This window comes from Pseudomonas sp. Irchel s3f7, assembly GCF_900187615.1.
GTDB lineage: Bacteria > Pseudomonadota > Gammaproteobacteria > Pseudomonadales > Pseudomonadaceae > Aquipseudomonas.
This window is the reverse complement of the sequence record NZ_FYDO01000002.1, coordinates 57,672-114,521: the sequence shown is the minus strand read 5'-3', so window position 1 is coordinate 114,521 and position 56,850 is coordinate 57,672. Positions and strand designations below refer to the sequence as shown.

At 59.3% G+C, this 56,850-nt stretch carries 52 protein-coding genes and 1 pseudogene (2 of these 53 running past the window's edge); 26 read left to right on the top strand and 27 right to left on the bottom strand.

Annotated elements, in window-relative coordinates:
* The 4 genes from CKW19_RS02080 to CKW19_RS02065 form a co-directional block, all read left to right on the top strand.
* Positions 1-851 carry the 3' portion of a YgiQ family radical SAM protein gene (locus tag CKW19_RS02080; protein WP_095056357.1) on the top strand. 1,453 nt of this gene lie to the left of the window's left edge, so the window shows 851 of its 2,304 coding nt (coding positions 1,454-2,304); its start codon lies beyond the left edge, outside the window; it ends in the stop codon at positions 849-851.
* Positions 852-1,212: 361 nt separating this feature from the next.
* Complete coding sequence (locus CKW19_RS02075) at positions 1,213-4,488, top strand: DUF2126 domain-containing protein (RefSeq protein WP_095056356.1); 3,276 nt, start codon at positions 1,213-1,215, stop codon at positions 4,486-4,488.
* An 88-nt stretch (positions 4,489-4,576) separates the two neighbouring features.
* Positions 4,577-7,063, top strand: coding sequence for a circularly permuted type 2 ATP-grasp protein (locus tag CKW19_RS02070; RefSeq protein ID WP_095056355.1), 2,487 nt, complete (start codon positions 4,577-4,579; stop codon positions 7,061-7,063).
* A complete protein-coding gene (locus CKW19_RS02065; RefSeq protein ID WP_095056354.1) occupies positions 7,063-7,953 on the top strand; it encodes a transglutaminase family protein in 891 nt (296 codons plus the stop codon). The genes CKW19_RS02070 and CKW19_RS02065 overlap by 1 nt, the downstream gene beginning before the upstream one ends.
* A gap of 112 nt (positions 7,954-8,065) precedes the next feature.
* Here CKW19_RS02065 and CKW19_RS02060 read toward each other — a convergent pair whose 3' ends face one another.
* On the bottom strand, positions 8,066-8,245 hold the full coding sequence (locus CKW19_RS02060) for a hypothetical protein (RefSeq protein WP_095056353.1): 180 nt from the start codon (positions 8,243-8,245) through the stop codon (positions 8,066-8,068).
* A gap of 68 nt (positions 8,246-8,313) precedes the next feature.
* Positions 8,314-8,901 carry a TIGR00730 family Rossman fold protein gene (locus CKW19_RS02055; RefSeq protein WP_095056352.1) on the bottom strand — a complete coding sequence of 196 codons (588 nt, stop codon included), beginning with the start codon at positions 8,899-8,901 and terminating at the stop codon, positions 8,314-8,316.
* A gap of 343 nt (positions 8,902-9,244) precedes the next feature.
* Here CKW19_RS02055 and azu point away from each other — a divergent pair, with 343 nt between their 5' ends.
* Positions 9,245-9,691, top strand: coding sequence for an azurin (azu, locus tag CKW19_RS02050; protein WP_095056351.1), 447 nt, complete (start codon positions 9,245-9,247; stop codon positions 9,689-9,691).
* A gap of 172 nt (positions 9,692-9,863) precedes the next feature.
* Here the strand turns inward: azu and nadE are convergent, their stop codons facing one another.
* The 3 genes from nadE to CKW19_RS02035 all read right to left on the bottom strand — a co-directional run bounded on the left by nadE (position 9,864) and on the right by CKW19_RS02035 (position 13,032).
* Entirely contained in the window at positions 9,864-10,691 is an 828-nt protein-coding gene (gene nadE, locus CKW19_RS02045; RefSeq protein WP_095056350.1) for an ammonia-dependent NAD(+) synthetase, read from the bottom strand.
* Between the two features lie 4 nt (positions 10,692-10,695).
* Positions 10,696-11,922 carry a nicotinate phosphoribosyltransferase gene (gene pncB / locus CKW19_RS02040; protein ID WP_095056349.1) on the bottom strand — a complete coding sequence of 409 codons (1,227 nt, stop codon included), beginning with the start codon at positions 11,920-11,922 and terminating at the stop codon, positions 10,696-10,698.
* Positions 11,923-12,126: 204 nt separating this feature from the next.
* Complete coding sequence (locus tag CKW19_RS02035; RefSeq protein WP_095056348.1) at positions 12,127-13,032, bottom strand: LysR family transcriptional regulator; 906 nt, start codon at positions 13,030-13,032, stop codon at positions 12,127-12,129.
* Positions 13,033-13,207: 175 nt separating this feature from the next.
* Here CKW19_RS02035 and CKW19_RS02030 point away from each other — a divergent pair, with 175 nt between their 5' ends.
* The 10 genes from CKW19_RS02030 (at position 13,208) to CKW19_RS01985 (ending at position 24,347) form a co-directional block, all read left to right on the top strand.
* Positions 13,208-14,698 (top strand): aldehyde dehydrogenase family protein, encoded by a 1,491-nt coding sequence (locus CKW19_RS02030; RefSeq protein ID WP_095056347.1) that lies wholly within the window; start codon positions 13,208-13,210, stop codon positions 14,696-14,698.
* 141 nt (positions 14,699-14,839) lie between these two features.
* Positions 14,840-16,123 (top strand): FAD-binding oxidoreductase, encoded by a 1,284-nt coding sequence (locus CKW19_RS02025; protein ID WP_095056346.1) that lies wholly within the window; start codon positions 14,840-14,842, stop codon positions 16,121-16,123.
* Positions 16,124-16,486: 363 nt separating this feature from the next.
* The gene (locus CKW19_RS02020; protein ID WP_095056345.1) at positions 16,487-17,620 is read left to right on the top strand and encodes a branched-chain amino acid ABC transporter substrate-binding protein; all 1,134 of its coding nucleotides are present in this window, start codon (positions 16,487-16,489) and stop codon (positions 17,618-17,620) included.
* Positions 17,621-17,861: 241 nt separating this feature from the next.
* The gene (locus CKW19_RS02015; RefSeq protein WP_095056344.1) at positions 17,862-18,776 is read left to right on the top strand and encodes a branched-chain amino acid ABC transporter permease LivH; all 915 of its coding nucleotides are present in this window, start codon (positions 17,862-17,864) and stop codon (positions 18,774-18,776) included.
* 3 nt (positions 18,777-18,779) lie between these two features.
* Positions 18,780-20,063 (top strand): high-affinity branched-chain amino acid ABC transporter permease LivM, encoded by a 1,284-nt coding sequence (livM, locus tag CKW19_RS02010; protein WP_095056343.1) that lies wholly within the window; start codon positions 18,780-18,782, stop codon positions 20,061-20,063.
* A complete protein-coding gene (locus CKW19_RS02005; protein WP_095056342.1) occupies positions 20,060-20,935 on the top strand; it encodes an ABC transporter ATP-binding protein in 876 nt (291 codons plus the stop codon). The genes livM and CKW19_RS02005 overlap by 4 nt, the downstream gene beginning before the upstream one ends.
* A complete protein-coding gene (locus tag CKW19_RS02000) occupies positions 20,932-21,648 on the top strand; it encodes an ABC transporter ATP-binding protein (RefSeq protein WP_095056341.1) in 717 nt (238 codons plus the stop codon). Before CKW19_RS02005 ends, CKW19_RS02000 begins: the two co-directional genes overlap by 4 nt.
* Before the next feature lie 305 nt (positions 21,649-21,953).
* Positions 21,954-22,202 (top strand): hypothetical protein, encoded by a 249-nt coding sequence (locus tag CKW19_RS01995; protein WP_095056340.1) that lies wholly within the window; start codon positions 21,954-21,956, stop codon positions 22,200-22,202.
* Between the two features lie 297 nt (positions 22,203-22,499).
* Positions 22,500-23,261 carry an SDR family oxidoreductase gene (locus CKW19_RS01990; RefSeq protein WP_095056339.1) on the top strand — a complete coding sequence of 254 codons (762 nt, stop codon included), beginning with the start codon at positions 22,500-22,502 and terminating at the stop codon, positions 23,259-23,261.
* Between the two features lie 180 nt (positions 23,262-23,441).
* Entirely contained in the window at positions 23,442-24,347 is a 906-nt protein-coding gene (locus CKW19_RS01985) for a cation diffusion facilitator family transporter (RefSeq protein WP_095056338.1), read from the top strand.
* Positions 24,348-24,350: 3 nt separating this feature from the next.
* Here CKW19_RS01985 and CKW19_RS01980 read toward each other — a convergent pair whose 3' ends face one another.
* From CKW19_RS01980 to CKW19_RS01950, 7 genes are all read right to left on the bottom strand, one after another.
* Positions 24,351-25,484 carry an AGE family epimerase/isomerase gene (locus CKW19_RS01980; RefSeq protein WP_095056337.1) on the bottom strand — a complete coding sequence of 378 codons (1,134 nt, stop codon included), beginning with the start codon at positions 25,482-25,484 and terminating at the stop codon, positions 24,351-24,353.
* Positions 25,485-25,646: 162 nt separating this feature from the next.
* Positions 25,647-26,219 carry a HupE/UreJ family protein gene (locus CKW19_RS01975; protein ID WP_095056336.1) on the bottom strand — a complete coding sequence of 191 codons (573 nt, stop codon included), beginning with the start codon at positions 26,217-26,219 and terminating at the stop codon, positions 25,647-25,649.
* A 29-nt stretch (positions 26,220-26,248) separates the two neighbouring features.
* Positions 26,249-26,863 carry an urease accessory protein UreG gene (gene ureG, locus CKW19_RS01970; protein ID WP_095056335.1) on the bottom strand — a complete coding sequence of 205 codons (615 nt, stop codon included), beginning with the start codon at positions 26,861-26,863 and terminating at the stop codon, positions 26,249-26,251.
* Positions 26,864-26,886: 23 nt separating this feature from the next.
* Complete coding sequence (locus CKW19_RS01965; protein ID WP_095056334.1) at positions 26,887-27,561, bottom strand: urease accessory protein UreF; 675 nt, start codon at positions 27,559-27,561, stop codon at positions 26,887-26,889.
* Positions 27,558-28,058 (bottom strand): urease accessory protein UreE, encoded by a 501-nt coding sequence (gene ureE / locus CKW19_RS01960; protein WP_095056333.1) that lies wholly within the window; start codon positions 28,056-28,058, stop codon positions 27,558-27,560. Before ureE ends, CKW19_RS01965 begins: the two co-directional genes overlap by 4 nt.
* A 283-nt stretch (positions 28,059-28,341) precedes the next feature.
* The gene (locus tag CKW19_RS01955; protein ID WP_095056332.1) at positions 28,342-28,974 is read right to left on the bottom strand and encodes a TetR family transcriptional regulator; all 633 of its coding nucleotides are present in this window, start codon (positions 28,972-28,974) and stop codon (positions 28,342-28,344) included.
* 173 nt (positions 28,975-29,147) lie between these two features.
* Entirely contained in the window at positions 29,148-29,492 is a 345-nt protein-coding gene (locus CKW19_RS01950) for a hypothetical protein (protein WP_095056331.1), read from the bottom strand.
* A gap of 386 nt (positions 29,493-29,878) precedes the next feature.
* Between CKW19_RS01950 and CKW19_RS01945 the strand changes: the two genes are divergently transcribed.
* Positions 29,879-31,948, top strand: a complete 2,070-nt coding sequence (locus CKW19_RS01945; protein ID WP_095056330.1) for an AsmA family protein — start codon at positions 29,879-29,881, stop codon at positions 31,946-31,948.
* A gap of 81 nt (positions 31,949-32,029) precedes the next feature.
* On the opposite strand, the gene CKW19_RS01940 is transcribed toward CKW19_RS01945, so the two are convergent.
* The 3 genes from CKW19_RS01940 to CKW19_RS01930 all read right to left on the bottom strand — a co-directional run bounded on the left by CKW19_RS01940 (position 32,030) and on the right by CKW19_RS01930 (position 34,612).
* A complete protein-coding gene (locus tag CKW19_RS01940; RefSeq protein ID WP_095056329.1) occupies positions 32,030-32,695 on the bottom strand; it encodes a hypothetical protein in 666 nt (221 codons plus the stop codon).
* A gap of 62 nt (positions 32,696-32,757) precedes the next feature.
* The gene (locus CKW19_RS01935; RefSeq protein ID WP_095056328.1) at positions 32,758-33,537 is read right to left on the bottom strand and encodes a hypothetical protein; all 780 of its coding nucleotides are present in this window, start codon (positions 33,535-33,537) and stop codon (positions 32,758-32,760) included.
* 160 nt (positions 33,538-33,697) lie between these two features.
* Entirely contained in the window at positions 33,698-34,612 is a 915-nt protein-coding gene (locus CKW19_RS01930; RefSeq protein ID WP_177408764.1) for a LysR substrate-binding domain-containing protein, read from the bottom strand.
* Positions 34,613-34,721: 109 nt separating this feature from the next.
* Here CKW19_RS01930 and CKW19_RS01925 point away from each other — a divergent pair, with 109 nt between their 5' ends.
* From CKW19_RS01925 to CKW19_RS01915, 3 genes are all read left to right on the top strand, one after another.
* Positions 34,722-35,360 carry an FMN-dependent NADH-azoreductase gene (locus CKW19_RS01925; protein ID WP_095056326.1) on the top strand — a complete coding sequence of 213 codons (639 nt, stop codon included), beginning with the start codon at positions 34,722-34,724 and terminating at the stop codon, positions 35,358-35,360.
* Complete coding sequence (locus CKW19_RS01920) at positions 35,361-35,666, top strand: multidrug efflux SMR transporter (protein ID WP_095056325.1); 306 nt, start codon at positions 35,361-35,363, stop codon at positions 35,664-35,666.
* Positions 35,667-35,774: 108 nt separating this feature from the next.
* Positions 35,775-36,665, top strand: a complete 891-nt coding sequence (locus CKW19_RS01915; protein ID WP_095056324.1) for a triacylglycerol lipase — start codon at positions 35,775-35,777, stop codon at positions 36,663-36,665.
* A gap of 42 nt (positions 36,666-36,707) precedes the next feature.
* Here CKW19_RS01915 and CKW19_RS01910 read toward each other — a convergent pair whose 3' ends face one another.
* On the bottom strand, positions 36,708-37,583 hold the full coding sequence (locus tag CKW19_RS01910) for a DMT family transporter (RefSeq protein WP_095056323.1): 876 nt from the start codon (positions 37,581-37,583) through the stop codon (positions 36,708-36,710).
* A gap of 96 nt (positions 37,584-37,679) precedes the next feature.
* Between CKW19_RS01910 and CKW19_RS01905 the strand changes: the two genes are divergently transcribed.
* The 3 genes from CKW19_RS01905 (at position 37,680) to CKW19_RS01895 (ending at position 40,044) form a co-directional block, all read left to right on the top strand.
* Positions 37,680-38,474, top strand: a complete 795-nt coding sequence (locus CKW19_RS01905) for a helix-turn-helix transcriptional regulator (RefSeq protein ID WP_095056322.1) — start codon at positions 37,680-37,682, stop codon at positions 38,472-38,474.
* Between the two features lie 64 nt (positions 38,475-38,538).
* Positions 38,539-38,847: a PsiF family protein gene (locus tag CKW19_RS01900; protein WP_095056321.1), complete on the top strand. Its 309-nt coding sequence runs from the start codon at positions 38,539-38,541 to the stop codon at positions 38,845-38,847.
* 183 nt (positions 38,848-39,030) lie between these two features.
* Positions 39,031-40,044, top strand: coding sequence for an AI-2E family transporter (locus CKW19_RS01895; RefSeq protein WP_095056320.1), 1,014 nt, complete (start codon positions 39,031-39,033; stop codon positions 40,042-40,044).
* 102 nt (positions 40,045-40,146) lie between these two features.
* On the opposite strand, the gene CKW19_RS01890 is transcribed toward CKW19_RS01895, so the two are convergent.
* The gene (locus tag CKW19_RS01890) at positions 40,147-41,412 is read right to left on the bottom strand and encodes an Hsp70 family protein (RefSeq protein WP_095056319.1); all 1,266 of its coding nucleotides are present in this window, start codon (positions 41,410-41,412) and stop codon (positions 40,147-40,149) included.
* Between the two features lie 295 nt (positions 41,413-41,707).
* Here CKW19_RS01890 and CKW19_RS01885 point away from each other — a divergent pair, with 295 nt between their 5' ends.
* Positions 41,708-42,652, top strand: coding sequence for a DnaJ C-terminal domain-containing protein (locus CKW19_RS01885; protein ID WP_095056318.1), 945 nt, complete (start codon positions 41,708-41,710; stop codon positions 42,650-42,652).
* Positions 42,653-42,679: 27 nt separating this feature from the next.
* A complete protein-coding gene (locus CKW19_RS01880; RefSeq protein WP_095056317.1) occupies positions 42,680-42,985 on the top strand; it encodes a chaperone modulator CbpM in 306 nt (101 codons plus the stop codon).
* 18 nt (positions 42,986-43,003) lie between these two features.
* Here CKW19_RS01880 and CKW19_RS01875 read toward each other — a convergent pair whose 3' ends face one another.
* Positions 43,004-43,894, bottom strand: coding sequence for an RHS repeat-associated core domain-containing protein (locus CKW19_RS01875; RefSeq protein ID WP_095056316.1), 891 nt, complete (start codon positions 43,892-43,894; stop codon positions 43,004-43,006).
* A 96-nt stretch (positions 43,895-43,990) separates the two neighbouring features.
* Between CKW19_RS01875 and CKW19_RS01870 the strand changes: the two are divergent.
* Positions 43,991-44,086, top strand: a pseudogene (locus tag CKW19_RS01870) (chaperone modulatory protein CbpM); the annotation flags it as partial.
* A gap of 19 nt (positions 44,087-44,105) precedes the next feature.
* Here CKW19_RS01870 and CKW19_RS01865 read toward each other — a convergent pair.
* Positions 44,106-45,251 carry a sensor histidine kinase KdpD gene (locus CKW19_RS01865; RefSeq protein WP_095056315.1) on the bottom strand — a complete coding sequence of 382 codons (1,146 nt, stop codon included), beginning with the start codon at positions 45,249-45,251 and terminating at the stop codon, positions 44,106-44,108.
* Between the two features lie 248 nt (positions 45,252-45,499).
* On the opposite strand from CKW19_RS01865, the gene CKW19_RS01860 reads away from it, so the two are divergent.
* On the top strand, positions 45,500-50,779 hold the full coding sequence (locus CKW19_RS01860; protein WP_095056314.1) for an NEL-type E3 ubiquitin ligase domain-containing protein: 5,280 nt from the start codon (positions 45,500-45,502) through the stop codon (positions 50,777-50,779).
* 64 nt (positions 50,780-50,843) lie between these two features.
* Here CKW19_RS01860 and ureC read toward each other — a convergent pair whose 3' ends face one another.
* The 8 genes from ureC to urtD all read right to left on the bottom strand — a co-directional run.
* Entirely contained in the window at positions 50,844-52,544 is a 1,701-nt protein-coding gene (gene ureC / locus CKW19_RS01855) for an urease subunit alpha (protein ID WP_095056313.1), read from the bottom strand.
* A 67-nt stretch (positions 52,545-52,611) separates the two neighbouring features.
* Positions 52,612-52,917, bottom strand: coding sequence for an urease subunit beta (locus tag CKW19_RS01850; RefSeq protein WP_095056312.1), 306 nt, complete (start codon positions 52,915-52,917; stop codon positions 52,612-52,614).
* Positions 52,917-53,450, bottom strand: a complete 534-nt coding sequence (locus CKW19_RS01845; RefSeq protein WP_095056311.1) for a GNAT family N-acetyltransferase — start codon at positions 53,448-53,450, stop codon at positions 52,917-52,919. Before CKW19_RS01845 ends, CKW19_RS01850 begins: the two co-directional genes overlap by 1 nt.
* Positions 53,451-53,456: 6 nt before the next feature.
* Positions 53,457-53,990, bottom strand: coding sequence for a GNAT family N-acetyltransferase (locus tag CKW19_RS01840; protein WP_095056310.1), 534 nt, complete (start codon positions 53,988-53,990; stop codon positions 53,457-53,459).
* Between the two features lie 9 nt (positions 53,991-53,999).
* Positions 54,000-54,302: an urease subunit gamma gene (gene ureA, locus CKW19_RS01835; protein ID WP_095056309.1), complete on the bottom strand. Its 303-nt coding sequence runs from the start codon at positions 54,300-54,302 to the stop codon at positions 54,000-54,002.
* Positions 54,303-54,346: 44 nt separating this feature from the next.
* Positions 54,347-55,186 carry an urease accessory protein UreD gene (locus CKW19_RS01830; RefSeq protein WP_095056308.1) on the bottom strand — a complete coding sequence of 280 codons (840 nt, stop codon included), beginning with the start codon at positions 55,184-55,186 and terminating at the stop codon, positions 54,347-54,349.
* 161 nt (positions 55,187-55,347) lie between these two features.
* On the bottom strand, positions 55,348-56,046 hold the full coding sequence (urtE, locus tag CKW19_RS01825) for an urea ABC transporter ATP-binding subunit UrtE (RefSeq protein ID WP_095056307.1): 699 nt from the start codon (positions 56,044-56,046) through the stop codon (positions 55,348-55,350).
* 132 nt (positions 56,047-56,178) lie between these two features.
* Positions 56,179-56,850: the 3' portion of an urea ABC transporter ATP-binding protein UrtD gene (gene urtD / locus CKW19_RS01820; protein WP_095056306.1), read on the bottom strand. Its footprint extends 201 nt past the window's final position; the window shows 672 of its 873 coding nt (coding positions 202-873); its start codon lies off the right edge, out of view; it ends in the stop codon at positions 56,179-56,181.

Here is a 56,850-nt window from a genome sequence, read left to right as displayed (position 1 = left end):
GTGTGAAGAAGATCCTGATCGCTTCCGGCCTGCGTTACGACCTCGCGGTCGAGTCGCCGGAGTACGTTAAAGAGCTGGTGACCCACCACGTCGGTGGTTACCTGAAGATCGCCCCGGAACACACCGAGGAAGGTCCGCTCAATCAGATGATGAAACCGGGCATCGGCAGCTATGACAAGTTCAAGCGCATGTTCGAGAAGTACTCCAAGGAAGCGGGCAAGGAGCAGTACCTGATTCCTTACTTCATCGCCGCCCACCCGGGCACCACCGATGAAGACATGATGAACCTGGCGCTGTGGCTCAAGGGCAACGGTTTCCGTGCCGACCAGGTGCAGGCGTTCTACCCGTCGCCGATGGCCACCGCCACCGCGATGTATCACTCGGGCAAGAACCCGCTGCGCAAGGTCACCTACAAGAGTGATTCGGTAACTATCGTCAAGAGCGAAGAGCAGCGTCGTCTGCACAAGGCGTTCTTGCGTTATCACGACCCGAAAGGCTGGCCGATGCTGCGTGAAGCGTTGACCCGCATGGGCCGTGCCGACCTGATCGGGCCGGGCAAGAACCAGTTGATCCCGCTGCATCAGCCGTCCACCGACAGCTACCAGAGCGCTCGTCGCAAGAACTCGACGCCGGCCGGCAGCCACAAGGTTGCAGGGGAAAAGACCACCAAGATCCTGACCCAGCATACCGGCCTGCCACCACGTGCCAGCGATGGCGGCAATCCGTGGGACAAGCGCGAACAGGCCAAGGCGGCGGCGTTTGCCCGCAACCAGCAGGCCGCCAAGGATCGCAAGGACGCCGCCAAGGGCAAAGGCCCCAAGCCGACCCGCAAGCCGGTCGTGCCGCGCTAAACCGCGCTTGAGCTGAACAGAACGCCAACCTTCGGGTTGGCGTTTTGCATTTTCAGGCATAGGAAATGTGTTGAAGCCATAGGCCTCATCGCTGGCAAGCCCCCACAAGGATCTTCCATGGCCATAGTTTTGTGAATGGCAGATAAACCTGTGGGAGCTGGCTTGCCAGCGATGAGGCCGGCTCATTCAACCTTTCAGCAACTGCTCGCCACATTAAGGCGCAACTACCTCAATCCATTTCCTCGCATCGCCCGATTTTGGTGCTGTACTGCCTCCAGTAACCGGAGAAAGCGCCAGCACTGCTGGGTGGCATAAGTTTTGCGCGCTTTCGAATACGCTTAGGGCTCGCAGGAGGCACGCCGTGTCGATTCATGTCGCATTGCACCACGTCACGCATTACCGCTATGACCGCGCTGTCGAGCTCGGCCCGCAGATCGTTCGACTGCGTCCCGCCGCCCACAGCCGCACGCGGATTCTGTCCTACGCGCTGAAGGTCTCGCCCGAGCAGCACTTCATCAACTGGCAGCAAGACCCGCAGGGTAATTACCTGGCGCGGCTGGTGTTCCCGGAGAAAACCGAGGAACTGCGCATCGAGGTCGATCTGCTGGCAGAAATGGCGATCTTCAATCCGTTCGATTTTTTCCTTGAGCCCTACGCAGAAAAAATCCCCTTCGCGTATGCCGCCGATGAGCGCAAGGAATTGGCTCCGTATCTGGAAACCTTGCCGCTGACGCCGGCGTTCAAGGCCTATCTGGACGGAATCGACCGTACCCCTTTGCCAGCCGTGGATTTCCTCGTCGCGCTCAATCAGCGCCTGAGCGATGACATTGATTACCTGATTCGCATGGAACCGGGCGTGCAAACGCCCGAGCACACCCTCGCGCAGGCGTCCGGTTCCTGCCGCGATTCCGCGTGGCTGTTGGTTCAGTTGCTGCGCAATCTGGGATTGGCGGCGCGTTTCGTCTCCGGTTACCTGATCCAGTTGACCGCCGACGTCAAAAGCCTCGACGGTCCATCGGGTACCGACGTCGATTTCACCGACCTGCATGCCTGGTGCGAAGTCTATTTGCCCGGCGCTGGCTGGATCGGCCTGGATGCGACCTCCGGGTTGTTCGCCGGTGAAGGACATATTCCGTTGGCCTGTAGTCCCGATCCGTCATCGGCGGCACCGATCAGTGGCCTGGTGGAACCTTGCGAGTGCGAATTCAGCCACGAAATGTCCGTAGAGCGGATTTGGGAAGCGCCGCGGGTTACCAAGCCCTACACCGACGAACAATGGCTGGCGATCCAGGCCCTGGGTCGGCAGATCGATGCCGACCTGCTGGAAGGCGATGTGCGCCTGACCATGGGCGGCGAACCGACGTTCGTGTCCATCGATGACCCGGATGGTGCCGAATGGAATACAGCGGCACTGGGGCCGAACAAGCGGCAGCTGTCCGCCGAACTGTTCCAGCGCATGCGTAAGCGTTATGCACCGCAAGGCCTGGTGCATTTCGGTCAGGGCAAATGGTATCCGGGCGAGCAACTGCCGCGCTGGTCGCTCAATTGCTATTGGCGCCGTGATGGCGTGCCGATCTGGCAAAACAATGCGTTGGTCGCCGATGAGCAAGAAGATTACGGCGCCGATGGGGTGCTGGCCGGGCGTTTTCTGGCGAGCGTTGCCGAACGCCTGAAAATTCCGACACGCTTTGTATTCCCGGCCTACGAAGACAATTTCTATTACCTCTGGCGCGAAGGGACGTTGCCGCAGAACGTCAGCGCCGAAGACTCACGCCTGGAAGAACCGCTGGAACGTGCGCGTCTGCGCAAAGTCTTCAGCCAGGGCCTGGACAAGGTCATCGGTCAGGTCTTGCCGCTGGCTCGCACGGCCAAGGGCGATCAATGGCAGAGCGGTCGCTGGTACCTGCGGGACGAGCATTGCCGATTGGTGCCTGGGGATTCTGCGCTGGGCTATCGCTTGCCGTTGGGTTCGCAGCCCTGGGTGAAAGCGGCGGAGTATCCGTTCATTCATCCGCAGGATCCGAATCAGGCATTCCCGCCGCTGCCGGATACGGCGCAACTTCAAAACCAGGGCGCAGCTGCCGAAACTGAAGATCGAGCGCCAAAGATCGATGAGTCGGCAGACTGGCTGACCCGCACCGCGCTGTGTGCCGAAGCCCGGGAAGGGCGGTTGTACTTGTTCATGCCGCCGCTGGAACGGGCCGAGGACTATCTCGAACTCGTCACCGCCATCGAAGCCACCGCCGAAGAACTGCGTTGCCCGGTGTTGCTGGAAGGTTACGAGCCGCCGAGCGATCCAAGATTGGGTAACTTCCGTATCACGCCGGACCCCGGTGTGATCGAGGTCAACGTGCAGCCATCCTCGTCGTGGGATGAATTGGTGGAGCGCACCGAATTTCTCTACGAAGAAGCACGCCAGACCCGCCTGACCACCGAGAAATTCATGATCGACGGCCGGCACACCGGAACCGGTGGCGGTAACCATTTCGTACTGGGTGGCGCGACACCGGCTGACTCTCCGTTTCTGCGTCGTCCGGATTTGCTGCGCAGCCTGATCAGCTACTGGCATAACCATCCGTCCCTTTCCTACCTGTTTTCCGGATTGTTCATCGGCCCGACGTCCCAGGCGCCGCGTGTCGATGAAGCGCGCAACGATGCCTTGTATGAACTGGAAATCGCGTTTGCGCAGATGCCCGAACCGGGCGAGGAGTGTCCGCCATGGTTGGTGGATCGACTGCTGCGCAACCTGCTGATCGATGTCACCGGCAATACTCATCGGGCCGAATTCTGCATCGACAAACTCTACTCGCCGGACGGCGCCACCGGCCGACTCGGGCTGCTGGAGTTGCGCGCTTTTGAAATGCCACCCCATGCGCGCATGAGTCTGGCCCAGCAATTGTTGCTGCGAGCGCTGGTTGCACGATTCTGGCGTGAACCCTACGCGCCGCCGACACTGGCGCGCTGGGGCACGGAGCTGCACGATCGTTTCCTGTTGCCGCACTTTATCGAACAGGATTTCGCCGACGTCATCGTCGAGCTCAACACAGCGGGTTATCCGCTGCGGGCCGAGTGGTTCGCGGCGCACCTTGAGTTCCGCTTTCCCAAGGTCGGCGATTACGCCGTCAGTGGCATCGCGCTGGAGCTGCGTCAGGCGCTTGAACCGTGGCATGTGCTGGGCGAAGAGGGCGCGGTCGGTGGCACGGTGCGTTATGTGGATTCCTCGCTTGAACGTTTGCAGATCAAACTCAGCGGTCTGCCGCCCCAGCGTTATCTGCTGACCTGCAACGGCATTCCCGTGCCCTTGCAACCCACCGGGCGTGTAGGCGAATTCGTAGCTGGAGTGAGATTTCGCGCCTGGCAACCGGCGAACTGTCTGCAACCGACTATTCCGGTGCATGCGCCGTTGGTATTCGACTTGCTCGACACCTGGATGCAGCGTTCGCTGGGTGGTTGCCAGTACCACGTTGCCCATCCGGGGGGACGCAATTACGACAGCCTGCCGGTCAATGCCAACGAGGCCGAGAGCCGCCGTATGGCGCGTTTCTTCCGTATCGGACACACGCCTGGGAAACTTCCTATACCGAATCTGGAAATAAACGACGAGCTACCGATGACTCTCGATTTACGACGTTTCTAAACCGTACGCGACGCTCGGATTTTTCGTCTATCCGGGCGTCATAAGCCTGCGTTAGTCTGACCGTTCATTGCTGTCTGCCGAGCTTTCCATGCCTGACCTGCTAGACCGCTACCCGCTGACGGCGGGCACCTATCACGAACTGCTCGACGACAGCGGCGCTGTGCGCCCGCACTGGCGCCGGCTGTTCGACCAATTGCAGCGCAGCACACCGGCGCAACTGGTGCAGCGTCAGGCATTGTTGACCCGGCAGATTCAGGAAAACGGTGTCACTTACAACGTCTATGCCGATCCCAAGGGCGCAGACCGGTCGTGGGAACTGGATCTGCTGCCCCATGTGATTGCGGCTGATGAGTGGCAGCAATTGTCTGCGGGCATTGCTCAGCGAGGGCGATTGCTCAATGCGGTTCTGGCAGATCTGTATGGCCCGCAACGGCTGATCGCCGAAGGGCTGTTACCGGCCGAACTGGTGTTCGGGCACAACAACTTCCTCTGGCCCTGTCAGGGTGTAAAACCGCCTGACGGGGCCTTTCTGCATCTGTATGCCGTGGATCTGGCGCGCACACCTGATGGACGTTGGTGGGTGACCGCGGACCGCACGCAAGCGCCGTCCGGTGCGGGGTATGCGCTGGAAAACCGCACCATCGTGTCCCGGGCGTTTCCCGAGTTGTACCGTGATTTGAAGGTGCAGCATCTCGCTGGATTTTTCCGCACGCTCCAGGAAACCCTGGCCCGGCAGGCGCCGTGTGGCGATGAGGCACCCTTGGTGGTGTTGCTGACGCCGGGGCGCTTCAATGAAAGCTATTTTGAACATTTGTACCTGGCTCGCCAGCTCGGCTATCCGCTGGTGGAAGGTGGTGACCTGACGGTTCGCGATGCCACGGTCTACCTGAAAACGTTGAGTGGCCTGCGCCGGGTGCACGCCGTCATGCGTCGGCTGGATGACGATTTCTGCGACCCGCTGGAGCTGCGTACCGACTCGGCCCTCGGCGTGCCGGGCCTGCTTGAAGCCGTGCGGCAGGGGCGGGTGCTGGTGGCCAATGCCCTCGGTAGCGGCGTGCTGGAGTCGCCGGGGTTGTTGGGTTTTTTGCCGAGGATCAATCAATTCCTGTTCGGCGAAGACCTGATTCTGCCGTCCATCGCGACCTGGTGGTGCGGCGAAGCGCCGGTGCTGGCCGAGGCGTTGGAAAAACTCCCCGAATTGTTGATCAAACCGGCGTTTCCCTCCCAGAGCTTCGCTCCGGTGTTCGGCCGTGATTTGAGTGAAAAGCAGCGCCAGGAGCTCGCCGAGCGCATGCAGGCACGACCTTATGCCTATGTTGCGCAAGAACTCGCGCAATTGTCGCAAGCGCCGATCTGGCAGGCTGACGACGGTCAGCTGCAACCCCGGGCGATCGGCATGCGCGTGTATGCGGTGGCGAGTCGCGAGGGCTATCGGGTTCTACCGGGCGGTTTGACCCGGGTGGCCGCCGAAGCGGATGCCGAAGTGGTGTCCATGCAGCGCGGTGGTGCGAGCAAAGACACTTGGGTGCTGGGTGATCGCCCACCCAGCGGTGAGCAATGGAAGGCGCAACGCAACATCGGCGTGCACGACCTGGTGCGACGGGATCCGTATCTGCCCTCTCGGGTGGTGGAAAACCTGTTCTGGTTCGGACGTTATTGTGAGCGTTGCGACGACAGCGCCCGATTGCTGCGCATCATGCTCGCCCGTTATGTCGATGGTGATGACCCGCAGGCCTTGCAGGCAGCGGTCGATCTGGGCGAACGCCTGATGTTGTTGCCGGATGAAGGCGAACTTCCGGAGCGACTGCTGGCCGCACTGCTGGGCGATGACTGGCCGTTCAGCCTGCGTTCCAACCTGCAGCGCTTGCAATGGGCGGCTTCGCAGGTGCGCGGCAAGCTTTCCCGGGAAAACTGGCAGGCACTGGTGGAGTTACAGCGCGAGGCCATGGAACTGGAAACTGAAGAGCCTGACTTCGGCGAGCTGTTGGACTTTCTCAACCGCTTGGTGATGTCCCTCGCGGCGCTGTCCGGTTTTGCCCTGGATGACATGACTCGCGACGAAGGCTGGCGATTCCTGATAATTGGCCGGCGAATAGAACGCCTGCAATTTCTCAGCGGCAGTCTGGCGGCGTTCCTGCGGGGAACCGAGACGTTTGATCAAGTCGGGCTGGAATGGCTGCTGGAACTGGGGAACAGCAGCATCACCTACCGTTCACGGTATCTGGCGGTGGCGCAATTGATCCCGGTGCTCGACCTGTTGCTGCTCGACGAACAGAACCCCCACGCCGTGTTGTTTCAGTTGAAACTGGTGACCCGGACCGTCAAGCGCCTGAACGACGACTTTGGCGCCCCGCGTGAAACGGGGCTGCGGCAACTGGTGGAGCGTCTGGCGCGGTTCGACCTGAGTTGTCTGGAGCATTCGCTGTTCGGTGACGCCAGCGTTCGCGCCGCCATCGAGGGGCTGGCCGGGCTGCTGCAGGAAATCGCCGACGCCAGCAGCCAGGTCTCGGATCGCCTCGCGCTGCGGCATTTTGCCCACGTCGATGATGTCAGCCAGCGCACGGTGTCCGTCTGATGAGTGCCCGCTACCAGATTTTCCACGACACCCACTATCACTACGACAGTCCGGTGTCCCTTGCCCAGCAACTGGCCCATCTGTGGCCACGTGATTGTGCGTGGCAGCGCTGCACCGACCGGCAATTGCAGATCAGCCCCGAGCCGACGTCGCGTCGCGATGAGCTGGATGTCTTCGGTAACCCGCTGACACGGCTGGCATTCGAGCGGCCTCATGATGAATTGCTGGTCAATGCGAGCCTCACGATCGAAGTGCTTCCCCGGCCGGTGCTGGATTTCAACCGGTCTGCGGCATGGGAAGACACCCGCAGCGCATTGACCTACAACAGCCAGCCTTTGTCGCCCGAACGGCTCGAAGCGTGCCGTTATCGGTTCGAATCACCGTATGTGCATTTGAAGCGCAACTTCGTCGAGTTTTCCGAGAGCTGTTTCCCGGCGGGGCGGCCGCTGCTGCTGGGCGTTCAGGCCTTGATGGAGAAAATCTTCAGCGAATTCACCTTCGATGCCGAAGCGACTCAGGTGGCGACGCCGCTGGTTGAAGTGCTGGAGCGTCGGCGCGGGGTCTGTCAGGACTTTGCTCACCTGATGCTCGCCTGCGTGCGTTCTCGTGGTTTGGCGGCGCGGTACATCAGCGGTTACTTGCTGACTCAGCCACCGCCGGGGCAACCACGCTTGATTGGCGCTGATGCGTCCCATGCCTGGGTGTCGGTGTTTTGCCCGGAGTTGGGCTGGGTGGACTTCGATCCGACCAACAACGTGCAGCCAGCGCTGGAGCACATCACTTTGGCGTGGGGGCGGGATTTTTCCGATGTGTCGCCGTTGCGGGGGGTGATACTGGGCGGGGGCAACCATGACCCGGAAGTACGCGTCACCGTGATGCCTGTTGAATAAGCACGCCCCTCGTAGGAGCAGCCTTCGGCAGCTCCTACAAGGTCGGCAGCAAAACCGCCGACCCTGGACACAGATCCGGTGGGCCTGATCAGGTTATCGGGCCCGGAGGGTCTCAGGCGTCGGGCGCCTGATCTTTCGGTGCATCAACATCATCTTCTGCGGCTACTTCACCCTCAGGGTTCAGTTCCGTCTCTTCAGCTGTAGCTTTCTTGCGCTGAAGCTTTTCCTCTTTCTTCTGCTCCTTGGCCAAGTCTCTCTGACGTTTGGCGAAGGAATAATTAGGTTTAGCCATGGGCGATCCTCTGGGGTCGAAGGTGAGGTTGAGCGGCGCATATTCTGCCCTGTATCGGGGCCGAGCCGTTAGCTGGGTTTTTGCTCGGCCCATTTAGGCGCTACGCAAGGTTGCCAGGCATCCAGTGCGTCGAGCAGGGTTTGCGGCGATTCGCTCATTTGCAGCATGTCACGGTGCTGCCCGCGAACGAAGCCTTCGCCGACGATATGATCGAGAAAAGACGTCAACTTGTCGTAGAAACCGTTCACCTCGAGCAAACCCAGCGGTTTACCGTGGTAGCCGAGTTGGCCCCAGGTCCAGACTTCGAACAATTCTTCCAGCGTTCCCAGGCCACCGGGCAGGGCGATGAAGGCGTCGCTGAGTTCAGCCATCCGCGCTTTGCGTGCGTGCATGCCATCGACCACTTCCAGGCGAGTCAGGCCGCTGTGGCCGATTTCCTTGTCCTTGAGGCTTTGCGGGATGATGCCGATCACTTCACCACCGGCCGCCAGGGCCGCATCGGCGACGATGCCCATCAGCCCCACGGCGCCGCCGCCATACACCAGGGTCAGCTTGCGTTCGGCCAAGGCCTGGCCCAGGGCAATGGCGGCTTCACGATAAGCCGGGTTGGTGCCGGTACTGGCACCGCAAAATACACAAACGGACGCTAAAGACATGCCTTACTCCATGCTCGATCAGGGCCACAGAGTAAAGGCAGGCGCGCGACGCTCCAAGGGCTAAACTTCGAAATCGGGCGTTTCGTACGAACCGCTGGCGCCACAGGCATAGGCGGCCAGCAAACTGCACAACAGGCTATTGATGGACATGACAGACGCTCCGCTAAGTGATGACGGTCTGATCATAGGGCCGGGCTAGACGCTTGGCTGGTAGATTGTTTCGATGGGCGCCATAGCCCGAAAGTTGTATACAATTTTTGATTCAAGTCATATGAACTTGCGAGCTTTTCAGGCAGTCTTCTGTTCATTCGCGTTTTCGTTAACCCTGCCTTGGAGATTCACCATGTTTGCCAAACTTGTTGCGGTATCCCTGTTGACACTGGCCAGCAGCCAACTGATGGCTGCCGAGTGCAAGACCACCGTTGACTCCACCGATCAAATGTCCTTCAACACCAAGGCCATTGAAATCGACAAGAGCTGCAAGACGTTCACCGTCGAACTGACCCACTCCGGCAGCCTGCCGAAAAACGTCATGGGTCATAACTGGGTACTGAGCAAAGAAGCCGACATGCAGCCGATCGCTACTGACGGCCTGAGCGCCGGCATCGACAAGAACTACCTGAAAGAAGGCGACACCCGCGTGATCGCCCACACCAAGGTCATCGGCGCCAAGGAAACCGATTCGGTGACCTTCGACGTGTCGAAGCTCGCGGCCGGTGAAAAGTACGGGTTCTTCTGCTCGTTCCCGGGCCACATCTCGATGATGAAAGGCACGGTTACCCTGAAGTAATCAGGCACACCGCGTCACCGTTCATCGCTGGCAAGCCAGCTTGTGAACGACACAAATCACTGTAGGAGCTGGCTTGCCAGCGAATGGGCCAAAAGCATCAACGCATGTTTTGGCCAAAGAAAAAGCCCGCTGAAGCTCAACACTTCAGCGGGCTTTTTCATTCATTCACGCCTCAAGGCGCAAAGGGCATCACACGTTTGTGGCGCGTCTTGTTGAACGTGTCGACGATGATCTTGAACGCTTCCTCGCGCACCGGTTCGCCGTGCAGGAAGGCATCGATCTCGGCGTAGGTCACGCCATGGGATGCTTCGTCCGGTTTGCCGGGGGACAGGTCTTCAAGGTCGGCGGTCGGGATTTTTTCCACCAGCGATTCTGGCGCACCGAAACTGCGGGCAATCGCGCGGACCTGGTTTTTCACCAGGCCACTCAGTGGTGCCAGGTCGCAGGCGCCATCACCGAACTTGGTGAAGAATCCCATCACCGCTTCCGCCGCATGATCGGTGCCGATCACCAGACCGTGGGCCGCGCCGGCGATGGTGTACTGGGCGACCATGCGCATCCGCGCCTTGGTGTTGCCAAGTACGAAATCCACCGAGACCGCATGCTTGCCTTCAAACGCGGCCACTTCATTGGCCAGGGATTTGACGGCCGGGCCGATGTTCACCGTGTGGCGCTCGTCCGGTTTGATGAAATCCACCGATGCCTGGGCGTCGTGTTCATCGAACTGGGTTTCGTAGGGCAGGCGCACGGCAATGAACTTGTAGCTGTCTTCGCCCGTGCGTTGGCGCAATTCACGCATGGCACGTTGGGCCAGCAGGCCGGCGGTCAGGGAGTCGACGCCGCCACTGATGCCCAGCACCAGGGTTTTCAGCCCGGAATTGACCAGGCAATCCTGGATGAAAGTCACTCGCCGGGCGACTTCGGCCTCAAGGGCGGCCTCATTGGCGAACGGCGGTTGGACCTTGAGCTGCTCAGCAATCTCACGCTGTACGGCTTGCATGAATTCACTCCTTGCTTGATGGACTGGAAAGGGCGGCAGGAACCTGGAAAACGTGTCGCAAGTAAGCGACGAAATTCGGGTCTTTGCAGTGAGTCTTGCCGGGCTCGTCGGAGATCTTCGCCACCGGTTGGCCGTTGCAGGCGGTCATTTTAAGCACGATGCTCATCGGTTCGACACCCGGAATGTCACACGTCAGGTTGGTGCCGATGCCGAAGCTGACATTGATCCGACCGCGCAGCGCCCGGAAGATCTCCAAAGCCCTGGGCAGCGTCAGGCTGTCGGAGAAGGTCAGCGTCTTGCTCATCGGATCAATACCGAGCCGGTGATAGTGAGCGATGGCTTTTTCCGCCCAAATCACCGGATCACCGGAGTCGTGGCGCAAGCCGTCGAATAGCTTGGCAAAAAACAGATCGAAATCGCCGAGGAAAGCATCGCTGGTGATGCAGTCGGTCAGGGCAATCCCCAGCAGACCCCGGTACTCACGGACCCAGCAATCGAGGGCGGCAATCTGGCTGTCGATCAGCCGTGGGCCGAGTTGCTGGTGGGCCATGATCCACTCATGGGCCATGGTGCCCAGCGGTTTCATGTCCAGTTCCCGCGACAGATGCACATTGCTGGTGCCGACGAAACGGCCGGGGAAGTCGTGCTTGAGCACGTTCACCACTTCTTCCTGCACCCGGTACGAAAAGCGACGGCGCGTGCCGAAATCGGCTACCTGCAATTCCGCCAATTCGTCAGCGCTGGCGTTGGCGCTCAGCCAGTCGAACTTGCGATAGAGCTGTTCGCGGGCCTGTTCCAGGACGATTTCACGGTAGCGATAGCGGTTGCGCACCTCGCTGACCATTGCCAGCAGCGGTACTTCGAACAGGATCACGTGTAACCACGGGCCCCGCAGGCGGATAAACAACTCGCCGTTCTCGATGCCGGTGTGGATATAGCGCAGGTTGAAGCGAAACAGTCCGAGAAAGCGCAGGAAGTCCGGTTTGAGGAAGCTGATGCGCTCCAGAAAACTCAACTGGTCGGCGCTCAGGCTCAGCTCGGCGAGACGTTCGATCTGAAAACGGATCTCCGCCAGGTACGGGCGCAGATCCTCACTGTTACGGCAACGAAACTCCCATTCGACTTCCACGTTCGGGTAGTTGTGCAGCACCGCCTGCATCATCGTCAGTTTGTAGAAGTCGGTGTCGAGCAGGTTCTGCACGATGCGATCGGCAAACACACTCTCGCTCATAACGGGAATCTCCAGCGTTGCAGCGGTATTGATCAGTGGCGCTAGTGGCGCATATCCCAGACAGGGATTACCAGCATTTTTTCGACAAGCGCAGACCCTTGTAGGAGCTGGCTTGCCAGCGAAGAGGCCGGCACATCCAATATGAATGTCGATTGAAAGACCGCCTTCGCTTGCAAGCCAGCTCCTACAAGGCGATGGCGCCCATCAGGTTGCTTCCGGGCTATCGATCTGCTCCAACATCCACTTCACAAAATCCCGCACCTTGGGCACTTCCGCCGAGTGCTCCGGGTAGGCCAGGTAATACGCATCGCTGCTGGACATTGCATGCTGCCAGGGAATGACCAGTTTGCCGTCGGCCAGTTCCTCTTCCACCAGAAACCGCGGCAGCAACGCCACGCCGCAGCCGACCTGAGCGGCACGGATGCACATATAAAAGGTTTCAAACCGTGGGCCGTGATAGCTGTGTTCGGTGTGGTAACCCTGATGCTCGAACCAGTCGTGCCAGGCCTGGGGGCGGGAGGCGTTTTGCAGCAGTACCAGGTCGGCCAGTTGCGTCGGATCGGTGAATGGCGTGTCCGGCAAACTGCCCGGGGCGCACACCGGCACCAGTTCTTCGCCGAACAGTTTCAGGCATTCGGTGCCCGGTCGTGAGCCCTGGCCGAAGTAGAACGCCAGATCGCTGCGCCCTTGCAGCAGATCATCGGCCTCCTGCTCGCTGCACAGGTCCAGGTGAATCGACGGATGACGCAGGCGCCAGCCTTTCAAGCGAGGCACCAGCCAGCGTGCGCCGAAGGTCGGTGGCGTCGAGACGCGCAGGACTTCCGTCTCGCCGCCGTAGGAACGCAGGTAATGGGTCGACATCTCGACTTGTGTGAGGATTTTTCGTACTTCCACCAGATACAAATCCCCGGCCGGGGTCATTTGCAGGCGACGGCGTACCCGGCGAAACAGCAGGTGTTGTAGCAGCTCTTCGAGTTGCGCGACCTGTTTGCTGACCGCGCTCTGCGTCAGGTTCAGTTCTTCAGCGGCCCGGGTGAAACTCAAATGCCGGGTCACGGCTTCGAAGCACTGCAACGCAGCAATCGATGGCAAGTAGCGTTTATTGAGCATGGGCGGTCCTTTGTTCTTGTCTCTTTATTGCCAGCAATGCACAGCATGAATAAACGGAATGATATCTCTCTTAAAGGTCGTTTGTTGAGTAACCTCCGGGAGGCTAAAACTACAGGTCTGATCAGCCGTGATTTTCCGGCTGCACCTGTTCCGTTTTTTGCTTGAGGAGTGACCCATGGTTGCCGCATTGCTTGATCGTCTTGGTGTGAACCCTGCCCTGTACCAGAACGGCAAAGTGCCGGTGCATTCGCCGATCGATGGCAGCAGGATCGCCGCCGTGAACTGGGAAGGCGCCGCTGAAGTCGAGCAGCACATCAGTCGCGCAGATCATGCGTTCGAACTGTGGCGCAAGGTTCCGGCACCGCGCCGTGGTGAACTGGTGCGGCAACTGGGTGACATCCTGCGCGAATACAAGGCCGACCTCGGCGAACTGGTGTCCTGGGAAGCTGGCAAGATCACCCAGGAAGGTCTGGGCGAAGTTCAGGAAATGATCGACATCTGTGACTTCGCCGTCGGCCTGTCCCGCCAGTTGTACGGTTTGACGATTGCTTCCGAGCGTCCTGGCCACCATATGCGTGAAACCTGGCATCCGCTGGGTGTCGTCGGCGTGATCAGCGCGTTCAACTTCCCGGTCGCGGTCTGGGCGTGGAACGCCACGCTGGCGCTGGTCTGCGGCAACCCGGTGATCTGGAAACCGTCGGAAAAGACCCCGCTGACCGCGCTGGCTTGCCAGGCATTGTTCGACCGTGTTCTGAAGAATTTCAGCGACGCACCGCCTCACCTGAGCCAGGTGATCATCGGTGGTCGCGACGCCGGTGAAGCGTTGGTCGATGACCCGCGTGTCGCGCTGGTCAGCGCCACCGGCAGTACCCGCATGGGCCGTGAAGTGGCGCCGAAAATCGCCGCGCGTTTCGCCCGCAGCATCCTCGAACTGGGCGGCAACAACGCGATGATCCTCGGCCCAAGCGCCGATCTGGACATGGCCGTTCGCGCCATTCTGTTCAGCGCCGTCGGCACCGCCGGCCAGCGTTGCACCACCCTGCGCCGCTTGATTGCCCATGAGTCGGTGAAGGAAGAAATCGTCACCCGCCTCAAAGCCGCTTACTCCAAAGTGCGCATCGGTCATCCGCTGGAGGGCAACCTGATCGGCCCGCTGATCGACAAACAAAGCTTCGACAACATGCAGGACGCACTCGAGCAGGCACTGAGCGAAGGCGGCCGGGTGTTCGGCGGCAAGCGTCAGATGGAAGACAAGTTCCCGAACGCCTATTACGTATCGCCAGCCATCGTCGAAATGCCGGAGCAGAGCGAAGTGGTCTGCCACGAAACCTTCGCACCGATTTTGTACGTGGTCGGTTACAGCGATTTCCAGGAAGCCCTGCGCCTGAACAACGCCGTGCCACAAGGCCTGTCGTCGTGCATCTTCACCACCGACGTGCGTGAAGCCGAGCAGTTCATGTCGGCCGTGGGCAGCGATTGCGGCATCGCCAACGTCAACATCGGCCCGAGCGGTGCGGAAATCGGTGGTGCGTTCGGCGGTGAAAAAGAAACCGGTGGCGGCCGTGAATCGGGCTCCGACGCATGGCGCGGCTACATGCGTCGCCAGACCAACACCGTGAACTACTCGCTGGAGTTGCCGTTGGCGCAGGGCATTACGTTCGATTGATGTGAAATCCCTGTAGGAGCGAGCCTGCTCGCGATAGCGGTTTTTCACTCACATTGATGCTGGATGTGCTGACGCTATCGCGAGCAGGCTCGCTCCCACATTAAATGAATGTGTTTGTTAGGTTTCTGTTGGAGTCTGGCAATGCCGTTACGCGAAGAGTGTCTGTGGGAAAAACTGACGCCGCAAAGGCCTGACAATGCGGCGCTCAAGGGTGAAGTGACAGTGGATGTCTGCGTCATCGGTGCCGGTTTCACCGGGCTGTCGGCGGCGGTGCATTTGCTGGAACAGGGCAAGACAGTGTGTGTGCTGGAGGCCCATCGCGCCGGCCATGGCGGATCGGGACGCAATGTCGGGCTGGTCAACGCCGGGATGTGGATTCCCCCGGACGACATCGAGGCCGGATTCGGTGAGGCGGTGGGCAGTCAGCTCAACCGCATGCTGGGCGCGGCACCCTCCCTGGTGTTCAGCCTTGTGGATAAGTACAGCATCGACTGCCAGTTGCGTCGCGAAGGCACGCTGCACATGGCGCATAACGCCCGCGGCGAAGCCGACTTGCGCAGTCGTGAAGAACAATGGAAACGTCGCGGCGCGCCGGTGGAGCTACTGACCGGCCAGGCGTGCGAGCAAGCGACGGGCACCAAAAAGATCGCCGCAGCATTGCTGGATCGCCGTGCCGGTACGCTCAATCCGATGGCCTACACCACGGGGCTGGCCAACGCGGCCATCGGCCTCGGCGGTCAATTGTTCGATCATTCCCCTGTCACCCGACTCGAACGCCAGGGCCAGCGCTGGTCGGTGCAGACCGCCCAGGGTTCGGTCATGGCCGAGAAAGTGGTCATTGCGTCCAACGCCTACACCGAAGGCGACTGGACGGAACTGCGCCGCAATTTCTTCCCGGGTTATTACTATCAGGTCGCTTCGGTGCCGCTGACCGAAGACGCAGCTCAGCAAATTCTCCCCGGGGGCCAAGGCTCGTGGGACACCCGGCAGGTCCTGAGCAGTATTCGTCGAGACAGGGACGGTCGTCTGCTGCTTGGCAGTCTCGGTAATGGCAATCAGAAACCGGCATGGTTTCTCAAAGCCTGGGCCGATCGGGTTCAGCAACACTATTTCCCGTACCTCAAACCGGTTGAATGGGAATGCACCTGGACCGGTTGCATCGCATTCACGCCCGATCATTTGATGCGCCTGTTCGAGCCGGCGCCCGGTTTAGTGGCAGTCACCGGTTACAACGGCCGGGGCGTGACCACGGGGACAGTGGTCGGCAAAGCCTTTGCCGATTATTTGTGTAATGGAAATCCTCAGGCGCTCCCCATTCCCTTTGCCCCCATGCAGCCATTGGCCGGCGTGGGGTTGCGCAGCTGTCTGTACGAGGCGGGATTTTCGCTGTATCACGCGGGCCAGTGCTTGCGGATCGTCATTTGAATGTTGAAATTTGTTGCTGAAAGCGGCGCTTTTTCGTTCAACAGCTAGCCTGTAGTGGTGCGGGTTGTAGCAGTCCCGCACCAGCAGTGTGCACTTCGGTGACGAACGGTGTTACAGGCTGGTTGCACGATGTTTGGTGCCGCGGTTGCAATGATGGCGCATGAGGGTTGCGCCTAAAAAAATATCAGGTTTTACCTTCCGCGGTTTAGACGGTTGCACACCCAATGAAAATGGGACCGAAACAGTCGAAAAAACAATAAGGCAGCGACTTTTTTCAGAATAAAAAACCGATGGCACGGCCCTTGCTCTGAGCATTCAGTGAAGTCGCAGTGCCAATTAAAAAAAACCATGGAGCACCACCTCATGTCCCAGACGTTTTACAAGAAAGGTTTTCTGGCCCTCGCAGTGGCAACTGCGCTGGGTGTTTCTGCGTTTGCTCAGGCTGACATCAAGATCGGCGTAGCGGGACCAATGACTGGCGCCAACGCGGCATTTGGTGAACAGTACATGAAGGGTGCACAAGCGGCGGCCGATGCGGTCAACGCAGCGGGCGGCGTCAACGGGGAAAAAATCGTCCTGGTCAAGGGCGATGACGCCTGCGAACCGAAACAGGCTGTGACGGTTGCCAAAGACCTGACCAACCAGAAAGTCGCCGGCGTGGTCGGTCACTTCTGCTCCTCGTCGACCATCCCGGCCTCCGAGATCTATGACGAAGCGGGCATCATCGCGATCACTCCAGGTTCCACCAACCCACAGGTTACCGAGCGCGGCCTGAGTGCCATGTTCCGCATGTGCGGTCGTGACGACCAGCAAGGCATCGTGGCCGGTGACTACATCGTCGACATGCTCAAGGGCAAAAAGGTTGTCGTGCTGCACGACAAAGACACCTACGGCCAAGGCCTGGCGGATGCCACCAAGGCTCAACTGGTCAAGCGCGGCGTGACGCCGGTGCTGTATGAAGGCCTGACCCGCGGCGAGAAAGACTTCAGTGCCGTCGTGACCAAGATCCGTGCGGCCGGTGCCGATGTCGTCTACTTCGGCGGCCTGCACCCAGAGGCGGGTCCACTGGTTAAACAACTGCGTACCGAAGGCCTGAAAGACGTGAAATTCATGTCCGACGACGGCATCGTGACCGACGAACTGGTGACCACCGCTGGCGGCCCGCAATACGTTGACGGCGTGCTGATGACCTTCGGCGCCGACCCACGCATGCTGCCAGACAGCAAGACTGTCGTAGACGCATTCCGCAAGGCCGGCACCGAGCCTGAAGGCTACACCCTGTATGCCTACGCTTCGGTCCAGACCCTGGCCGCTGCCTTCAATGGCGCCAAGTCCAACAAGGGCGAAGACGCAGCTGCCTGGCTGAAGAAAAACCCGGTCAAGACCGTTATGGGCGAGAAGACCTGGGACAGCAAGGGCGACCTGAAAGTGTCCGACTACGTGGTTTACCAGTGGGACGCAACCGGCAAATACCACCAGCTGGAAAAACAGAAGTAAGGGCTGACCCGATCAGGGCTCCCCGATGAACCTTTTGTCGGAGCCGGCTTGCTGGCGAAGGCGGACTTGCAGGCGACATGTTTGTCGACTGTTCAATCGCTATCGCTGGCAAGCCAGCTCCTACAGGGGCCGGTGAGCGCTGCCTGTTCGTGTCTGACATTGCTCCGACGTATATCTGTATTTTCCTTAGAAGAACCGCACCCCCACAGGAGTGCAGGTTCTCATTGCGTGAGATTGCGTTATGGATGGTATTTTCCTGCAGCAACTGGTCAACGGCCTGACCCTCGGGTCGGTCTATGGCCTGATCGCCATCGGCTACACAATGGTCTATGGCATCATCGGCATGATCAACTTCGCCCACGGCGAGGTTTACATGATTTCCGCTTACCTCGCGGCGATCAGTCTGGCTCTGCTGGCATACTTCGGTATTGAATCCTTCCCTCTGCTGATGCTTGGCACACTGATCTTCACCATCGTCGTCACGGCGGTGTATGGCTGGGTCATCGAACGTGTCGCCTACAAACCCCTGCGTAACTCCACCCGACTGGCACCCTTGATCAGCGCCATCGGTATTTCGCTGATCCTGCAAAACTATGCGCAGATCGCTCAGGGCGCCCGCCAACAAGGCGTACCGACCCTGCTGACCGGTGCATGGCGCGTCGATGTCGGAAGCGGCTTCGTCCAGCTCACCTACACCAAAATCTTCATCCTGGTCGCCGCATTTGCCGGGATGGCCCTGCTGACCTACGTCATCAAGTACACCAAGCTCGGCCGTATGTGCCGCGCGACCCAACAAGACCGCAAGATGGCTTCGATCCTCGGGATCAACACCGACCGGGTGATTTCCTATGTGTTCATCATCGGTGCAGCGATGGCGGCCCTGGCCGGCGTACTGATCACCATGAACTACGGCACTTTCGACTTCTACGCGGGCTTCGTCATCGGCATCAAGGCCTTCACCGCGGCGGTACTCGGCGGGATCGGCTCGCTGCCTGGTGCCATGCTCGGCGGGATCATCCTCGGGATTTCCGAGTCACTGTTCTCCGGTCTGGTCAACTCGGACTACAAAGACGTCTTCAGCTTCTCGCTGCTGGTTCTCGTTCTGGTCTTTCGGCCCCAAGGCCTGCTCGGCCGTCCTCTTGTGTCGAAGGTGTAAGCGATGTCTTCAACCACTAAAAAAACCATTGATGTCAAAAAAAGCCTGGTTGACGCGATTCTTGCCGGTCTCATTGCCCTGATCGTGTTCGGGCCGATTGTCGGCGTCGTGCTCGATGGCTACGGCTTCAACCTGGAAACTTCGCGGGTGGCATGGATCATTGCCATCGTCATGGCCGGGCGTTTTGCCTTGAGCCTGTTTCTGCAAACCCCCAAAGGCCTGAGAATCCTCGAGGGTTTTGAAACCACTGGTTCCGGCGTTCATGTGCTGCCGCCCGACTACAAAACCCGACTGCGCTGGATCATCCCGCTGATCATTGTGATTGCCGTGGTGTTTCCGTTTTTCTCCAACTCCTATCTGTTGGGCGTGGTCATCCTCGGTTTGATCTACGTGCTGCTGGGCCTGGGACTGAACATTGTGGTCGGGCTGGCCGGCCTGCTTGACCTGGGTTATGTGGCGTTCTACGCCATTGGTGCCTACGGCCTGGCGCTCGGTTACCAGTACCTGGGGCTGGGCTTCTGGACGGTGCTGCCATTGGCGGCGATCACCGCTGGCCTCGCCGGGTGCATCCTCGGTTTTCCGGTGCTGCGTCTGCACGGCGACTATCTGGCGATTGTGACCCTGGGCTTCGGTGAAATCATCCGCTTGATCCTCAACAACTGGCTGTCGCTGACCGGTGGTCCGAACGGCATGCCGGCGCCACTGCCAACGTTCTTCGGCCTGGAGTTCGGCAAGCGGGCGAAGGATGGCGGGGTACCGTTTCACGAGTTCTTTGGCATCGCCTACAACCCGGACGTGAAGTACTACTTCATCTACGCGGTGTTGTTCCTGGTGGTATTGGCCGTGCTGTACATCAAGCATCGTCTGGTCAAGATGCCAGTCGGTCGCGCCTGGGAAGCCCTGCGTGAAGACGAAATCGCCTGCCGCTCCATGGGCCTGAACCACGTGCTGGTCAAGCTCTCGGCATTCACCATCGGTGCATCGACTGCAGGCCTTGCCGGCGTGTTCTTTGCGACCTACCAGGGTTTCGTCAACCCGACCTCGTTTACCTTCTTCGAATCGGCCCTGATCCTCGCCATTGTGGTGCTGGGCGGTATGGGTTCGACCATCGGCGTGGTGATCGCAGCGTTCGTGCTGACCGTCGCCCCTGAACTGCTGCGCGGCTTCGCCGAATATCGCGTGCTGCTGTTCGGCATCCTGATGGTGTTGATGATGATCTGGCGACCGCGCGGCCTGATTCGGATCAGCCGTACCGGTGTGACACCGCGTAAAGGAGTAGCGCCATGAGCGAAGTCGTACTCTCGGTAGAGAAGCTGATGATGCACTTCGGCGGCATCAAGGCGTTGAACGATGTCAGCCTGAAAGTAGAGCGCAACTCGATCTTCGCCCTGATCGGTCCCAACGGTGCCGGCAAAACCACGGTGTTCAACTGCCTGACCGGGTTCTACAAGGCCTCGGGCGGCAAGATTGAACTCAACGTGCGGGGCGAGCAGACCAACGTCATCCAACTGCTGGGCGAGTCGTTCAAACCGACCGACTTCGTCTCGCCGAAATCCTTTGCCAGTCGCCTGTACTACAAAATGTTCGGCGGCACCCACCTGGTCAACCGCGCAGGCCTGGCACGTACCTTCCAGAACATTCGCCTGTTCAAGGAAATGTCGGTGCTGGAAAACCTGCTGGTGGCGCAGCACATGTGGGTCAACCGCAGCATGCTCGCCGGCATCCTCAACACCAAGGGCTATCGCAAGGCTGAAAGCGATGCACTGGACCACGCGTTCTACTGGCTGGAAGTGGTGGACCTGGTGGACTGCGCCAACCGTCTGGCGGGTGAATTGTCCTACGGCCAGCAACGTCGTCTGGAAATCGCCCGGGCCATGTGCACCCGTCCGCAGATCATCTGCCTCGACGAGCCGGCTGCCGGCCTCAACCCTCAGGAAACCGAAGCGCTGAGCGCGATGATCCGGCTGCTGCGCGACGAGCACGATCTGACCGTGGTGCTGATCGAACACGACATGGGCATGGTAATGAGCATTTCCGACCACATCGTGGTGCTGGACCACGGCATCGTCATCGCCGAGGGTGGGCCCGATGCGATTCGTAACGATCCGAAAGTGATTGCGGCCTACCTGGGCGCCGATGAAGAGGAAGTGGTGCTATGAGCCAACCCATCCTCGAACTCAAGGAACTGGATGTGTTCTACGGGCCGATCCAGGCCCTGAAAGGTGTCTCGCTGCACATCAACGAAGGGGAAACCGTCAGCCTGATCGGCTCCAACGGTGCCGGCAAGTCGACCCTGCTGATGTCGATCTTCGGCCAGCCAAGGGCAGCGGACGGGCAGATCCTCTATCAGGGTGTGGACATCACTCACAAGTCGTCGCACTACATTGCTTCCAACGGCATCGCGCAATCGCCGGAAGGGCGGCGGGTGTTCCCCGACATGACCGTCGAGGAAAACCTGCTGATGGGTACCATCCCTATCGGCGACAAGTACGCCAAGGAAGACATGCAGCGCATGTTCGAGCTGTTCCCGCGGCTCGAAGAACGGCGTACCCAGCGTGCGATGACCATGTCCGGCGGCGAGCAGCAAATGCTCGCCATCGCCCGTGCCCTGATGAGCCGACCCAAGTTGCTGCTGCTTGACGAACCCAGCCTGGGCCTGGCGCCGATCGTGGTGAAGCAGATCTTCGCGACCCTGCGGGAACTGGCCAAGACCGGCATGACCATCTTCCTGGTGGAGCAGAACGCCAACCATGCCCTGCGGCTGTCTGACCGGGCGTATGTGATGGTTAACGGCGAAATCCGCATGACGGGCACTGGCAAGGAACTGTTGGTCAACGAGGATGTGCGTAGCGCTTATCTCGGCGGGCATTGAGTTTTTGTTGTTATGCACAAGCCCCGGCACGCAATTGCCGGGGCTTTTTTACATCTCCCAAACACCGCAATCCCCTGTAGGAGCGAGCCTGCTCGCGAAGATCCCCAGGACAACGCGTTTATCCAGAGTGCTCGCGTTTTCGTTGACGCCCATCGCGAGCAGGCTCGCTCCTACAGGGGTTGTGGTATGCCCGATGGAAATTGTGGAAAACATTATTCCAAAGCTCCCAAAGCGCGACATAAAGCCGCTGCAAATACCTGTTTTGTCACGGTTTTGACTTGTCCCCGTTTGCTGTGGAACCGGCTGTGAATAACGTGGGAGTAGCTGGCTGGAGGCCTTTTAAACCGCGGCTTGCAGAGGTGTGGTTGTTTTTTGATCAGCTGTTTTTGCTCAGCTTTCAAGTCGCTTTGTCAACCTTTTTGTTCGGGGTGAAAATGCATGGAATTGACGTGTGCAAGCCTGTGGATAAGTCTGTGATTAAACTCTGGAAAGAGTCGGCTGAAGGCCGTGGTTACTGGCTTGGCGCCATCGCCGGTTTGACCCGTCAGTCATGAAAATGGCCAAGGGCTGCACGGCAGGTGGTTGAGGGTCAAGCAAAAAAGTTTCAAAACTTCGCGCAAAGCCTTGTGGATAGCGGCTTGCAGCTTTTCCACTTGCCCCCAAAGACTGTGGACCGGCCTGTGGATAACGTGCGCGCACATGGCTGTAGGCCAAGCGGGTCAAGGGCTTGCCGGGATTGAGCGTTTTTTGAACAGTTTGAGCGGTGGTTGCCGCTGTGAACAAGGCCGGGCATGCTGCCTGCTGAATTTCTATTTCAATGGCTGGCGATCAGCCGATGCAAGGAGAACACGATGTCCGACACCCTGTTTATTACCGGCGCGACGTCCGGTTTTGGTGAAGCCTGTGCCCGTCGTTTTGCCGAGGCCGGCTGGAAACTGGTGCTGACTGGCCGTCGTGAAGAGCGCCTCAATGCACTGTGCGCCGAGTTGTCGAAGCAGACTGAGGTCCATGGCCTGGTGCTCGATGTGCGTGATCGCAAAGCCATGGAGGAAGCGATCGGCAATCTGCCGCCGTCCTTTGCCAAGCTACGCGGACTTATCAACAACGCCGGCCTGGCGTTGGGTGCCGACCCGGCACCGAAATGTGATCTGGACGATTGGGACACCATGGTCGATACCAACGTCAAAGGCCTGATGTACAGCACCCGCCTGCTGTTGCCACGCCTGATCGCCCACGGTCGTGGCGCCGGTATCGTCAACCTGGGCTCCATTGCCGGCAATTATCCCTACCCGGGCAGCCACGTGTATGGCGCGACCAAGGCGTTCGTCAAACAGTTCTCCCTGAGCCTGCGCTGCGACCTGCAAGGCACGGGCGTACGGGTCAGCAACATCGAGCCGGGCCTGTGCGAAAGCGAGTTCTCGCTGGTGCGCTTTGCCGGTGACCAGGAGCGCTACAACGCGACCTACGCCGGTGCCGAGCCGATTCAGCCGCAGGACATCGCTGACACTATCTTCTGGGTGCTCAACGCTCCGGCGCACATCAACATCAACAGCCTGGAACTGATGCCGGTCAGCCAGACCTGGGCCGGGTTTGCCATCGATCGAAAGTCTTAAGACCCAGTGATGGCTATCGCGAGCAAGCTCGCTCCCACAAAGGATCTGCGAACACCGAGAACCGATGTGGAAGCGAGCCTGCTCGCGAAGGGGACGGACCAGACACGCTGGACTTCAGCTAGACTCCTCTTCCAATAATCTCGCCGCATCGTGCGGTCTAGAGGTGTTCGAGGAGAACAAGTGCGCAATCGAGAAGAGCAGCTACTGCTCAAACAATCGACGTTCCTGATGCTCCTGGTGACATTCGCCGGAATCATTACCGGTTTTGTTTCAGGTTCCCAATCGATCCTGTTCGATGGTTTCTTTTCGTTGATCGCCGCCTTCATCAAGGTGTTGATGCTGCTCACCGCCCGGCTGATCGCCAAGGAAAGCAATCAGCGCTTTCAGTTCGGCTCCTGGCACCTGGAACCCATGGTGCTGGTGATCGAAGGCTGTTTCATCTTCCTGGTGGCCGTTTACGCGTTTCTCAACGGTGTGTTCGGCATCATCAATGGAGGCCGCGAGGTCGAGCTCGGTCTGGTGATCCTCTACGCGGCGGTGTTCACCGTTGTTGAGCTGATTTACTTCTTCTACGTCCGCCATCGCAATCGCACGCTCAACTCATCGCTGATCCAGTTCGACAACATCAGTTGGCTGGTGGACGCGATGCTGTCGGCGGGACTGTTGGTGAGTTTCCTTATCGCACTGCTGCTCAAGACGCAGGGTTTCGACAAGTGGGCGGTGTATGTCGACCCGATGATCCTGATTCTGCTGGCCTTGGGCATGCTTCCCCCAGCCTTCAAAATCCTCGCTCCGGCCTTACGCGATGTGCTGGGGATCGTCCCGGATCAACTGGACGACAAGGTGCGTCAGGTGATGGAGGTGGCCAAGGTCGAGCATGGTTTCGACGACTACATTTCCTACGTGCAGAAACACGGGCGGGCCTGTTTTATCGAGATTCACATCGTGTTGCCGAAGGATTACTGGCTGGACGGTGTGGGACAACTGGACAGTTTGCGCGAGGAAATATCCACAAACCTCGGTGAGCCGGACGCCGCACGCTGGCTGACGATCAGTTTTACCGGGGATCGCAAGTGGATTGAGTGAAGGTCAGGCGAGGTATTCGGCCAATCCGCGATAACACGTCGCCAGGTGATACGGCGTGGTGGACGGCATGTCGCGTCGGCTGACTTCACCGCGCTCATCACGACATTCATACCAGCCACCGGCATGCAGGCAGCGCTGCTGCAACGCCTGCAATTGATGCAGCACCGCCGCGTCGCTGTTCGGGCGCAGCGTTAGTGCGCGCAGGTACTCGGCCTGAGCCCAGATGCGCTGCGTCGCGTCCCGAGTGCCGCCGTCCGGCCCTAGGTCGAGCATGGCTCGCACGGCACCGGTCTGCTGATCGACACCCAGTTGCTCGGTAAATGCGAAAGCGAGCTCCAGAGCGTCATGCAGTTTCGAGCTGCGCAACAGGTCGGACGATGCCAGCAAGAAGTACCACTCGAACTGGTGGCCTGGCTCGAACCAGTTATCCACAGACCCCAGCGGTTTCTCCATCAACACGCTATGTTGCGTATCGACGAAGCGTGCCTGCATGGCTGTGCATAACTCGACGAGCGCCAGTTGCACGGCAAGGTCTTCACGTACTGACAGGGTCGCGAGAAAGGCTTCGGCCAAGTGCATCAACGGGTTCTGCAGGGGGCCGCTGTCGAGCGATGACCAGTCACGGTCTAGCGTGGCTTCGTACAGGCCGTCGCCTGTGGCAAAGCGTTGCGCGATCACTTCCAGTGAAGCGTTGAGTACCGATTCCACCAGCGGCTCACGGACCTTGGCCCAGTAATGGGCGCAGGCGAACAGGATGAACGCGTGGGTGTAGAGGTCTTTACGCTGATCCAGCGGCGCACCCTGCGGATCGATGCTGTAGAACCAGCCACCGTGCTCGGCGTCGTGGAAGTGCCGCTGCAAGGAACGGAACAACGCGGCGGCACGTTCTTCGGCGCCAGGCACCTGGCCGATCAAGCTGGCAAACAGATACAGCTGCCGCGCACAGGCCATGGCCCGGTAGCGCTGGGCAGGCAACGGTTGATGCCCGGCGTCGAGCGCCTCATAGGGCAACGCCAGGTCGGCATTCCAGCCCGGGCCTTGCCAAAGCGGCACGATGACGTCCAGAAAGTGCTGTTGCACCGAGGCGAACAGGGCGGTCAATTCAGGCTGGGAGGCGGTGCGGGAAACAGGCGGCATGGGCTGGCGTCGTCACGGCAGGGTTGATTGCGCGACATGTTAGCAGAGAGGCCGGCCCGACGGATCCTCGTAGGAGATGCTGCAGGCTGCGATCTTTTGATGTTGATTTTGAATGCAAGATCAATAGATCGCAGCCTGCGGCAGCTCCTAGAGGGAGGGGGGTTAGCCCGCCAGCAACCACGCGCCGGTCGCCGCCGAAGCCCCGCCGGCCAGTCGGATCAGTGGCGCAGCTGCTTGCGGCAACACCCGCACCACGGCATAACCCGCCGCGTGCAACGCTGCTGTGGCCGCGACAAAACCAGCGGCATAAGCCCAGGGGCTCGACATGTCCGGCAGTTCCAGCCCATGAGCTACACCGTGGAACAGCGCAAACAACGCTGTCGCCATAACCGCCATCACCAATGGCGGCCGCACCGCCAGCGCAACCGCCAGACCGAGCGCCAACACCGACGCCGCAATCCCGCTTTCCAGCGCCGGCAGGTTCAATCCTTCAAACCCGAGCATTCCTCCCAGCAACATCGTACCGACGAAGGTGCACGGCAGCGCCCAGCGTGCAGCGCCTTGTTGCTGCGCCGCCCACAGGCCGACTGCGAGCATCGCCAGCAAGTGATCAAGCCCGCCAATCGGATGGCCGATGCCGGCGATCAAACCGTTATCGCCATGCCCCGGGTGGGCGAAGGCAATGGCCGAGGTCAGCAAAAGCGTCAGAGCGCCGAGCATGCGTTTGAGTGTCATGGATAAGCTTCCTTGTTGATAAGTCGTCATCAGGCTGCGGTCAGCAAACCCTGGCGTTCGATGAAGGCGATGATTTCTTCAAGACCCTGGCCGGTTTTCTGATTGCTGAACACAAACGGTTTGCCGTTGCGCATGCGTTTCGTGTCGCTGTCCATCATCGTCAGCGAAGCGCCCACCAGCGGTGCGAGGTCGATCTTGTTGATCACCAGCAGGTCGGATTTGCAGATGCCAGGGCCGCCCTTGCGCGGCAGCTTGTCGCCGGCCGAGACGTCAATCACGTAGATAGTCAGGTCGGACAGTTCGGGGCTGAAGGTCGCCGACAGGTTGTCGCCACCGGACTCCACCAGAATCAGGTCCAGGCCCGGAAAGCGGCGGTTCAGTTGATCCACGGCTTCGAGGTTGATCGAGGCGTCTTCGCGGATCGCCGTGTGCGGACAGCCACCGGTTTCCACGCCGATGATGCGTTCCGGCGCGAGGGCTTCGTTGCGCACCAGAAAGTCGGCGTCTTCGCGGGTGTAGATGTCGTTGGTCACGACGGCCAGGTTGTAACGCTCGCGCAGGGCCAGGCACAGGGCCAGGGTCAGGGCGGTTTTACCGGAGCCGACCGGGCCGCCAATGCCGACGCGCAGAGGTTGTGCGTTCATGTGATTCTCCAAGATAAAAGGCCCTAGGAACGGAACAGACGGCTGTACTGGCGCTCGTGGGCCATACACGCCAGGGACAGGCCGAACGCGGCGCTGCCGTAATGATCAGGATCGATTTGAGTCGCGTTCTGTTGCGCTTGTTGAAGCAACGGCAACAGCTCGCTGGTCAGGCGTTGGGCAGCTTGCTGACCCAGCGGCAGGGTTTTCATCAGCACCGCCAATTGGTTTTCCAGCCAGCTCCAGAGCCACGCAGCCAAGGCGTCTTGCGGGCTGATCTGCCAGGCGCGGGCGGCCAACGCCCAGCCCAGTGCCAGATGCGGCTCGGGACGTTGATCGAGAAAGGCGCGGGCGGGAGCGTCCAGTTCCGGTAAACCGTTGAGCAGTTGCTGCAACGAGTAGCCCATCTGCCGGCTCTCTTGGTGCAGCTCGCGGGTTTCACGGCTGGCGCGGTGTTGCTCGCAGCGTTGCAGCAACTCGTCCCAGTTTTCCTCATGCGCCGCAACGCAATGGGCAAGCAACAAGGGCGCCTCGAAGCGCGCCAGGTTCAGTAACAACTGATCGCTGATCCAGCGCCTGGCACTGTCGGGATCGTGCACACGGCCGTTATCGACCGCCATTTCCAGGCCTTGGGAATAGCTGTAGCCGCCAATCGGCAATTGCGGACTGGCCAGGCGCAGCAGGGCCCAGGCCGGATTCATGTGCGCACGCCGAACTGGTGCAGTTTCGGCGCGTAGTTGAAATCTTCATCGCCATGACGCGAATGGTGATGGCCGCCGCCGTAGGCACCGTGCTCCGGCTGGAACGGTGCTTCCATGTTCTCGGCGCGGGCGCCCAGTTGTTCGAGCATGGCCTTGAGCACGTAGTCGTCGAGCAGACGCAACCAGCCATCGCCGACTTGCAGGGCGACATGGCGGTTGCCCAGGTGATAGGCGGCGCGGGTCAGTTCGAACGCGTTGGCGCAGGTGACGTGCAGCAATTGTTCGGGACGGGCGCAAACGCGGACGATACGCCCGTCTTCGGCTTGCAGGCATTCGCCGTCATACAGCGGCGGCTGACCGCGCTCCAGAAACAACCCGACGTCTTCGCCCTCGGCACTGAAACAGCGCAAACGGCTTTTGCTGCGGGCTTCGAACGTGAGGTGCAGTTCGGCGGCCCAGACGGGTTGAGGGTTGATTCTGCGGTGAATCACCAGCATCGGAAGGCTTCCAGCAATGGACAATGCTGAGGCTAGAGCAAGGGGCTTGCCAATCGGGGTGATGTGTAGGAAATGCCTGTCGGAGGTGTAGGGCGAGAGGCGGTGCGACGAAATCGTGGCAGAAGTTGGTGCGTCATTTCTGGTTTGCGCACCAAGTTGAAGCGACACGGTTAATTGTAGGAGCGAGCTTGCTCGCGATAGCAGTGTAACGGTCACATCGAGGGTGAATTGCATGCCCTCATCGCGAGCAAGCTTGCTCCTACAAGGATTTCATCCACAGAAACTACTCAGTGCTGCCGAGCCCTTGCCAGTGCTTCAGGCCGATAAAGATGAAGCGCAGTTGCTGGGTGATTTTCGCCTGGGGCGTCAGATGCTCCGGCAGCGCTTCGGCCGGTGGATCAATGATGTCCGGCAGGGTGGCGAACACACTCTTGACAATCAGGTCGGCCATGACGTTCAGGCCGGCGATGTCCAGGTGTTGCAGTTTCGGCATCAGCGACAAATCGGCGGCGAGGTCCGAGCTGATGTCTTCGCGCAAACGGCCAATCGCCTTGCGCACCGGCAACGAGCCGCCGTACTGCTCACGGGCGAGAAACAGGAACTGCGAACGGTTGGCGCTGACCACGTCGAGGAAGATCCGCACCGAAGCGTCGATGATGCCGCCCATCACGAACTCGTTGTGACGCACCAGGCGAATGGTTTCGCGAAAGGTCTGGCCGACTTCGCTGACCAATACCAGGCCCAGCTCATCCATGTCGGCGAAATGCCGGTAGAAACCGGTGGGCACGATGCCGGCGGTTTTCGCCACTTCGCGCAGGCTCAGGCTGCCGAATCCTCGGCCGCCGTCCATCAAGCGCCGGGCAGCGTCCATCAGGGCGTTACGGGTCTGTTGTTTCTGTTCGGCGCGGGGCAGCATCGCAAGGTGTTTTCTGGACAGGGACAGCGGCGCACTCTAGCAAATCGGCTTTGTCGGCGTCGAACGACTATCGAGGGGATCAAGCGGGGAAGTGCTGCGTCTGTTATCTGGATCGCTATAAAGTCAAAAGCCCAATCCGTTGATTGGGCTTTTTTTCTGAGCGGCCATGGGGCTTAGCTCAGAGCGCTGTTACGTTCGATCACACGATCACCACCGCCTTCAGCGAGTGTTTGACCTTGTGGGGTGCGGTCCGAGCCATCAGCTGCAAGGGTCTGGCCTTGTGGGGTGCGATCCGAGCCGTCCTGAGTGATCAGGCCTTTTTCTTTCAGGCGATCGTTACCGCCTTCTGCCAGGGTCTGGCCTTGTGGGGTACGGTCCGAACCATCAGCGGCAACGGTTTGGCTGAATACCGAGTGGCTGGCTTTCACTTGTGGGGTCGCCTGGTCAGCGGCTGGAAGAGCGAAAGCGGTGGTGGCCAGCATCGAGAGGGTAAGGCTCAACAGTAATTGGCGTTTCATGATTGTTTTGCTCCAGGGGAGTGCGAGAAAGTGGGTACGAGGGCAATGCTACTCTCGATAAATCGATATAAAAGTTCATAAACGCAATGGTAATAATCAACGGAATTGATTGTTCGCTGGAGGGGCTCTAGACCGGGCGTTTCCGGGGAGCGCTTTTGCACCGGCTTGGGTATTTTCATCCCGCGCTCGCGGTACAAAGGGGGCAGGGTCGATAACGCGAATTGACTGATGGGTCATGACTTGACTGGCGGATTTCGGCAAAATCGGTCTTTCGACTAAACCTGCCGGTTTTTTTTCAGTCGTAGATTCCATGGGGGCCGCTTACGGCTCACCGTTTCACCAGGCGTCGCGGTCCGGGCGCTCGGTCGTATCAGGAGCTCTGTGCAATGACGCGCACTCGTAAAATTCTCGCCTGGACCTTCGCCAGCTTCGTTGTCTTGCTGGCGGTGTTGGTGCTGGTCATCGTGTTTTTTGACTGGAACCGGATCAAACCGCCCCTCAATGCCAAAGTCTCGGAAGAGCTGCACCGGGCGTTTGCCATCAACGGCAATCTGTCGGTGGTCTGGCAGCGTGAGCCCGATGAAGGGGGCTGGCGTGCGTGGGTGCCGTGGCCGCATGTGGTGGCGGAGGACTTGAGCCTGGGCAACTCGGACTGGTCCAAGGCGCCGCAGATGGTCACCCTCAAGCGCGTCGAATTGCGAATTTCGCCGTTGGCGCTGTTGGCGCAGCGAGTGGTGATTCCGCGCATCGACCTCACCGAACCGAACGCCAGCCTGCAACGCCTGGCTGACGGGCGCGCCAACTGGACCTTCAAGTTCGATCCCAAGGACCCGAGCGCCGAACCGTCGAATTGGGTGGTCGACATCGGCGCGATCGGTTTCGACAAGGGCCATGTCACCCTCGACGATCAAAACCTCAAGACCCGGCTCGATGTGCTTATCGATCCGCTGGGTAAACCGATTCCCTTCAGCGACATCGTCGGTGTCAAAGCGACGAAGACCGCGCAGGCGCAAGGCGCGGTCCCGCAGGACTATGCGTTCGCCCTCAAGGTCAACGGCCAGTATCACGGCGAGAAACTCGCGGGGCAGGGCAAGATCGGCGGATTGTTGGCCTTGCAGGATTCCACCCGACCGTTTCCGCTTCAGGCGCAGGTGAAGGTGGCGGACTCGAGCATTGAGTTGGCCGGCACCCTGACCGATCCGATGAACCTTGGCGCCCTGGATCTGCGCTTGAAACTCGCCGGTACCAGCCTGGGCAATCTCTATCCGTTGACCGGCATCACCCTGCCGGACACGCCGCCCTACGCCACCGACGGTCACCTGATTGGCAAGCTGCATGAACCCGGCGGCGCGGTGTATCGCTATGAAGACTTCAACGGCAAGATCGGCGACAGCGATATTCACGGCAATCTGACCTACGTTGCCAGCAAGCCGCGGCCGAAGCTCAGCGGCGCGCTGCTGTCCAATCAAGTGTTGTTTACCGACCTCGCTCCGCTGATCGGTGCCGACTCCAATGCCGAGCAAAAGGCCCGAGGCGGCGACAGCAAGCAACCGACCGATAAAGTGCTGCCGGTCGAAGAATTCAAAACCGATCGCTGGCGCGACATGGACGCCGATGTGGAGTTCACCGGCAAGCGCATCGTCCACAGCGAAAAACTGCCGTTCAACGATCTCTACACACACCTGGTACTGACCGACGGCGTGCTCAGCCTCGAGCCGCTGCGCTTTGGTGTCGCTGGCGGGAATCTCGATGCGCAGATTCGCCTGAACGGTCGTACCGACCCGCTGGAAGGCCGGGCAAAACTCACCGCGCGCGGGTTCAAGCTCAAGCAACTGTTCCCGACCTTTGAACCGATGAAAACCAGCTTCGGCGAGCTCAATGGCGATGCCGATATCACCGGGCGTGGCAACTCGGTGGCCAAACTGCTGGGCAGCGCCAATGGCAACCTGAAGATGCTGATCAACGATGGCGCCATCAGTCGCGAACTGATGGAGCTGGCGGGTCTGAACGTCGGCAATTACGTGGTCGGCAAGATCTTTGGTGACAAGGAAGTGAAGATCAACTGCGCGGCGGCCGATTTCGGCATCGAGTCCGGCTTGGCGACTGTCCGTCTGTTCGTCTTCGATACCGAGAACGCCATTGTCTACATCGATGGCACGGCGAACATGGCAACCGAGCAACTGGACCTGACCGTCACCCCGGAATCCAAGGGTTGGCGTTTGATTTCCTTGCGCTCGCCGCTGTATGTGCGAGGCAAGTTCATCAAGCCCGATGCCGGGGTCAAAGCCGTGCCGTTGATGCTGCGCGGCGCGGGGATGGTTGCGCTGGGCGTGATCGCCGCACCGGCGGCGGGTTTGCTCGCACTGGTGGCACCGAGCGGCGGGGAGCCGAGTCAGTGCGCACCGTTGCTGGAGCAGATGAAGGCGGGCAATGTGCCGAAGACGGTTAAACACTGATCCTCGTCCGTTAGCAGTGTTCAAGCGCCGCCGGTTTAAAATCAGGGGCGCTTGAACGGCTTGTGAAGCGGGGTCTTGAAGTCACTGCTGGGGGTTTTGGATGTGCAGTATTTCAGTTTCGATTTTGCGACCCAGTTTCTTCAGGACTTCACTTCGGACATCGTTGTAATGACGAGCATCCAGTGCGCTGCATACCATCCAGACATTGGTCTTGCGGTCGGTGATGGCATTCAGAACAGGCAGGTTGAGGATGTTCGTTGCAAGCGCCTCGGCCGTTTCGAATGTCACTTGTAGGGTAACCACGGTTTTATCGTTGCGAACAATCGTCAGCAGTGCCGCGCTTGAAGCCGTGTTTGCTTTTGCGTTTTTCTGAAGTTTTTCAACGATTTCCTTGTACGCTGGGGAGTCATTGGATAGCGCCGCAATTTGAGAGAAAGCGTTGGCGAGTTCTTTTCGATTATCTTGTGACAAAGCACTCCCGACGCTTTCATCTATCACATCAAAAAGGCTGCTATTGATAAATTCAATACGCTGCGAGGAACGGCTGTTGAGTATCCAGCCAACTTTTTTAAGTGTGTCTGTGTAAGTTGGCCAGGAAGCGATGCGATCATTGCTCTGTTGTCCGGCTACCAATTCAGCGAGTAGGCTGGACGCTAAAATATCTTTTTTATAATTGTCGGTATGTGATCCGACAAAAATCGTTATGTTGCCGCTAACAAGATAGCTGTCAAATGCGCTAGTTTCCATGATGTGTACTGTGTGAGGTTGAGTGAGTTGTTTTTAATCGACAATTTTATTTCCGATTAAAATTAGAAGTCGCCAAAGTCGGGAAGTTCTTCAATGAATTTTTTTCCCGCCTCACTGTACTTGCTGTACAAATTATCCCGCAGACCGGAAAAGACTTTGCTGTCCAGGTAAGTACGCACGGCGCCGGTTTTTATAGTGGTGGACTGACGGGTGGATTTCCAGAACAGGATGCCGCGAGTGCTCTCCCTTGCATCCAGCGAAATACAGTTAAGGATCATGTTCGGATTTCCGCTGTTATCGAGCCAGACCGGGGCGATATCGAATTTTGCCTGAGCACCCAGCTTTGTATTGCGGTCGAAGATTGTAATGGCGCGAGGATTGTTCTGTACCGCATCCACGGCTATTTTCGCGACATTGGCGAGCACCGCGGCAGCGTTAGGGCCAATTAGCCCAGCCGCCACTTCCAGTGCAACCTGATCCATTGTCAGTCCCACCCTTCTGATGGTGACTTCTTGGATGTCTTTACTTTGAATGACCCAGCCCAGTTTGCTCAGACCATTGACGTAATACTTGTACCATTCGAAAAGCTGCGCATCTTCGGGGAATTTTAGGGTGGCCGCGTTTTGCATGATTAATTTGCTGAGATTTACGTCATCGATCATCTGTTGCGGGACGCCGGGCATGAAAGCGTCAATTGTGTCAGGCATGACACTGGCGGTCGGCTTGTTGATGTCGTGTTCGGAGTCGGCCGCGAATGCCCGAATTGTAGGTGTCGGGCTCTGCGTCAAGATAGGCAGCGATGGTAGGGAGTCAAGAAATTCAAGTCGTTGTTCGAGTAGCATATAAGTAATCCTTTACTTGTTTATTGAATCGGCCGGTTGGCCGTGTTGATAGATTAAGTTTATTTAATTTAAAGTCTAGTTTGAGTTTGTAACTGTTGATTTTGTTTTATGTTTGATCTGCGGTTTTTAATGTAAGTAGTTCGATAATGTATAATCCCCGTCAACGCAACTCATGCCCTGACATCAACGCCTCCTCACGCAGCCACGCAAAAAACGCCCGAACCGGCGGATGCCGTTCGCGCCCCGGCACACACAGGGCGCTGTATCCCGCGCCGTCGACCTGCACCTCTCCCCGATAAGCCACCAGCAACCCGCTGGCCACACTTTCCGAAACAAGAATATTGCTCGCCAGCACCAGACCTTGCCCTGCAATCGCTGCTTGCAGGGCGTAATGCTCTTCATCGTATTCGCGCACGGCGGGCTGGCCCGTCAGCCAGGTTTCGCCGGAGCGCGCGCACCAGGCCTCCCAGCCGTGGGCATAGAGTTTCGAATTTTGCCAACGCACGCTGATCAACGTCGGTGTGCGATGGCTCGCCAGGTCGACTTGCTCCGGTGAGCCATAAACCCCGAAGGACTCATCGAACAGGCACAAGCCATACAGGTTCGGATAATCGTCGAGGCTGTAGCGCACAACCAGATCGACGCTGGCGTCCTGATGCAGATCGATGACTTCGCAGTGGGTGTCCAGGCGGATATTGATCGTCGGATGCTGCGCATAAAAGCGGCCCAGCCGTGGCACCAGCCAAAGCGCGGCGAAGGCGGCGGTGGTGGAGATCGTCAGGTTCGCGCCATTGCGCTGCGGGCGCAGGGTGTCGATGCTTTGCGCCACGTCGAGAAATGCACCGTGCAGGCTGTGGAAAAGTCGCTCGCCGCACTCGGTCAGGCGTACCTGGCGGGGCAAACGTTCGAACAGCGGCACGCCGAGCCAGGTCTCCAGTGAGCGAATCTGGTGGGACACCGCTGTCGGTGTCACTGACAGTTCTTCGGCGGCGGCCTTGAAACTCAGCAGGCGTGAGGCGGACTCGAAGGCGCGCAGGGCCGTCAACGGCAGCGAGGCAAACATTTGAAGCTCCATGGGTGAAATGAATTCACCCTGACTGATTTTTGCTCATTTGAAGTGGGGCAGCCGCGAGCTTCAAGCTGCAAACCATAAACCGTTCGAGTTTAGACCTGAGGAGATTCAGATGAGTAGAATTCTTGCTGTTCATGCCAGTCCACGAGGTGAACGGTCGCATTCGCGGCGTTTGGCGGAAGTGTTTTTGTCCGCGTGGCACGCTCGGTACCCCGAGTCGAAACTGACCCGCCGCGAAGTCGGTCGGGTGTTGATACCACCGGTCAATGAAGCGTTTGTGGCCGCCGCGTTCTACCCCGAACCCGAGGCACGACCGTTGACGATGCAGGCGGATCTGGCGCTCAGCGACCAACTCGTCGACGAATTGCTCGGCCACGATCTGCTGGTGATTTCCACGCCGATGCACAACTTCAGCGTGCCCAGTGGCCTCAAGGCCTGGATCGATCAGATCGTACGGGTCGGACTGACGTTCAATCACACGCTGGACAATGGCGTGGCGCAGTACGAACCGCTGGTGCAAGGCAAAAAAGCGCTGATCATCACCAGTCGCGGCGGTTTCGGGTTTGGCCCGGGTGGTGAGCTGGAAGCCTTGAATCATGCTGATACGTTGTTGCGCACGGTGCTCGGGTTCATCGGCATCACCGATGTCACCGTGGTGGCTGCCGAGGGCGAGGAGTCCGCCGAGCGCACCTTCGCAATCTCGGCGGCCGAGGCCGAACAGCGCCTGCTGGCGTTGGTCAGGGAGCTCTAGATGGCCTGGCTGTTTTTGCTGGTCGCCGCCGGGTTCGAAGTGACTTTCGCCATGGGCATGAAGTACGCCGAAGGCTTCACCCGGCTCTGGCCGTCGCTGATCACTGTGGCGGCCGCCGTGGGCGGGATTTACTTCCTGACCCTGGCCATGCGCGAGTTACCGGTGAGTATCGCGTACCCGATCTGGACCGCCATCGGTTCGCTGGGCACGGTGTTTCTCGGTTTCGCGCTGCTGGGCGAGAGCTTGACCGCGGTCAAACTGGTGTCGGTCGGGCTGATCGTGGCAGGCGTGGTGGGGCTGAAGTAAGGCGGATGTCATAGACTGGTCGTCGAGTTGTCATCTTCGCTGGTGATGCTTGGCGGATGTCTTGCATCCTGCCTTGCGTCATCTCACCGATCACAAGGACGTCCGCCCATGTCGCAAGGTTCTGCCCCGCGCTATCCGTTGGTGCTGGTCCCGGGAATGCTCGGGTTTATTCGTCTGGTGTTGTATCCGTACTGGTACGGGATCGTCGAGGCGTTGCGCCGTGGCGGTGCGGTGGTGTTCGCGGTGCAGGTTTCGCCGCTCAATTCCAGTGAAGTACGTGGCGAGCAATTGCTGGCGCGAATCGAAGAGATTCTGCGGGAAACCGGCGCCGCCAAGGTCAACCTGATCGGCCACAGCCAAGGCTCACTGACCGCTCGCTATGCGGCGGCCAAGCGCCCGGACCTGGTCGCCTCGGTCACTTCGGTGGCGGGGCCGAATCACGGTTCGGAACTCGCCGATTATCTGCACCGACACTATCCCCATGACAGCGTCTGCGGCCGGCTGCTGACCTTTCTATTGCACGTGGTCAACGCGTTGATGTGCCTGCTGGAAACCGGCTATCGCGGGCCGAAGCTGCCGGTGGATATCCATGCCTCCCATCATTCCCTCACCACCGAAGGTGTGGCGCTGTTCAATCAACGATATCCACAGGGCCTGCCCGAAACCTGGGGCGGGCACGGGCCGGAGGAGGTGAACGGCGTGCGTTATTACTCCTGGTCCGGCACGTTGCAACCGGGCATTACCGACCGTGGACGCAATCTGCTGGACGGCACCAATCGCAGTTGCCGGTTGTTCGCCAAAACCTTCGTGCGCGAAGCCGGGCATTGCGACGGTATGGTCGGACGCTACAGCTCGCACCTCGGCACGGTGATTGGCGATGAGTATCCGCTGGATCACTTCGACATCGTCAATCAGTCGTTGGGGTTGGTGGGGAAGGGGGCTGAGCCGATTCGGTTGTTTGTCGAGCATGCGGCGCGGCTGAATGCGGCGGGTCTTTAGACCGCCCTGTGGCGAGGGAGCAAGCTCCCTCGCCACAATTAATCAGCGGCGGCTCAACACCGTCGTCCAACGCTCGGAAAGAATCACCCCGCCCAACGTCAGCATCCCGCCCACCAAGTGATACATCGCCAACTGCTCATGCAGCACCACCGCCGCAATCAGCGCGGTGATCAACGGCAGCAGATTGAAAAACAGCGTGGTCCGGCTCGGTCCCAAACGCACCACGGCCTGCATCCACGCCCATGGCGCGACCATCGAAGCCAACAGGCAGGCGTAAAGCACCAGTGGAATGTTATGCAGCGTCGGGCCGACTTTTTCCGAGGCGAGGAACAGCGGGAACAGCACCACTACGGCCACCAGTATCTGCAAGTACAGCAACACCAGCGGCGGCAGTTTCAGCTGCCATTTTTTCAGCAAGGTGCTGTAGATCGCATAAGCGAGTGTGGCAATCAGCATCATTGCGTCGCCGAGGTTCACGCCGTGTTCCAGCAGTGTTCCGAGGCTGCCGGACGACACCACCACCAGTACACCGGCGAACGACAGTACCGCACCGGCCAAGGCGCCGAGGGTCAGGCGTTGACCGAGGCTGATGATCGCCATGGCCAACGACATCAGCGGCATCAGCGACAGGATGATGCCCATGTTGGTGGCCGAGGTCAGGGCGGCGGCGAAGTACGCCAGGCTTTGGTAGACGGCCATGCCGAGCACACCGAGGACAAAGATCTTGCCCAGGTTCGCGCGGATCTTCGGCCAATGGCTGAGCACTGGTTTAAGCATGAAAGGCGTGAACAGCAACCCGGCCAGCAGCCAGCGGTAGAAACCGATTTCGGCGGGGAAAATCGCCCCGGCCGACATTTTGGTGATCACGGTGTTGCCGGCCCAGATAAAAATGGCCAGCAGGGGATAAGCGTATTGCATCGGGGAAAACCAGAACGTTAATGAGGGGCAATTATCCCTTGTCTGGATACAAGCCTATACTTCAATCCAGACAACCCATCCCTGATTCCGGACAGCATGACCAGTAAACACATCGACTTGCTGGATTTCAGCGAATTGCCGGCCCCGGTGTACTTCCGTTACGCCGACTTCAACACCCACGAATACGCCGCGCCACACCGGCACCCTTGGGGCACGCTCGAGTATTCGGCCAATGGGGTCTTGCACATGCAGATCGGCAGCAGCCGTTTCATGTCGCCCCCGCAATACGCGGTGTGGGTGCCGCCTGAGACCGAGCACAGTTTCTACAGCAACCAGCCGATCAACTACCGCGCCGTCTGTCTCGCGCCGCCGTTGTGCCATGAGTTGCCGCAACAGGCCTGCACGTTGGCCATCAGCGATATTCTCAAGGCCATCCTCAAGGACTTCGCCGCGCGGGACGTGAAAATCCCCGAACAGGCGGCGGATAAACGTCTGGCTCAGGTGCTGGTGGATCAACTACAGCAGGCGCCGGTACATGAGTGCTATTTGCCCTACGCCAGCAGTTCCGGACTGTTCGCCATCCTTGAGGCGCTGCAGGCTGAGCCTGGCGACAACCGGCCCTTGTCGGAGTGGGCGGCGCGCATCCATGTGAGTGAGCGCACACTGGCGCGACAGTTTGTGCGCGAGCTGGGCATGAGTTTTGGCGAGTGGCGCCAGCGCCTGCGGTTTCTCGCGGCCATCGAGGCCTTGGACAGCCAGCGCAGTATTCAGGAAATCGCCTTCGACATGGGCTACAGCACCGGTTCGGCATTCATCGCGATGTTCCAGCGTCAGGCCGGATGCACGCCGGAGCAATATCGACGCAGTCACCTGGAGAACAGGAAGGTGTAACAGGTGTTGTCTACACTTCAGTGCAAGGCCGTGTCTGTCGGTGCGGCAACAAGGAGAAATCTCCATGAAGATATTGCGTGCCCCGTTGTTGATCGTCGGTTTGCTGCTGTGCTCCCAGGGCTTCGCCGCCAACACGGCCCAACAGGAGAAGATGACCACCTGCAATGCCGACGCTACGGCCAAAAGCCTCAAGGGCGATGAGCGCAAAGCCTTCATGAGCAACTGTCTGAAAGCGGCCCCGGTGGCCAACGAGGCGGGAACAGCCTTGACGCCTCAGCAAGAGAAAATGAAAAACTGCAACGCGAACGCCACGGCCAAACTCCTCAGGGGCGATGAGCGCAAGGCGTTCATGAGTAATTGCCTGAAGCGGTAAAACGGCTCAAGGACAGTGGCAGCTATGCTGGCCTCATCGCTAGCAAGCTTGCTCGCGATGAGGCCGGTTGAGGCACTACAAAGCGTTAACCCTCGACCAAGGTCGCCCCACACAATCCCTAGTGCTCACACCGGATCGCTGGCAGACTGCCAATCCTTTTACGCCGTTCGTTTTTGAGGCTGTATGCCAACGTTTTCTCAACGTCAAGTTTTGCTGGTTATCAGCTGGATCATTATTTTTGGTGGTTTGTTGTTGGTGCTGCCGTTGCGCCTGTTACCCAGCCTGCTGGCCGGATTGCTGGTCTTCGAACTGGTCAACATGCTCACCCCGCAACTGCAACGGCTGATCGAAGGCCGACGCGCGCGCTGGCTGGCGGTGGCCTTGCTGGGGACCCTGATTGTCAGTGTGCTGTCGCTGATCTTTGCCGGTGCCTTCAGCTTCCTGCTGCACGAGGCGGAAAACCCCGGCGCTTCCCTCGACAAATTCATGGGAGTGGTCGACCGCGCGCGCGGGCAACTGCCGCCGTTCATCGACGCCTACCTGCCGGCCAGTGCCGCGGAGTTCCGCGTGGCGATTGGCGAGTGGGTCAGCAAGCACCTCAGCGATTTGCAACTGGTGGGCAAGGACGCGGCGCACATGTTCGTGACCTTGCTGATCGGCATGGTGCTCGGTGCGATCATTGCCTTGCAGCGTGTGCCGGACCTGACCAAGCGCAAACCGCTGGCGGCGGCGCTGTTCGAACGTCTGCACCTGCTGGTCCAGGCGTTTCGCAACATCGTGTTTGCGCAGATCAAGATTTCCCTGCTCAACACCGTATTCACCGGGATTTTCCTGGCGGTGATCCTGCCGATGTTCGGCATCAAGCTGCCACTGACCAAAACCCTGATCGTCCTGACTTTCCTGCTCGGCCTGTTGCCGGTGATCGGCAACCTGATGTCGAACACCCTGATCACCATCGTCGGCCTGTCGCTGTCGATCTGGGTGGCGGTGGCGGCCCTGGGTTACCTGATCGTTATCCACAAGCTCGAATACTTCCTCAACGCGCGCATCGTCGGCGGGCAGATCAGTGCCAAGTCGTGGGAGTTGCTGTTGGCGATGCTGGTGTTCGAGGCCGCGTTCGGCCTGCCGGGGGTGGTGGCGGGGCCGATTTACTACGCGTACCTGAAGAGTGAGTTGAAGCAGGTGGGGATGGTCTGACGGCAGCCACAAGCTTCAAGCTTCAAGCTGCAAGTAAAAGCCAAGAGCAAGCGCCGCCCTGCTTTTACTTGAAGCTTGCAGCTAGAGGCTTGCAGCTGCTCCTCAGCCGTATCGCTTGGCCGCTTCGATCGCCAAGCCACTGCCGATACTGCCAAAAATGTTCCCTTCCACATGCCGCGCCTTCGGCAGCATCGCCGAAACACTGTTGCGCAGCGCCGGAATCCCGCTCGAACCGCCGGTGAAGAACACCGTATCGACCTGATCGACCCGCACGTCGGCGTCCGCCAGCAGTTGGGTGACACTGTTGCGCACCCGCTCCAGCAGGCTGTCGATGGCCGACTCGAACAGTGCACGGCTCAGGTCCACGCTAAGGCCCGCTTCAATGCGGTCCAGCGGCACGTGGCGGCTTTCGGCGTGGGTCAGCTGGATCTTGGTTTCTTCCACTTCCATCGCCAGCCAGTGCCCGGCGCGCTGGTCGATCAGCTTGAACAGGCGATCGATGCCGCCAGTGTCTTCGATGTCGTAGCGCATGCTGCCCAGGGCCAGCTGGGATTTCTGCGAGTACACCGAGTTGATGGTGTGCCAGGTCGCCAGGTTCATGTGATGACTGGTCGGCATGTAGGCGCCGCTCTTCATGCGGCTGCCGTAGCCGAACAGCGGCATCAGGCCTTGCAGGCTGAGCTGTTTGTCGAAGTCGGTTCCGCCGATGTGCACACCACCGGTCGCGAGGATGTCCTCGTGGCGGTTATCCACACCCCGACGCTCCGGCGACAGGCGCACCAGCGAGAAGTCAGAGGTACCCCCGCCGATGTCGACGATCAGCACCAGCTCTTCTTTTTCGATGGTCGACTCGTAGTCGAACGCAGCGGCAATCGGTTCGTACTGGAACGAGACTTCCTTGAAGCCGATCTTGCGAGCCACGTCCACCAGAGTGTCTTCGGCTTCTTTGTCGGCCATCGGGTCATCGTCGACAAAGAACACCGGACGGCCCAGCACCACTTCTTCGAATTCCCGACCGGCGGCGGCTTCGGCGCGATTCTTGAGCTGGCCGATGAACAGCCCGAGCAGGTCCTTGAACGGCATCGCCGTGCCGAGGACGCTGGTGTCGTGCTTGATCAGCTTGGAACCCAGCAGGCTCTTGAGCGAGCGCATCAGGCGGCCTTCGTAGCCTTCCAGGTACTCGTGCAGGGCCAGTCGGCCGTATACCGGGCGGCGCTCTTCGATATTGAAGAAGACCACCGACGGCAGGGTGATCTTGTCGTCCTCCAGCGCGATCAGCGTTTCCACGCCGGGGCGCAGCCAGCCGACAGTAGAGTTGGACGTGCCAAAGTCGATACCCAAGGCACGGGCTGGAGATGCGTTGTTCATGTCTTTCAGGTTCCGGTTAAAAAACGGCCGCGCAGTGTATGTCAGTGCGCGACAGATTCGAAGGCCGGTTATCTGCTAAATCTCGCCTGATGATCCTTGAAAGACGACCGTTCACCCCCAAACTACCCTGCATCAACCGGTCAGCCGCTGGGCAGTCGCAAGAAGCCCCGCCTGCTGCCGATAAATTTTTGCTGCGCCGCCCGGTCACTACACTGAGATCGGTCAACCTCAAGGCTGCAAACAAGCGCATGCTGCGACGGTGGCGCGATTTTGATAACGGATGGTGATTCCCGCGATGGACTTCAAAGACTATTACAAGATTCTCGGTGTGGAACCGACCGCAGACGACAAGGCGATCAAGGCCGCCTATCGCAAGCTGGCGCGCAAGTACCACCCCGACGTCAGCAAGGAAAAGGACGCCGAGTCCAAGTTCAAGGACGCATCGGAAGCCTATGAAGCGCTGAAAAGCGCCGACAAGCGCGCCGAATACGACGACCTGCGCCGCTATGGCCAGCATGGCCAACCGTTCCAGGGACCACCGGGCTGGCAGAGCCGTGGCGGTTTCGGTGGCGGTGGCCAGGACACGGGCGATTTCTCGGACTTCTTCAGTTCGATCTTCGGTAACCGTGGGCCTGGTTTTGGTGGCGAACAGCCACGTCGCAGCACCGGACGTCGAGGGCAGGACGTGGAAATGGAACTTGGGGTTTTTCTCGAAGAAACACTGTCGACCGAATCGAAGAAGGTCACGTTCCAGGTGCCGCAATACAATGCGGCCGGCCAGCATGTGAGCAACACCAGCAAAAGCCTGAACGTGAAGATCCCGGCCGGTGTGGCCGATGGCGAGCGTATTCGCCTCAAGGGGCAGGGCGCGCCGGGTGTCGGTGGCGGCGCCAATGGCGACCTGTACCTGACGATCCGTTTTGCGCCGCACCCGAAATTCGACGTCGAAGGCGAGAACCTGATCATCACCTTGCCGCTGGCACCGTGGGAGCTGGCGCTGGGCGCTGAAGTCGCCGTGCCGACCCTGACCGGCAAGATCAACCTCAAGGTCCCGGCCGGCAGCCAGAACGGCCAGCGCATGCGCGCCAAGGGCCATGGCTTGATGAACAAGGCCGGTGAGCGTGGGTTCCTGTTCGTGCAGCTGAAGGCGGTCATGCCGAAGAAATCGGACGATGACATCAAGGCCCTGTGGCAGGAACTGGCGAAAAAAGCCGCGTTCGATCCGCGTGAGAACTTTTGATCCCATAGAACCAAGGAGTCGCTGACAATGAGCAGTCCCCTGATCGTTCAACTGGACCTGGCAGAATTCTGTGAGGCGACCGACCTGACGGACGTCTACGTGATCGAAATCGTCGAACACGGCATCCTCGAACCTCAGGGCGCTCAGCCCAAGGACTGGCGCTTCACCGACTACGAGCTGGCCCTGGCCAAACGCGCCGCCAAGCTGCGGCGCGATCTTGACCTGGAATGGGAAGGCGTCGCCCTGGCGCTGGACCTGCTCGAAGAGGTCCGGCAACTGCGGGCGGAGAACCGGATGTTGAAGCAGCGGTTGGGGCGGTTGTTGGTGGAGTAGGGCCCCCTAAAAAGACCTTCAGCGCCTAATATGAGTGTTTCTGGTGGATGTAGGTAATTTGGACAAATCGGCCATTTGAACGCTGCGTTGGTGAGGGTTGCCAAGAGCGTCGTAACTCACTGAGTATTGACGTGTGACAGATGCTGACAACGTCCTGATTGGTGGTACTGGAGCAATAGGATGTTGATAGGGCTCACTTTTCCAGAATTTACGGAAGCGTTCGGGCTCTCCAGGTTTCCAGTTGGGACTGATGACGCCCACCTCCCCACCCGCGTCATTAAAGTGTGGCTTTTGTTTTGGCGGGACTGGTGGTGGAACATCAGTCTTAAGCCGAGAAACAATGGGATTTTGAATGGCTATTTTGTTATGAGTCTGTCCTGCGATTGACGATATATTTTCGTATCTGGGAGGGGCCACATTATGAATGAGACCTGTATTGATCTCACCACTCTGATCGGCCACTTGGATGAGAGGGTTTAAGCTGGACGTGCTAGATGCACTCGTTAAGCGGGTGTTACGCGGCGATATTAGTTTTGTAAAAAAGGTTTTGATATGCCCCGTCGGATCAGAAGCATTCACCGGATCCCCCACGCAATACATATACGCATTCAACCCACCCTTCCCAAACGGGCTCCAGCTGTCCGGGCTGTGAAAGCGCATCAGCGTCGGATTGAATGCGCGGTAGCCTTTTCCCAGCAGATACCAACCGAGCGATTCGCGCAGTTCACCGTTGAAACCGAGTTGCGCGGTAATCGCCTGCTGCGCGGACTGTTTGCCATAGGCTGAATACGCAATCGGATTGAGCTTGCCGCCTGCGACTTCTACCAGCACTGAGTTTTTACTGTCGGTGGCCAGCAGAAGAGTGTGTGCCTGGTGGGGAAGGCGATTGCTATTGGCTGAGTCGGTCATAGTCAGGCCTGTTTTGATGAGCGTGTTGACGTTGAAGTCTTGCTCCCGGTTTTACCTTGAAGGCCTGCGGTTGGGAACTATCAGAACTGCTAGTGCGGCAATGCCCTGGCGCTGGACCTGCTCGAAGAGGTCCGGCAACTGCGGGCGGAGAACCGGATGTTGAAGCAGCGGTTGGGGCGGTTGTTGGTGTAGGCGCAGCCTTCGGCAGCGCCTACGTGTGCTGTCGAGTTTGCACTTTGCGTGGAAGCACCACGGTAAACGTCGTTCCATCCGCCTCATTGGAACTGATTTCAATCGTTCCCTGATGCGCGTCCACCACTTGCTTGACGATAAACAGTCCCAACCCGAGGCTGGTGGTCGGCTCGCCGAGTTCTTCGCTGGCGCTGCGCACCAACGGGTCGAAGAGGGTCGGGATCGCGTCGACGGGAATCGGCAGGCCGTCGTTGTGCACTGTCAGCCGCACGCTGTGTGCGTCGCCGCTGAGGGTCAGCGTCACTTCGCGTTTGTTCGAACCATGCTGCAGCGCGTTGCCGATCAGGTTTTGCAGCATTTGATCGAGCCGTCGCGGGTCCCACGCACCGTGGGTATCGCCCGTAATCGTCAGGGTCGGATCGCATTCCGGCTGTCCGGCACAGGCGCGGGCAATCGCTTCTTGTGCCACTTCGGCCAGGTCCATGGACGCCGGCTCGATCGGCAGGCTTTTGCCGAGGCGGCTGCGCACCAGTTCCAGCAAATCACTGACCATCATTGCCAGGTGTCCGGTGCCGCGCTTGATGTTGATTGCGCACTTGAGCGCATCCCCTTCCAGCGTTGCTTTGCGCAGCAGGATTTCGGTGGACATGCTCACCGCTTGCAGCGGTGCACGCAGGTCATGGCCGAGGATCGCCAGGAAGATGTCCCGCGAGCGATTGACCTGCTCGGCATAAGTGGCCGTGGATTCCGCCAGGGCTTCGTCGATGGCTTCGTTGAAGCGGATCATGTCTTGGAAGTAAGTCAGGTCCGGGGACTCGAGGCTGTCGACCCACAATCGGATCACACAGGCGCGCAGATGGCGGAATTCGCTGGTCATCTGCACCAAATCAAAACCCACGGTATGCCGAAGTTCGCCATGGCTGGCGCCGGCCTCGTCGAGGCTCGGGGTTTTCTCCGGCCCTTCACCTCTGGCCTTGGCGGCTTGTTCACTGGGCGTCTGCGGTTTGTTCATGTCCCGTGCCGAGGCCAACAGAATCGAACGTGCATGATCGCGTAAGGCAACGCTGTCCATGGTGTCAGCGGCCGGGGTGATGGTTTTGGCGAACTGCTCCCACTCATCGACGATGCGATCAACATTCAAGACGATGAACTCGGAAAGGCGCATGACAGTTACCTGGGCATGAAACATGGGGGACGAGTCGAAATAGTAGACCCTTTGGCGAGAAAAACACGACCGTGCATTCGACGGCATAAGCAAGGGCCGGGCGGGCGGTACATATGTATTTTCGGCAGCGTGTTTTTCGAACGAAACGAGCCATTTGACGCGGTTGGATCCACGTTTTTTTTGACTTTTATTTGGGCGTACCGTGAATAAGCTGGTGGCTCCCAATTCGTTATAAAAGTGAACCAACAATGGCCGATTTGCATGGAAGCAATTCGATAGAAAACGCCGAGTCCGTTTCGAACGACAACAAGGGAGTTCATTACAACCGCGTACTCGAAGCGATACCGCCGGCAATAAAAACGGCTCCGATTGCGCGTTTGAAAACGCTGGTCGAAACCAAACCGGCGATGCCGGATTGGCATGCAGGCGCGTCAGAAACCGATCGCCGAGAACTCAAAGCGTTGATGGACGAGCGCTGGCGCCTGCAAGGGCAACTGGACAAGACGCTCGGCGACTTGCAGCACGACATCAGCGCGTTTGCCAAACCTTTGCTGAGCAAGGGGTTGCAGTCGACATTCAATACCTCTTGGAACGTTGATGACCTGACCGTCCAACTTGAAGTACCGAGCACAATCATTTTCGGCATCGATACCGGCGCCAGTCGTGTGCGCACCTCAACGATTGTGGAAGCCGCGCTGCACAACTTCGAAGCGTCCGAAACCGAACAGAACGCCTATCGAAACAGTTCCGGTGTCTACAGCAAGGATGCGCGCGGCAATCTCGTGCGCGAGGCGGCGATCACGTTGCCAGGTTTCGCGACGTTATGTCGGGAGCTGGATATCGGTGGGCAATATCAGAAACACATCCAATCCATCTTGTTGCCAACTTCTGCCCAGGCAAAACAGAGGTTGCAGCAGGAGTCGGTGACCAGTGAAAAATCGGCCTTTCATGTGGCTGCGCTTGTTGCGCTATTGAAAGGCGACGTCAGCTCACAGGCGTATGGAAAATTGCTGGAGCTGCATAGCGGCCACACCAATGTCTCGCTGCATGATCGGCCGTTGCTCAGTCATCGCCTGTCGCTGATGGGATTCCGACTGACCGGCATTGTGCTGTTCAGTGCTGTCGCCGAGCCTTTGCAGATCAAGCGGGCAATCGATGCGTTGACCCCTGCGCAATGGAAGTTCTGGACTGACTGGTCTGAACGTATCCCGGGCCTGAGTGGTAACGCCTACGATAAATTCAAGCTTTTGCAAGCGTACTTCGCCAATGGGCCAAAGGGTGTGGTCAATGAGCTCAATCGCAACGATGACCTTCATCAGCAGAGTCGCTTGACCGGTCCGCTGATCGCCTACTTGCCGGATGACCCGGACCATCCGTTGAAGGAATACGCATCGCTGACCGACTTCATGAAGGCGCTCATCAGCCAGTTGCGAGACTCGAACTATCAAGCGTTCTTCAGCCGGTTTGTCGCGCACAGTGACAAAGGGCATTTCTTCGCCCGGGTCAACGAACGCCTCAAGACCTTCACATGGGCACAGCGCGAACCCCTCGACATGGGCCCTTGGTGGCGAGAAACGGCGGTCGAGAATCCCGATGCCGAGCCCATCACCAACGTCATTGTCGGGGATTTATGGTTGCGCCTGTTCATCGACCGACGCGACAAGGCCATCGCCGATGCGCGCAGCATTGCCGTGCCGACCGGCGATGAAGACGCAACGACGCGGTTCAAACGCCTGACCAGCTATCTCGACATCGGTTGGAACATTTTCAATTTCGGCGCAATGATCGTCCCCGGTTTAGGCGAGGTCGTGCTGGGCATCATGGTCGCGCAAATGCTGGCAGAGTTGGCCGAGGGGATCGAAGACTGGAGCAAAGGTGATACGGAAGAAGGGGCCGCGTATATCAATGGCGTCTTGATCAACTTCGCTCAACTGGCACTCATGGGTGCCGGGCATGCTGTGCCGGGCGGGGTGGTGAGCCCGGTCAAAGTGTCGCCGTTTGTCGAGGGTCTTAAGCCGGTGGCATTCGGGGAGGGAGAAAAGCTCTGGAACCCTGACTTGAAACCTTACGAGCATCCGGCCGTCGTGCCCGAAAACACGGTGGCGAGTGACGATGGACTGTACCGGCATCAAGGGCAGGATCTGCTGCGGATCGACGATAAGCATTATGCGGTCAAGCAAGACCCGGCGACAGGACAGCAGCGACTTGCGCACCCGACCCGGCCTGATGCTTATCAGCCGTTGCTGGAGCATAACGGGGTCGGCACCTGGAAGACGGAACTCGACAAGCCGCTGGAATGGGACAAGGAGACAGTGCTCCGGCGTTTGGGAGCGTCTGTTGACGGATTCTCCGATGAAACCCTGGAGCAGATTCTGAGCGTCAGTGGCGTGGACGAAAGTGCGTTGCGCCGAATGCATGTCGAACAGGAAACCATACCTGCACTGTTGGGCGACACGATAAAGCGCTTCAAGGCATACGCCGACGCCGAGGCGTGTGAAGCGTCAATTCTGGCCAATCGAGTCAATGCCGATTGGGCGGGATTGCTGCCCCGTTTCATGACTGAGTTATCCGGCTGGCCACAGGGTAAGGCCATTGAAGTGTTCGAAGGGGCCGATTTTTCCGGTGCTTCGACCAAGGAGGGATCTTTCGACGCAGTCCCGGCCGACACATTGAAGATAAGTCGTCAGGAACTCATCGCAGGAAAACTGCCTGAAGGGGTCATCGACTTCCTGAATGAAGAAGGCCAGCGTGAGCTGCTGGGGCAGTGGCTGTCAGGTGATCGGCAGGCACGCGTCGAAGCGTTGCGCAAGCAACTTTCCGCGCAGGCAGCAAAGCGCAAAAAGTACCTGTTCGACAGCTTGTATGCGCAGCGTGAAGGCTCGACCAATCCGTTGGTCAATCGACTCAAGGGTGACACCTCGGGACTGTCGACAATCCTGGCCGAAGAGCTGCTGCGCAACGCGGACCCTGCCGACGTGCAACACATGAGCGACAAGCAGCGGGTGCCTTTGGCGCTGTCTCGAAAGGCTGAACAGGCGCAACAGCAATTGCGTCTGAACCGTGCCTATGAGGGGCTTTACCTCACAGAACTGCATAATCCGGATACAACTCGATTGGCCCTGCACACCCTGGAAACATTGCCGGGTTGGTCAAGGGACCTGCGATTGGAAATTCGTGACTTTTCTGCGCAAGGAGCCTTGTTCGACAGCATTGGGTCAGAAAACGCGCCGACACGAAAAATATTGATCCGGGATCAAGAGGGCCGCTTCGAGGCGCGTGACGAGCGCGATCAGCACCTGCACGGTCAGGACAGTTTTTATGCTGCGGTGCTGCATGCCTTGCCCGACACGCAACGCACGGCGTTGGGTTTCGATATCCATGAGGCGTCGAGGCTAGAGGCAACCGTTCGAGGAAAACCGCTGAGTCACGAACGGCTTGAACCGATCCTGCTGGAGAACCCGATCCGCAAACCGCATTACGATCCCGACATCATGAAGTTGCGGGGCGGCATGCAAGGTTACGCGCGACAAGCCATCGAGAGGGCAGGGTTTCAGCGGCGCGCCGGTTCGTTGTATCCGGGTTTTGCCCGTGAGCAGGTTGAAACGCTGCTGGCCGGGTTCGGGCAGGATAATGCGGCAGTCGAACTGCGGCTCAGGGCATTGGAAACCGAGTTCGATCAGTTGAACCGGACTCTGCAGCAATGGATCAATTCCCAAACGGTGTCGTTTCGGCTCAGCCCGGCGGGTGTGGCCGAGTGGGAGTCCAGAAATCGCCTGTACAAATTGATCAGGCAGTGCTGGCAGCGAGTCGGACCACAAGGGATCGAAGTGCCTGGAGTCATCCGCCCGCAAGCGCTTGTCCTGGATGATCTGCCGATGAGTCGGCATCTTGTGCAACTGCCGGAGTTACCGGGCAATTTTGATCATGTAACGCGATTAAGCCTGCGTAAAACCAACCTGCTGGCCAGCCAGTCTCGATTTCTTGCGTCCTTCGGTCGAGTGCGAAATCTGGACCTTACCGGCAACCTGCTTAATCGCCTGCCCCATGAAGTGGGTGAGATGCGGTTCCTCACGCACCTGTTTCTCAATGACAACCAGATCGAACTGACCCACAGCGCCGTTGCGCGTTTGAAAAACCTGACGAGGCTCCAATGGCTGGAAATGAATGGCAATCCGTTGGGGTTGGTGCCGAATATCAGCCAGATGCCGAATCTGGAGATTCTGGCGCTGGTGGGAACCGAGATTGACCGCTGGCCTGTAGGGTTTTTCTCGAAGCCACGTCCCCGGCGTATCTACCTGGATCTGCGTTTCAATCGACTCCTTCAGATTCCCGAAGTTGCCCCGGGCTCATTTCGTGCCGAACTGCTCACGCGCACCCGGTTGAGTCGCGAACCGGCGTGGATTTCGTCGCAGAGCCTGGACACACTGAGGCTTTATGCCGAATCAGTTGGCCTGGAGCCTGATCGGCCATATCCGCCACGTGGGCCGGTAGACAGTGCCATGTGGGACGAGGGACTGACCGAGGAAGAGTGGAACGCAAAGCAACCCATATGGGACGCGATAGAGGATGAGTACCACTCCGTGAAATTTTTCGATGAGATCAGGAGGTTGACGCAATCCGCTGACTTCACGGCTGGAGGTGCGTACCAGATCGACCTGACCGGCAAAGTCTGGCGAATGCTCGAAGCGATGGCTGAGAACACTGAGTTGCGTGAAAAACTGTTCAACGAAGCCATTGCCCCCACCCAGTGTGTAGACGGAGGGACTCAACTGTTCAATGCGATGGGCATCGAAGTGTTGGTCCATGAAGCTTACGCGCTGCTCAGCGAAGACCTGGTCGAAGCCGAACTGTTAAGCCTCGCCCGGGGTAAATCACGACTCGATGAGATTGGTGCCATTGCTCGTCATCGTGTCGCCGAACGTCTGGCGGCAGGCGAACGTTTCAGGCAGGTGAATGCACACGGTGAAGTCACCGGGACAATCGATGAGGTGGAGGTTCATCTGGCTTACATGACGGATCTGGCGCAGCGACTGGACCTGCCGTGGCAGGCGCGCGGCATGCAGTTTCGCAAGATCGCCGGTGTGACGCCGCAGATGATCGAAGCGGCTGCGCAACGGATTCAGGCGCTGGAGGAAGGGGCGCTGTTACGCGACTCGATAGCGCAACAGCCCTTGTGGAGAACGTATGTGGAAGGATCCAACCGTGAGGCGTTCAGTCGTTTGCGTCGTCGAATCGATGCAACCACCGAATACAAGATAGCGCTGGACGAAAGGGCCGAAGCGGTCACTTTGTCGGTGGAGGAGACCACCCGGCTCAATGCAGACATCAAGGCGTTAGCCGCTGAGTTGGGGAAACCGGAAAGTGACTACGCACCGGGGCGTGTCATGGGTGAAGAGGACTATGTGGCGCAGCTTGCGCTTATTGATGCGGAAACAAACGCACTGGTGCTAAAACTGACGCAGGAAGCAATGGACCGGGCAAAACTGCAAAGGACTGAAATCCCTTTTACCGTCAAGCAAAGCAGCTGATTGCTTGAACCTGGCCCCGATGACAGTGATGTGTCATCGGGGCTTTTTCTGCGCGCAATCCTGCTTAAAACAGGAAATAACGCTGCGCCATCGGCAACGTTTCTGCGGGCTCACACCACAACAACACGCCGTCAGCCTTGACCTGGTAAGTCTGCGGATCAACGTCGATGCTCGGCAGGTAATCGTTGTGAATCAGGTCGGTTTTCTGCACATCGCGACAGCCTTTGACCACGGCGATTTTCTTCTTCAGCCCCAACGCTTCCGGTAATCCCGCCTCCTGTGCCGCCTGGCTGATGAAGGTCATGCTGGTGGCGTGCAGCGAGCCGCCGAAGCTGGCAAACATTGGACGGTAATGCACCGGTTGCGGCGTCGGGATCGAAGCGTTGGCATCGCCCATCAGGCTGGCCGCGATGGCACCACCCTTGAGAATCAGCGTCGGTTTCACGCCAAAAAATGCCGGACGCCAGAGCACCAGATCGGCCCATTTCCCGACTTCGACCGAGCCCACTTCATGGCTGATGCCATGGGTGATCGCCGGGTTGATGGTGTATTTGGCGATGTAGCGCTTGGCGCGGAAGTTGTCATTGCCTTCACCGTCCAGCGGCAGCGGACCGCGCTGTTTTTTCATCTTGTCGGCGGTCTGCCAGGTGCGTGTGATGACCTCGCCGACGCGGCCCATGGCCTGGCTGTCGGAGCTGATCATCGAGAACGCGCCGAGGTCGTGCAGGATGTCTTCGGCGGCAATCGTTTCGCGACGGATACGGCTTTCGGCGAAGGCCACGTCTTCGGCAATGCTCGGGTCCAGGTGATGGCAGACCATGAGCATGTCGAGGTGTTCATCGATGGTGTTGCGGGTGAAGGGTCGGGTCGGGTTGGTCGAACTCGGCAGCACGTTGGCAAAGCCGCAAGCCTTGATGATGTCCGGCGCGTGACCGCCACCGGCACCTTCGGTGTGGTAGGTGTGGATGGTGCGGCCCTTGAAGGCGGCAAGGGTGGTTTCGACGAAACCGGACTCGTTAAGGGTGTCGGTGTGGATCGCGACTTGTACGTCGAACTGATCAGCCACCGTCAGGCAGTTGTCGATGCTCGCCGGCGTGGTGCCCCAATCTTCGTGCAGCTTGAGACCGATGGCACCGGCCCTGACCTGCTCGATGAGCGGTTCCGGCAGGCTGGCGTTGCCCTTGCCGGTGAGGCCGATGTTCATCGGGAACGCGTCGGCGGCCTGGAGCATGCGCGCCAGATGCCACGGTCCGGACGTGCAGGTCGTGGCGTTGGTGCCGGTGGCAGGGCCGGTGCCACCGCCGATCATGGTGGTGACGCCGCTCATCAGCGCTTCTTCGATCTGTTGCGGGCAGATGAAGTGAATGTGCGTGTCGATGCCGCCGGCGGTGAGGATCATGCCTTCACCGGCGATCACTTCGGTGCTGGCGCCGATGGCGATGTTGACGTTGGGCTGGATGTCCGGGTTGCCGGCCTTGCCGATCGCCGCAATGCGGCCGTCCTTGAGGCCGACGTCGGCTTTGACGATGCCCCAGTGGTCGATGATCAGGGCGTTGGTAATCACCGTGTCGACGACCGCGGCCGCGAGTAGCTGGCTTTGACCCTGACCGTCGCGGATCACCTTGCCGCCGCCGAATTTCACTTCTTCGCCGTAGGTGGTGAAGTCCTTTTCGACTTCGATCCACAGCTCGGTGTCGGCCAGGCGCACCTTGTCACCGACGGTGGGACCGAACATGTCGGCGTAGGCTTGACGGGAAATCTTCATTGGAAATCCTTGCACAAATTAATTGTGGCGAGGGGGCAAGCCCCCTCGCCACAGGGACCGATGCTAATCACAGATCACCCATGATCCTGCCGGCAAAACCGAATACCCGACGATGCCCCGCCAAATCCACCAACTCGACCTCGCGACTCTGCCCCGGCTCAAACCGTACGGCGGTTCCCGCAGGGATGTTCAAGCGCATGCCGCGACTGGCGGCGCGGTCGAACGTCAGCGCATCGTTGGTTTCAAAAAAGTGGTAGTGCGAGCCCACCTGGATCGGCCGGTCGCCGCTGTTGGCCACTTTCAGGCTGAGGGTGCGGCGGCCGACGTTGAGTTCGATCTCGCCGCTCTGGATCTGGTATTCACCGGGAATCATCAATGAGCTCCTTGGAGAATCTTGTAGTAGAGGGCGGTCGCCTTGTAGCGGCCATTCGGGTCGCAGGCGTAGTCGGGAATCTCCCCGGCGCGGGTGTAGCCCAAGGCCTTGTAGAAATCCTCGGCGGGCGAGCCTGCCTCGGTGTCGAGGTAGAGCAAGCCACGTTTGTGTTGCAGGGCCGCTTGTTCCAGAGCTGCCATCAATTGCTGGCCCAGACCGCGACGCCGTGCATGCTCGCGCACCAGCAGTTTCTGCACTTCGGCGCGGTTCAGGCCATTGGCTTTCTGGCACAAACCCAATTGCACGCTGGCCTGCACCTGTTCGTCCTTGACCACCACCCACAGCAGCACATTGCCCTTGTTGAGGTTGTCCTGGACCTCGTCGAAATAGGCGTGGGCCTGCATCGCATCCAGGTCAGCCATGAAGCCGACGCTGGCGCCGTAACCGACGGCATCGAGCAATAAGTCGATCAGGCCCTGACGATAATGCGCGAAGCTTTCAACGTTGACGCGTCGCAGTTGGGCAGCGTTCATCGGGCCTTACTCCTTGTTGATGCTGGGCGGCAGCGCGCCAGGATTGAGGGTCAATTGCATGAAGGTCAGGTCCAGCCAGCGGCCAAACTTGGTGCCCACTTGCGGCATTTGTCCGGTGATCACGAAACCGGCACGCTCATGCAAGCGAATGGACTCGGCGTTGCCGCTTTCGATGGCCGCGACCATCACGTGTTTGTCGCAGCCTTTGGCGCGCTCGATCAGCACGTCCATCAGTTTCGGGCCGAGGCCGTTACCGCGCTGGTCGCTGCGCACGTAAACCGAGTGCTCGACGGTGTGACGGAAACCGTCGAACGGGCGCCAGTCGCCGAACGAGGCATAACCGAGCACGTTATTGTCTGCATCGACGACGACCAGAATCGGATAGCCCTGGGTTTGTCGGGCGCTGAACCAGGCCTGACGGTTGTTCAGGTCGACGGCTTGTTCATTCCAGATCGCGGTGGTGTTGAGCACGGCGTCGTTGTAGATGTCGCGGATTGCCGGGAGGTCGGCGTGCTCGGCATCGCGGATGGAGTAAGTCATGGCGCGGCCTCAGGCGATGGGTTGGTGGACGGTGACCAGTTTGGTGCCGTCGGGGAAGGTGGCTTCGACCTGAATCTCGGGGATCATTTCCGGGATGCCCTCCATCACTTGTTCGCGGGTCAGCAGGGTGGTGCCGAAGTGCATCAGCTCGGCGACGGTGCGGCCGTCACGCGCACCTTCGAGCAGCGCGGCGGAGATGTACGCCATGGCTTCCGGGTAGTTGAGTTTCACACCGCGCGCCAAACGCCGCTCGGCCACCAGGCCTGCGGTGAAGATCAGCAGCTTGTCTTTTTCGCGTGGGGTCAGGTCCATCGTTGGAATCCATTTTTGGCAGAATGAAAATCTTGCGTCAGTGTTCAGGTGTTCCATATTCTGGGTGGTATGGCTTCGCGACCGAGCAATGCCGGGCGCAGCAATTTCCACAAATCAATCAGCCATCCCCGCGCCAACAACGCTTCACTGGCTAGACACCGTGCAACCAGCAATCCTGGCAGTTGGGTCAGGTCCCCGCGCACGTCGTTGGGCAGTGAACGGCAGGTCTCCAGCAAATCGCCATCGACTTCACCCGTCACCAGCAAGGTCGCGAACACGGGCTGCCCGTCCAGGCCAATCGGCGAATCGAGCAAACCGTCATTCCCGACAATGCGCTGGCGTTCGTGCCAGAGCAACTGGCCGTCACGGCGGATATCGAGTTGTGCCTGAAAATGCCCGAGGTCAAAGCGTTCCCCGCTGGCCGGTCGGCCCAAGGCCACAACGTCCCAGTAGAACAGCCGCGCATCGCCTTCAAGGTCGATGCAGGTGCTCAGTTCTGCCTGGGCGGCGCTGAAGATGATCGTCTCTTGCGGCACCCACTCCAGCGTCGCACCGGCCGCCACCTGCAACGTCAACTGCTGATAAGCGGCACCGGCCGCGCGATACCACTTGGCTGCGCCGGGGCTGGTGATCTGCGCCCAGGCGTCGGTGCCAACGCTGGCCGAGATGTCCAGCCGATCACCTCCGGCAATGCCACCGGGCGGATGGACGATGATGTGCTGGCAGACTTCAGGCCCTTCGGCATACAGATGCTTCTGCACCCGCAGCGGGCCTTGATGACGACGCAGAACCGGGCGGGTGCTGGCACCGAATCGGGCATAACCCAGCTCCAGTTCGGCGTGCCAACTGGGTGTGAACAAAACGCCTGAAGCTGGAAGAGTCATAGTCGGTGCTTACTGTGAGGTAAGCAGGTCTCTGCAAAGCCTGTGCCGCAGGGATTGCAGGCAGGAGGCCGCTAATGATCGTTGTCGCGCACCAACAGGAGGCGTCGCATGGATAAAGACGCAACATATTGGTGCTTCATGCTTCTTTGAACCGGCGAAGATCAGATCGTTACCAGCCCGCGCACACCCTCGGCCTCCATGTTTTCGCCACGGCCTTGTTGCACGATCTCACCCCGGGACATCACCACGTAGTGGTCAGCCAGTTCGGCGGCGAAATCGTAGAATTGCTCCACCAGCAAAATCGCCATGTCGCCCCGGGCCGCGAGTTTTTTGATCACCGCGCCGATTTCCTTTATCACCGACGGCTGAATGCCTTCGGTGGGTTCGTCGAGGATCAGAAGGCGAGGGCGGCTGGCCAAGGCGCGGCCGATAGCCAGTTGCTGTTGTTGGCCGCCGGACAGATCGCCGCCGCGGCGGTCTTTCATTTGCAGCAGAACCGGGAACAGCTCGTAGATGAACGCCGGGACTTCTTTGGCTTCGCTGCCGGGGAAGCGCGACAGGCCCATCAGCAGGTTTTCCTCGACGGTGAGGCGACCGAAGATTTCCCGGCCCTGCGGTACATAGGCGATTCCCGCGTGTACGCGCTGGTGCGGTTTGAACGTGGTGATCGGTTTGCCTTCCCAGTTCACGGAACCTTCCTTGGCCGGTAACAGGCCCATCAGGCATTTGAGCAGGGTGGTCTTGCCCACGCCGTTACGCCCGAGCAGGCAGGTGACTTCGCCGACCTTCACGTCAAACGACAGGCCGCGCAGGATGTGGCTTCCGCCGTAGTACTGGTGCAGTTTTTCGACTTGCAGCATTTCAACGTTCTCCTCAAATCCCCTGTAGGAGCTGGCTTGCCAGCGATGAGGCCATGACATTCAACATCAATGTCGGCAGTTGCATCGCTATCGTTGGCAAGCCAGCTCCTACAGGTTTTGTATTCGAAAAATTCAGCGACCGAGGTAGACCTCGATGACGCGCTCGTTTTCCTGCACCTGCTCCAGCGACCCTTCGGCCAGCACGCTGCCCTGATGCAACACGGTGACGTGATCGGCAATCGAGCCGACGAAGCCCATGTCGTGCTCCACCACCATCAGCGAATGCTTGCCTGCCAGGCGCTTGAACAGCTCGGCGGTGAATTCGGTTTCGGCGTCGGTCATGCCCGCCACCGGCTCGTCGAGCAGTAGCAGTTGCGGGTCTTGCATCAGCAACATGCCAATCTCAAGAAATTGCTTCTGACCGTGGGACAGCAAGCCGGCGGGGCGATTGACCGAGGTGGTCAGGCGAATGGTCTCCAGTACTTCGGCGATGCGGTCTTTTTGTTCGCCATTCAGGCGAGCGCGCAAACTGGCCCATACCGATTTGTCGGTTTTCTGCGCCAGCTCAAGATTCTCGAACACGCTCAAGGCTTCGAACACCGTCGGTTTCTGGAACTTGCGACCGATGCCCGCCTGGGCGATCTGCACTTCGCTCATTTGCGTCAGGTCCAGGGTTTCGCCGAACCAGGCCTTACCGTGACTTGGGCGGGTCTTGCCGGTGATCACGTCCATCAGCGTGGTCTTGCCCGCACCGTTGGGGCCGATGATGCAGCGCAACTCGCCGACGCCGATGTACAGGTTCAG

What these genes read in the sequence shown, in the direction of transcription:
- CKW19_RS01990 (WP_095056339.1), top strand. Translation starts at nt 22,500, where the DNA reads ATGTCCGACACCCTGTTTATTACCGGCGCGACGTCCGGTTTTGGTGAA.
- pncB (WP_095056349.1), bottom strand. Translation starts at nt 11,922, where the DNA reads ATGAGCGAGAGTGTGTTTGCCGATCGCATCGTGCAGAACCTGCTCGAC.
- azu (WP_095056351.1), top strand. Translation starts at nt 9,245, where the DNA reads ATGTTTGCCAAACTTGTTGCGGTATCCCTGTTGACACTGGCCAGCAGC.
- ureE (WP_095056333.1), bottom strand. Translation starts at nt 28,058, where the DNA reads ATGCTGGTGATTCACCGCAGAATCAACCCTCAACCCGTCTGGGCCGCC.
- CKW19_RS01890 (WP_095056319.1), bottom strand. Translation starts at nt 41,412, where the DNA reads ATGAACAACGCATCTCCAGCCCGTGCCTTGGGTATCGACTTTGGCACG.
- CKW19_RS02000 (WP_095056341.1), top strand. Translation starts at nt 20,932, where the DNA reads ATGAGCCAACCCATCCTCGAACTCAAGGAACTGGATGTGTTCTACGGG.
- CKW19_RS01885 (WP_095056318.1), top strand. Translation starts at nt 41,708, where the DNA reads ATGGACTTCAAAGACTATTACAAGATTCTCGGTGTGGAACCGACCGCA.
- CKW19_RS02070 (WP_095056355.1), top strand. Translation starts at nt 4,577, where the DNA reads ATGCCTGACCTGCTAGACCGCTACCCGCTGACGGCGGGCACCTATCAC.
- CKW19_RS01915 (WP_095056324.1), top strand. Translation starts at nt 35,775, where the DNA reads ATGTCGCAAGGTTCTGCCCCGCGCTATCCGTTGGTGCTGGTCCCGGGA.
- CKW19_RS01975 (WP_095056336.1), bottom strand. Translation starts at nt 26,219, where the DNA reads ATGACACTCAAACGCATGCTCGGCGCTCTGACGCTTTTGCTGACCTCG.
- livM (WP_095056343.1), top strand. Translation starts at nt 18,780, where the DNA reads ATGTCTTCAACCACTAAAAAAACCATTGATGTCAAAAAAAGCCTGGTT.
- CKW19_RS01940 (WP_095056329.1), bottom strand. Translation starts at nt 32,695, where the DNA reads ATGGAAACTAGCGCATTTGACAGCTATCTTGTTAGCGGCAACATAACG.
- CKW19_RS01945 (WP_095056330.1), top strand. Translation starts at nt 29,879, where the DNA reads ATGACGCGCACTCGTAAAATTCTCGCCTGGACCTTCGCCAGCTTCGTT.
- CKW19_RS02035 (WP_095056348.1), bottom strand. Translation starts at nt 13,032, where the DNA reads ATGCTCAATAAACGCTACTTGCCATCGATTGCTGCGTTGCAGTGCTTC.
- CKW19_RS01830 (WP_095056308.1), bottom strand. Translation starts at nt 55,186, where the DNA reads ATGACTCTTCCAGCTTCAGGCGTTTTGTTCACACCCAGTTGGCACGCC.
- CKW19_RS01955 (WP_095056332.1), bottom strand. Translation starts at nt 28,974, where the DNA reads ATGCTGCCCCGCGCCGAACAGAAACAACAGACCCGTAACGCCCTGATG.
- CKW19_RS01895 (WP_095056320.1), top strand. Translation starts at nt 39,031, where the DNA reads ATGCCAACGTTTTCTCAACGTCAAGTTTTGCTGGTTATCAGCTGGATC.
- CKW19_RS01910 (WP_095056323.1), bottom strand. Translation starts at nt 37,583, where the DNA reads ATGCAATACGCTTATCCCCTGCTGGCCATTTTTATCTGGGCCGGCAAC.
- CKW19_RS02055 (WP_095056352.1), bottom strand. Translation starts at nt 8,901, where the DNA reads ATGTCTTTAGCGTCCGTTTGTGTATTTTGCGGTGCCAGTACCGGCACC.
- CKW19_RS02015 (WP_095056344.1), top strand. Translation starts at nt 17,862, where the DNA reads ATGGATGGTATTTTCCTGCAGCAACTGGTCAACGGCCTGACCCTCGGG.
- CKW19_RS01965 (WP_095056334.1), bottom strand. Translation starts at nt 27,561, where the DNA reads ATGAATCCGGCCTGGGCCCTGCTGCGCCTGGCCAGTCCGCAATTGCCG.
- CKW19_RS02025 (WP_095056346.1), top strand. Translation starts at nt 14,840, where the DNA reads ATGCCGTTACGCGAAGAGTGTCTGTGGGAAAAACTGACGCCGCAAAGG.
- urtE (WP_095056307.1), bottom strand. Translation starts at nt 56,046, where the DNA reads ATGCTGCAAGTCGAAAAACTGCACCAGTACTACGGCGGAAGCCACATC.
- CKW19_RS02005 (WP_095056342.1), top strand. Translation starts at nt 20,060, where the DNA reads ATGAGCGAAGTCGTACTCTCGGTAGAGAAGCTGATGATGCACTTCGGC.
- CKW19_RS01840 (WP_095056310.1), bottom strand. Translation starts at nt 53,990, where the DNA reads ATGACTTACTCCATCCGCGATGCCGAGCACGCCGACCTCCCGGCAATC.
- CKW19_RS02065 (WP_095056354.1), top strand. Translation starts at nt 7,063, where the DNA reads ATGAGTGCCCGCTACCAGATTTTCCACGACACCCACTATCACTACGAC.
- CKW19_RS01950 (WP_095056331.1), bottom strand. Translation starts at nt 29,492, where the DNA reads ATGAAACGCCAATTACTGTTGAGCCTTACCCTCTCGATGCTGGCCACC.
- CKW19_RS01980 (WP_095056337.1), bottom strand. Translation starts at nt 25,484, where the DNA reads ATGCCGCCTGTTTCCCGCACCGCCTCCCAGCCTGAATTGACCGCCCTG.
- ureC (WP_095056313.1), bottom strand. Translation starts at nt 52,544, where the DNA reads ATGAAGATTTCCCGTCAAGCCTACGCCGACATGTTCGGTCCCACCGTC.
- CKW19_RS01920 (WP_095056325.1), top strand. Translation starts at nt 35,361, where the DNA reads ATGGCCTGGCTGTTTTTGCTGGTCGCCGCCGGGTTCGAAGTGACTTTC.
- CKW19_RS01845 (WP_095056311.1), bottom strand. Translation starts at nt 53,450, where the DNA reads ATGAACGCTGCCCAACTGCGACGCGTCAACGTTGAAAGCTTCGCGCAT.
- CKW19_RS01905 (WP_095056322.1), top strand. Translation starts at nt 37,680, where the DNA reads ATGACCAGTAAACACATCGACTTGCTGGATTTCAGCGAATTGCCGGCC.
- CKW19_RS01935 (WP_095056328.1), bottom strand. Translation starts at nt 33,537, where the DNA reads ATGCTACTCGAACAACGACTTGAATTTCTTGACTCCCTACCATCGCTG.
- CKW19_RS01850 (WP_095056312.1), bottom strand. Translation starts at nt 52,917, where the DNA reads ATGATTCCCGGTGAATACCAGATCCAGAGCGGCGAGATCGAACTCAAC.
- CKW19_RS01900 (WP_095056321.1), top strand. Translation starts at nt 38,539, where the DNA reads ATGAAGATATTGCGTGCCCCGTTGTTGATCGTCGGTTTGCTGCTGTGC.
- CKW19_RS01880 (WP_095056317.1), top strand. Translation starts at nt 42,680, where the DNA reads ATGAGCAGTCCCCTGATCGTTCAACTGGACCTGGCAGAATTCTGTGAG.
- ureA (WP_095056309.1), bottom strand. Translation starts at nt 54,302, where the DNA reads ATGGACCTGACCCCACGCGAAAAAGACAAGCTGCTGATCTTCACCGCA.
- CKW19_RS01925 (WP_095056326.1), top strand. Translation starts at nt 34,722, where the DNA reads ATGAGTAGAATTCTTGCTGTTCATGCCAGTCCACGAGGTGAACGGTCG.
- ureG (WP_095056335.1), bottom strand. Translation starts at nt 26,863, where the DNA reads ATGAACGCACAACCTCTGCGCGTCGGCATTGGCGGCCCGGTCGGCTCC.
- CKW19_RS01930 (WP_177408764.1), bottom strand. Translation starts at nt 34,612, where the DNA reads ATGGAGCTTCAAATGTTTGCCTCGCTGCCGTTGACGGCCCTGCGCGCC.
- nadE (WP_095056350.1), bottom strand. Translation starts at nt 10,691, where the DNA reads ATGCAAGCCGTACAGCGTGAGATTGCTGAGCAGCTCAAGGTCCAACCG.
- CKW19_RS01875 (WP_095056316.1), bottom strand. Translation starts at nt 43,894, where the DNA reads ATGACCGACTCAGCCAATAGCAATCGCCTTCCCCACCAGGCACACACT.
- CKW19_RS01860 (WP_095056314.1), top strand. Translation starts at nt 45,500, where the DNA reads ATGGCCGATTTGCATGGAAGCAATTCGATAGAAAACGCCGAGTCCGTT.
- CKW19_RS02030 (WP_095056347.1), top strand. Translation starts at nt 13,208, where the DNA reads ATGGTTGCCGCATTGCTTGATCGTCTTGGTGTGAACCCTGCCCTGTAC.
- CKW19_RS02060 (WP_095056353.1), bottom strand. Translation starts at nt 8,245, where the DNA reads ATGGCTAAACCTAATTATTCCTTCGCCAAACGTCAGAGAGACTTGGCC.
- CKW19_RS02020 (WP_095056345.1), top strand. Translation starts at nt 16,487, where the DNA reads ATGTCCCAGACGTTTTACAAGAAAGGTTTTCTGGCCCTCGCAGTGGCA.
- CKW19_RS01865 (WP_095056315.1), bottom strand. Translation starts at nt 45,251, where the DNA reads ATGCGCCTTTCCGAGTTCATCGTCTTGAATGTTGATCGCATCGTCGAT.